General features: G+C 40.3%; 42 protein-coding genes and 1 other RNA gene (1 of these 43 cut by a window edge). 21 read left to right on the top strand and 22 right to left on the bottom strand.

Going from position 1 to position 57,671, the window contains the following annotated elements:
* The 4 genes from LV83_RS14555 to LV83_RS14570 form a co-directional block, all read left to right on the top strand.
* On the top strand, positions 1 to 1,076 hold the 3' portion of the coding sequence (locus tag LV83_RS14555; protein ID WP_111612278.1) for a M16 family metallopeptidase. Its footprint begins 154 nt before the window's first position; the window shows 1,076 of its 1,230 coding nt (coding positions 155–1,230); its start codon lies off the left edge, out of view; the stop codon is at positions 1,074 to 1,076.
* Between the two features lie 2 nt (positions 1,077 to 1,078).
* Complete coding sequence (locus LV83_RS14560; protein WP_111612279.1) at positions 1,079 to 1,723, top strand: O-methyltransferase; 645 nt, start codon at positions 1,079 to 1,081, stop codon at positions 1,721 to 1,723.
* A 66-nt stretch (positions 1,724 to 1,789) separates the two neighbouring features.
* Entirely contained in the window at positions 1,790 to 3,379 is a 1,590-nt protein-coding gene (locus tag LV83_RS14565; protein WP_111612280.1) for a lytic transglycosylase domain-containing protein, read from the top strand.
* 24 nt (positions 3,380 to 3,403) lie between these two features.
* On the top strand, positions 3,404 to 4,396 hold the full coding sequence (locus LV83_RS14570; protein ID WP_111612281.1) for a DUF3078 domain-containing protein: 993 nt from the start codon (positions 3,404 to 3,406) through the stop codon (positions 4,394 to 4,396).
* Here the strand turns inward: LV83_RS14570 and LV83_RS14575 are convergent.
* On the bottom strand, positions 4,393 to 4,893 hold the full coding sequence (locus LV83_RS14575; RefSeq protein ID WP_111612282.1) for a DNA polymerase III subunit gamma/tau: 501 nt from the start codon (positions 4,891 to 4,893) through the stop codon (positions 4,393 to 4,395). The genes LV83_RS14570 and LV83_RS14575 overlap by 4 nt on opposite strands.
* Before the next feature lie 74 nt (positions 4,894 to 4,967).
* Positions 4,968 to 6,113, bottom strand: a complete 1,146-nt coding sequence (locus LV83_RS14580) for a DNA polymerase III subunit gamma/tau (protein WP_111612283.1) — start codon at positions 6,111 to 6,113, stop codon at positions 4,968 to 4,970.
* A 239-nt stretch (positions 6,114 to 6,352) separates the two neighbouring features.
* Here LV83_RS14580 and ssrA point away from each other — a divergent pair.
* The 13 genes from ssrA to LV83_RS14645 all read left to right on the top strand — a co-directional run bounded on the left by ssrA (position 6,353) and on the right by LV83_RS14645 (position 23,976).
* Positions 6,353 to 6,755, top strand: a transfer-messenger RNA (tmRNA) gene (gene ssrA, locus LV83_RS14585).
* A gap of 358 nt (positions 6,756 to 7,113) precedes the next feature.
* Positions 7,114 to 8,328 carry a site-specific integrase gene (locus LV83_RS14590; RefSeq protein ID WP_111612284.1) on the top strand — a complete coding sequence of 405 codons (1,215 nt, stop codon included), beginning with the start codon at positions 7,114 to 7,116 and terminating at the stop codon, positions 8,326 to 8,328.
* 756 nt (positions 8,329 to 9,084) lie between these two features.
* On the top strand, positions 9,085 to 9,498 hold the full coding sequence (locus tag LV83_RS14595; RefSeq protein WP_146613727.1) for an HYC_CC_PP family protein: 414 nt from the start codon (positions 9,085 to 9,087) through the stop codon (positions 9,496 to 9,498).
* A 97-nt stretch (positions 9,499 to 9,595) separates the two neighbouring features.
* Positions 9,596 to 13,414, top strand: a complete 3,819-nt coding sequence (locus tag LV83_RS14600) for an efflux RND transporter permease subunit (protein WP_111612286.1) — start codon at positions 9,596 to 9,598, stop codon at positions 13,412 to 13,414.
* A gap of 2 nt (positions 13,415 to 13,416) precedes the next feature.
* Positions 13,417 to 14,646, top strand: a complete 1,230-nt coding sequence (locus tag LV83_RS14605; protein ID WP_111612287.1) for a TolC family protein — start codon at positions 13,417 to 13,419, stop codon at positions 14,644 to 14,646.
* Between the two features lie 2 nt (positions 14,647 to 14,648).
* Positions 14,649 to 15,107 (top strand): DUF305 domain-containing protein, encoded by a 459-nt coding sequence (locus tag LV83_RS14610; RefSeq protein ID WP_111612288.1) that lies wholly within the window; start codon positions 14,649 to 14,651, stop codon positions 15,105 to 15,107.
* Between the two features lie 3 nt (positions 15,108 to 15,110).
* On the top strand, positions 15,111 to 17,534 hold the full coding sequence (locus LV83_RS14615; protein WP_111612289.1) for a multicopper oxidase domain-containing protein: 2,424 nt from the start codon (positions 15,111 to 15,113) through the stop codon (positions 17,532 to 17,534).
* Between the two features lie 33 nt (positions 17,535 to 17,567).
* Positions 17,568 to 19,598: a copper-translocating P-type ATPase gene (locus LV83_RS14620; RefSeq protein ID WP_111612290.1), complete on the top strand. Its 2,031-nt coding sequence runs from the start codon at positions 17,568 to 17,570 to the stop codon at positions 19,596 to 19,598.
* A 144-nt stretch (positions 19,599 to 19,742) separates the two neighbouring features.
* The gene (locus tag LV83_RS14625; RefSeq protein WP_111612291.1) at positions 19,743 to 20,345 is read left to right on the top strand and encodes a DUF3347 domain-containing protein; all 603 of its coding nucleotides are present in this window, start codon (positions 19,743 to 19,745) and stop codon (positions 20,343 to 20,345) included.
* Positions 20,342 to 20,788, top strand: coding sequence for a heme-binding domain-containing protein (locus tag LV83_RS14630; protein ID WP_111612292.1), 447 nt, complete (start codon positions 20,342 to 20,344; stop codon positions 20,786 to 20,788). The genes LV83_RS14625 and LV83_RS14630 overlap by 4 nt, the downstream gene beginning before the upstream one ends.
* 88 nt (positions 20,789 to 20,876) lie before the next feature.
* Positions 20,877 to 22,664, top strand: coding sequence for an efflux RND transporter periplasmic adaptor subunit (locus LV83_RS14635; RefSeq protein ID WP_111612293.1), 1,788 nt, complete (start codon positions 20,877 to 20,879; stop codon positions 22,662 to 22,664).
* A 17-nt stretch (positions 22,665 to 22,681) separates the two neighbouring features.
* Positions 22,682 to 23,281 (top strand): DUF2911 domain-containing protein, encoded by a 600-nt coding sequence (locus LV83_RS14640; protein ID WP_245947065.1) that lies wholly within the window; start codon positions 22,682 to 22,684, stop codon positions 23,279 to 23,281.
* Positions 23,281 to 23,976: a PepSY domain-containing protein gene (locus LV83_RS14645; RefSeq protein ID WP_035464681.1), complete on the top strand. Its 696-nt coding sequence runs from the start codon at positions 23,281 to 23,283 to the stop codon at positions 23,974 to 23,976. The genes LV83_RS14640 and LV83_RS14645 overlap by 1 nt, the downstream gene beginning before the upstream one ends.
* A 43-nt stretch (positions 23,977 to 24,019) precedes the next feature.
* Here the strand turns inward: LV83_RS14645 and LV83_RS14650 are convergent, their stop codons facing one another.
* The 9 genes from LV83_RS14650 to LV83_RS14690 form a co-directional block, all read right to left on the bottom strand.
* Positions 24,020 to 24,814 carry a cation transporter gene (locus LV83_RS14650; RefSeq protein WP_111612294.1) on the bottom strand — a complete coding sequence of 265 codons (795 nt, stop codon included), beginning with the start codon at positions 24,812 to 24,814 and terminating at the stop codon, positions 24,020 to 24,022.
* A gap of 41 nt (positions 24,815 to 24,855) precedes the next feature.
* Entirely contained in the window at positions 24,856 to 26,820 is a 1,965-nt protein-coding gene (locus LV83_RS14655; protein WP_111612295.1) for a heavy metal translocating P-type ATPase, read from the bottom strand.
* A gap of 47 nt (positions 26,821 to 26,867) precedes the next feature.
* On the bottom strand, positions 26,868 to 28,058 hold the full coding sequence (locus tag LV83_RS14660; RefSeq protein ID WP_111612296.1) for an efflux RND transporter periplasmic adaptor subunit: 1,191 nt from the start codon (positions 28,056 to 28,058) through the stop codon (positions 26,868 to 26,870).
* Positions 28,059 to 28,168: 110 nt separating this feature from the next.
* On the bottom strand, positions 28,169 to 32,539 hold the full coding sequence (locus LV83_RS14665) for a CusA/CzcA family heavy metal efflux RND transporter (RefSeq protein ID WP_111612297.1): 4,371 nt from the start codon (positions 32,537 to 32,539) through the stop codon (positions 28,169 to 28,171).
* Positions 32,540 to 32,671: 132 nt separating this feature from the next.
* A complete protein-coding gene (locus tag LV83_RS14670) occupies positions 32,672 to 33,064 on the bottom strand; it encodes a hypothetical protein (RefSeq protein ID WP_111612298.1) in 393 nt (130 codons plus the stop codon).
* A gap of 229 nt (positions 33,065 to 33,293) precedes the next feature.
* The gene (locus LV83_RS14675) at positions 33,294 to 33,806 is read right to left on the bottom strand and encodes a sigma-70 family RNA polymerase sigma factor (RefSeq protein ID WP_111612299.1); all 513 of its coding nucleotides are present in this window, start codon (positions 33,804 to 33,806) and stop codon (positions 33,294 to 33,296) included.
* Positions 33,807 to 34,381: 575 nt separating this feature from the next.
* Positions 34,382 to 36,373 carry a conjugal transfer protein MobC gene (gene mobC, locus LV83_RS14680; RefSeq protein ID WP_245947066.1) on the bottom strand — a complete coding sequence of 664 codons (1,992 nt, stop codon included), beginning with the start codon at positions 36,371 to 36,373 and terminating at the stop codon, positions 34,382 to 34,384.
* A 20-nt stretch (positions 36,374 to 36,393) separates the two neighbouring features.
* Positions 36,394 to 37,677, bottom strand: coding sequence for a relaxase/mobilization nuclease domain-containing protein (locus LV83_RS14685; protein ID WP_111612300.1), 1,284 nt, complete (start codon positions 37,675 to 37,677; stop codon positions 36,394 to 36,396).
* Positions 37,662 to 38,048 carry a plasmid mobilization protein gene (locus LV83_RS14690; protein WP_111612301.1) on the bottom strand — a complete coding sequence of 129 codons (387 nt, stop codon included), beginning with the start codon at positions 38,046 to 38,048 and terminating at the stop codon, positions 37,662 to 37,664. Before LV83_RS14690 ends, LV83_RS14685 begins: the two co-directional genes overlap by 16 nt.
* Before the next feature lie 318 nt (positions 38,049 to 38,366).
* Between LV83_RS14690 and LV83_RS14695 the strand changes: the two genes are divergently transcribed.
* Positions 38,367 to 38,648 carry a hypothetical protein gene (locus tag LV83_RS14695; RefSeq protein WP_111612302.1) on the top strand — a complete coding sequence of 94 codons (282 nt, stop codon included), beginning with the start codon at positions 38,367 to 38,369 and terminating at the stop codon, positions 38,646 to 38,648.
* A gap of 68 nt (positions 38,649 to 38,716) precedes the next feature.
* On the opposite strand, the gene LV83_RS21530 is transcribed toward LV83_RS14695, so the two are convergent.
* The 4 genes from LV83_RS21530 to LV83_RS14715 all read right to left on the bottom strand — a co-directional run bounded on the left by LV83_RS21530 (position 38,717) and on the right by LV83_RS14715 (position 42,480).
* Positions 38,717 to 38,965 carry a hypothetical protein gene (locus tag LV83_RS21530; RefSeq protein ID WP_211320487.1) on the bottom strand — a complete coding sequence of 83 codons (249 nt, stop codon included), beginning with the start codon at positions 38,963 to 38,965 and terminating at the stop codon, positions 38,717 to 38,719.
* A gap of 164 nt (positions 38,966 to 39,129) precedes the next feature.
* Positions 39,130 to 39,969, bottom strand: coding sequence for an RteC domain-containing protein (locus tag LV83_RS14705; RefSeq protein ID WP_111612304.1), 840 nt, complete (start codon positions 39,967 to 39,969; stop codon positions 39,130 to 39,132).
* Positions 39,970 to 40,054: 85 nt separating this feature from the next.
* Positions 40,055 to 40,903, bottom strand: a complete 849-nt coding sequence (locus LV83_RS14710) for an RteC domain-containing protein (RefSeq protein WP_111612305.1) — start codon at positions 40,901 to 40,903, stop codon at positions 40,055 to 40,057.
* A gap of 23 nt (positions 40,904 to 40,926) precedes the next feature.
* On the bottom strand, positions 40,927 to 42,480 hold the full coding sequence (locus tag LV83_RS14715) for a terpene synthase family protein (protein WP_111612306.1): 1,554 nt from the start codon (positions 42,478 to 42,480) through the stop codon (positions 40,927 to 40,929).
* 293 nt (positions 42,481 to 42,773) lie between these two features.
* Between LV83_RS14715 and LV83_RS14720 the strand changes: the two genes are divergently transcribed.
* Positions 42,774 to 43,202 (top strand): MauE/DoxX family redox-associated membrane protein, encoded by a 429-nt coding sequence (locus tag LV83_RS14720; protein ID WP_111612307.1) that lies wholly within the window; start codon positions 42,774 to 42,776, stop codon positions 43,200 to 43,202.
* 392 nt (positions 43,203 to 43,594) lie between these two features.
* Positions 43,595 to 43,879, top strand: coding sequence for a DUF6520 family protein (locus LV83_RS14725; protein ID WP_111612308.1), 285 nt, complete (start codon positions 43,595 to 43,597; stop codon positions 43,877 to 43,879).
* Positions 43,880 to 43,934: 55 nt separating this feature from the next.
* Here LV83_RS14725 and LV83_RS14730 read toward each other — a convergent pair whose 3' ends face one another.
* The 3 genes from LV83_RS14730 to LV83_RS14740 all read right to left on the bottom strand — a co-directional run bounded on the left by LV83_RS14730 (position 43,935) and on the right by LV83_RS14740 (position 50,060).
* Positions 43,935 to 45,314 carry a RagB/SusD family nutrient uptake outer membrane protein gene (locus LV83_RS14730; protein WP_111612309.1) on the bottom strand — a complete coding sequence of 460 codons (1,380 nt, stop codon included), beginning with the start codon at positions 45,312 to 45,314 and terminating at the stop codon, positions 43,935 to 43,937.
* A gap of 148 nt (positions 45,315 to 45,462) precedes the next feature.
* Complete coding sequence (locus LV83_RS14735) at positions 45,463 to 48,678, bottom strand: SusC/RagA family TonB-linked outer membrane protein (protein WP_111612310.1); 3,216 nt, start codon at positions 48,676 to 48,678, stop codon at positions 45,463 to 45,465.
* Entirely contained in the window at positions 48,675 to 50,060 is a 1,386-nt protein-coding gene (locus LV83_RS14740) for a TlpA family protein disulfide reductase (RefSeq protein WP_111612311.1), read from the bottom strand. The genes LV83_RS14735 and LV83_RS14740 overlap by 4 nt, the downstream gene beginning before the upstream one ends.
* A gap of 1,145 nt (positions 50,061 to 51,205) precedes the next feature.
* Here LV83_RS14740 and LV83_RS14745 point away from each other — a divergent pair.
* Positions 51,206 to 51,562, top strand: a complete 357-nt coding sequence (locus tag LV83_RS14745) for a hypothetical protein (protein ID WP_111612312.1) — start codon at positions 51,206 to 51,208, stop codon at positions 51,560 to 51,562.
* A gap of 308 nt (positions 51,563 to 51,870) precedes the next feature.
* Here the strand turns inward: LV83_RS14745 and LV83_RS14750 are convergent, their stop codons facing one another.
* Genes LV83_RS14750 through LV83_RS14765 form a run of 4 tightly spaced genes read right to left on the bottom strand, consistent with a single transcriptional unit; the run spans position 51,871 to position 57,149 of the window.
* Positions 51,871 to 52,935 (bottom strand): DNA adenine methylase, encoded by a 1,065-nt coding sequence (locus LV83_RS14750; RefSeq protein WP_111612313.1) that lies wholly within the window; start codon positions 52,933 to 52,935, stop codon positions 51,871 to 51,873.
* Entirely contained in the window at positions 52,923 to 54,662 is a 1,740-nt protein-coding gene (locus tag LV83_RS14755; protein ID WP_111612314.1) for a nuclease-related domain-containing protein, read from the bottom strand. Before LV83_RS14755 ends, LV83_RS14750 begins: the two co-directional genes overlap by 13 nt.
* A gap of 2 nt (positions 54,663 to 54,664) precedes the next feature.
* Entirely contained in the window at positions 54,665 to 56,179 is a 1,515-nt protein-coding gene (locus LV83_RS14760; RefSeq protein ID WP_111612315.1) for a hypothetical protein, read from the bottom strand.
* A 1-nt stretch (position 56,180) separates the two neighbouring features.
* Positions 56,181 to 57,149, bottom strand: coding sequence for a hypothetical protein (locus LV83_RS14765; RefSeq protein ID WP_146613728.1), 969 nt, complete (start codon positions 57,147 to 57,149; stop codon positions 56,181 to 56,183).
* Positions 57,150 to 57,671 lie beyond the last annotated feature (522 nt).

Consider the following 57,671-nt stretch of genomic DNA (forward strand, 5'->3'; position numbering starts at 1 on the left):
TGGCTTTTAAAGGCACTCAAAAACGTAAAACCTTCCATATCCTCAACCGTCTGGAGTCACTCGGCGGAGAACTCAACGCCTACACGACCAAAGAAAAAGTATGCTTCTATGCCTCTACTCTGAAGGAGCATTATGGCAAAGCTTCCGAGTTACTTTTTGACATTACCTTCAATAGCACGTTCCCAGAAAAGCAGATCGAAAAGGAGCGGCAAGTTATCCTGGAAGAAATGGCGATGTACCGGGATTCTCCAGACGATGCTATTCAGGATGAGTTAGATGAGTTAGTCTTTGAAAATCATGCCTTGGGAAGAAATATCCTCGGTACAGAGCAAACCGTCGGAAGTTTTACGCAACAGGATTTCTTTGATTTTATTTCCACACGTTTGGACACTTCCAGACTTATCTTTTCAGTGGTTGGGAATATCTCATTTCAGAAAGTTTTGAAAGGAATTGAAAGCCCTTTGTCCCAAATACAAACCAAGAGAAGCCTCTACGTCAGAAATGGATTTAATAACTATTCCCCCAAAATAAAAACGCAAGAACGAGATATCAGCCAATCGCTTTGTGCAATCGGCCGCCCCGCTTTTTCACTTTACGATCCCAATCGATTCAAACTTTACCTGCTCAATAACATCCTGGGGGGACCAAGTATGAATAGCCGATTGAATCTAATGCTCCGCGAAAAACATGGTTATGTCTATAGTATAGAGTCCAGCTATCAGCCGTTTTCGGATATCGGTTTCTTTGGGATTTACTTTGGCACGGAAGGAAAAACGCTGAAAAAAGCACAAGCACTTGTCCTAAAAGAAATGAGCAAATTGACTAACACAAAGCTTGGAACACTCCAACTTCACATGGCGAAGGAGCAGGCAATTGGTCAGATGGCGATGGCAGAGGAAAATTACTCCGCCTTGATGTTGGTTTATGGTAAAAGTCTTCTGGATCATGGAAAAGTGGATCCCCTGGACAAAATATTCGCCCAGATCAAAAATACCACTGCAACAGAACTTCAGGGAATCGCCCAAGACATCTTCAATCCTGAACAGCTTACTTTCCTAACTTATACTCCCCAATAATCATGGAATTTATCGACCCAGCGCTTTTAGCATATTGTGAAGATCATACTTCAACAGAAGACGATTTACTCCTGAAAATCACCCGGGAAACTCAGGCAAAAGTCATGATGCCACGCATGATCTCTGGCCATTTGCAAGGGAAAATGCTCGAGCTTTTCACCAAAATGCAGAATCCAAAAACTATTCTTGAAATTGGTACCTATACTGGCTATTCAGGGCTTTGTCTGGCTAGAGGTTTGAGAAAAGATGGAAAGCTGATTACGCTAGATATTAATGATGAGCTGGAGACGATGGTCAGGGGATTTTTTGAAGAAAGCGGACTCGCAGAGCAAATTGATTATAGACTTGGGAATGCGCTGGAAATCATTCCGACGCTTTCTGGGCCATTCGACATGGTTTTCATCGATGCTGACAAAATCAATTATTCCAATTATTACGACTTGATCATAGAAAAAATGAATGCAGGGGGGATCATCCTTGCAGATAATGTGCTCTGGTCAGGTAAAATCCTAGTCGAGGAAGGGCAAAAAATCGACAAAGACACCCAAGCCTTATTGGACTTCAATACCATGATTCAAAACGACCCTCGCGTCGAAAACGCACTACTTCCAATCCGGGATGGGGTGATGATGGCAAGAAAAATCTAGCTGAAGCGAAAAGGGGAATCATTTTTGCTAAAATGAGGCAGAATCGATGATGAAAGCCTTTTTCGAATGAAAACCTACAGTATTCCCTACCTTCTTTTCATCTTGCTAGTATTTTTTGGCCAAGAGTCCATGGCCCAAATACCGCAAGTCCCTGCTGAGTTGGAATTTGCAGATCTTATCATAAGAATCAACCCCCAGGCTCGCCGTGAAATCCAGCTAGACGTAGATGCACAATACCGAAATCCTGCCTATTTCAAAGTAAAGCAAGATCGAGTCAATCTCTATATGCCGATCATCGAGCGGGAGCTTAGAAATTCAGGTGTGCCCTTAGATTTAAAATACTTGGCAATTCAGGAAAGCGGCCTGATTGGAGACGCAGTTTCCACTTCCAATGCAGTTGGGTTTTGGCAGTTCAAACAGGGTACAGCTGAGGAGGTTTTTCTCAGAGTAGACAATCAGATCGATGATCGGAAAAATATTGTCAATGCAACCAAAGGTGCCGCACTCTATTTACAAAAACATAACAATACGTTCGACAATTGGATGTGTGCTTTGGTGTCCTATCAAATGGGTCTAGGAGGTGCGAAGGCTTACTTTGGCACCCAATACAATGGAAAGCGAATCGTAGATGTTGACAGAAACACACATTGGTATTTCAAAAAATTCTTAGCTCATAAGATCGCATTTGGAAGTCAAAAAACCATGCTCGTTAGCAGTGGACAGTACATGGCAGAAGAGCGGGTACAAGGCCCAACTACCTTGGCCGCTTTAGCTAAAAGGTATGGGGTGACCGAGCAGCATTTAAAAGATTACAATCTCTGGACGAAAAATGGAAAAATCCCTGGAGATAGAGTCTATACGGTGATTTATGTGAAAGACGGTTCGCTACCTACGAAGCCGGCAATTATCACTGAAGCAAAGCCCAGCACTCAAAGTCCTAGCTCGACCACTACTTCTACTTCACCAGCATATAAGCAAGCGAACTCTTACCCGAGAATTTCAGGAAATACGACCAAAGCATCTCAGCCAGATCAGATCACAGTGAACAACCTAGAGGGTGTCCAAGCTGCTCAATCGACCACTCAAAGTACTTTCTCAGACCGAGTGGGTATAAGAGAAAATAAATTCAGGAGACTGAATGATTTGGACAAAGGAGAGCGAATCGAAGCTGGTGAATATTACTATACTGAGAAAAAGAATGCGAGTGCTGAAGTAGCCACACACATCGTACGCTCAGGCGAAACCCTATGGAGCATTTCGCAGAAATATGGCATAAAACTCTCCGCGCTGAAGTCTAAGAACCGAATCAGAAAGGACAGAGACTTGAAAGTTGGAATGGTACTAAACCTTCAAGAACATAGAAAACGTGGAGAGGATATTCCAGTGGTGAAACTCAATAATCCAGCACCAACAAGAGAAGTTGTAGCAGCTAGTACATCAACTCCAGCTACAAATCAACCGGCTGTAAGTAATTCAACTGCGGATACTAGTAATACTTCTAGCTCAAAAATAACACATACCGTTTCCAGTGGAGACACATTATTTGCTATAAGTAAGAAATACGGTGTGACTGTCAACCAGTTGAAAAGTTGGAACAATATTGGGACCCAAAACATCATATCCATAGGGCAGAAATTGGTTATCTTTCGCCCTTAAATTGCAATTTTCCACGCTTTTTAAATGTCAAAATATCTCCTAATTTTTGGATTACTTCTAGTATGCCTCAGCCACACTTTGCAGGCTCAGGACAGGCAATACATACCTGATACTGTCCTCATCAATGGGGACACTTTATTGATGCTTGGAGATTCTCTGTTTGTTGAGGAGCCTGTAAAAGAAATTTTCTGGAAAACGGGGGGCAATTATAACCTAAATATTCAGCAAGTCACTTTATCAAACTGGGCAGCCGGTGGCGCAAGTACTTTTGCAATGAACTCTGGCTTAACGCTTTTCGCCAATTACAAAAAAGATAATAAGGTTTGGGACACTCAGCTCACTGTAAGTCTAGGTTTCAACCGACAGGACGACAGGGATTTTAAAACCAGAAAGACGAATGACAATTTCACTTTTGTCAGTAACTACGGTCGGGAGCTTTCTGAATTTTTCTACTTATCCACTCAATTAGATGCGAGGACGCAGCTGCTTGCTGGTTACAAATTTTCCAGACCAGCGGGAAGTGATGTTGAAATCCGAACAAAAATATCAGACTTACTGTCTCCTGGCTATGTGCAGTCTTCCACGGGTCTTAACTACCGAAAAACGTATAAAGACAAGAGTAAGCTTTCAGTTATACTTTCCCCTTTCACCGGTAGATTTACTATTGTATTGGATGACTCACTCAGTCGAGCAGGTGCATTCGGTGTAGTACCTGGAGAAAATGTTAGAGCTGAGGCCGGGGTGTCAGTTGCTGCCTCAGTGACAGACGTTCAACTGATGAAAAATGTCACCTGGAAATCAGATATCAACCTTTTCTCTAATTATGAGGTGTTTGGAAATATGGTGGTCAATTTTAAATCTGTGATTAGAATGCAGGTGAATAAATTCATTTCTACCCGGATTGAGACGGTGCTTATTTATGATGAGGAAGTGTTTATCAAACAGGATGACGGGACGTCCAGGCAAGCTGTGCAGCTTCAGAACCTCATAAACTTCGGAATTTCGCTGGATTTTTAAAAGTCAGTCTCCAATCCAAACCTACGTTGAAACTCACCCAATGCGGCGTGTTTTTCCTTTAAAAAATTGAATTTGTCGGTACTCGTATAGAGCTTATTTCGCTCAGATTCCAATTCTTCTTTTATCTCAACTTCTACTTTAAAGTGATTGACTTCACCTAACTCCCGGATAATTCGAACTAACTCCGGCTTCATTTTCAGTGCAATCTCTTCTTGCACATGACCCATCACTTCGAGAATAACTGTGTTTGAGTTCATCTTGATGGATTGGCCAAGAATCGCCAATTCCATACTTTTCCCAAGCTTCTGAAAGTGCTCCCTCACCTGTGGGAAGACTTGATCTAATATATCCTGAGTAAGATCTCTTCCTTCAATTTTAACTTCAACTACCTCCTCACTCTCGTTAGATTTAGCCTGTTGTATTTCATTCTTAGCCTTCTGATCAGCTAATTGCTTTGTATGCCCTAGATTTTTTGGGATAGAAATAGTCTTTTGCAAAAGACTAGTCTTCGTTGTACTTGAAGTTGACGGAAAAGGAATTGGTTGCTTTTGAGATTCAGGTTCTGGGGCTGTCAGGCTTTTTTTTTTGCGTCCTCTGCAGCCATCATAGAAAGACGGAAGGCCTGAGGAAGTTTGGCCATTTTCATTAGAGCCAACTCCACATGTAAACGCTGATTCTTTGACGTCTTATAATGGATATCGCATTGATTGGCGATGTTCAATGCAGAAAGTAAAAAGGAAGCAGAAGCCGCTTCTGTCTGCTGCAAATAGCGCTCTTTAGCAGATTCCGATACTTCTATCAACTCAACAGTAGCAGGATCTTTCGCTACTAATAAATCTCTTAAATGTTCGCAAAGGCCAACAATGAAATTATGTCCATCAAAGCCTTTCTTCAGAATCTCGTCGAAAATCAATAAGACTTGAGAAAGATCTTCAGTGACCAAAGCATCCAGCACCTTAAAATAATAATCGTAATCCAGAATATGAAGATTGCCAATAGTCTCATGATAGGTTACCTTCTTCCCCGCGGAATAAGTAACAATCAAGTCAAACATGGAAAGTGCATCCCGAAGTGCTCCATCTGCTTTGGTCGCGATCAATCTAAGCGCTTCTTCCTCATAATCTACTTTCTCTTTCTCTGCAATGTACTGGAGATGACCAGAAATATCTTTTATCTGAATTCGATTGAAATCAAAAATCTGACAGCGGGAAAGTATTGTTGGGATGATTTTATGCTTTTCCGTTGTAGCTAAAATAAAGATGGCATACTTAGGAGGCTCTTCCAAAGTCTTCAAAAAGGCATTGAAGGCTTGATTTGAAAGCATGTGAACCTCATCAATAATATAGACTTTGTACTGTCCCTTTTGCGGAGCATAGCGTACCTGATCGACCAGGTTACGGATATCATCTACGGAGTTGTTAGAAGCAGCATCGAGTTCGTATATATTGAAGGAACTGTTATTTTGGAAGGAAACGCAGGATTCACATTTGCCGCAGGCTTCGAAGTCTGCTTGCAAATCTTCACAGTTGATCGTCTTGGCAAGGATACGGGCACAGGTAGTCTTACCCACTCCACGTGGACCACAAAACAAAAAAGCCTGAGCTAAGTGATTGTTTTTAATAGCATTCTGAAGCGTGGTAGTGATATGCTGCTGCCCTACTACGCTCTTGAAATCTGCCGGTCTGTATTTTCTTGCCGAAACGACGAAATTTTCCATCACCGCAAGATATAAAAAACTCTATACTCAGGAAGCCTGAAATCCAAGCTATTCAAAAGATTTTCCGTAAAGAATTGAGTTTGAAGCCCATCCTTTTGGAGAATTTAAAACAGTATTCAGAGATCAGTGTTCAGTTTTCAGCTTGGCCACTGAACACTGATCTTTGACTTAATCAATTTAATTGCACCAACTTCATGTCGGAACTATTTTTCCATTACTTTTGTCAACCTAATTCAAATGGGGCTGACCGGTTTTGACAGTAAGTGTAAAGATCGGGCTCGCATGCAGGCTGGAGTATGTACGGCCTTGAAAAATTCATACGCACTATAAATGGCGAAGAATCTTACGCTATGGCTGCCTAATCTAACCTTTATAGGATAGATCGCTTGAAGGGTTGAGTTACGAGAGTAATTCCCCGGCCACATCTCACCGCCCGTTGTCTGGTCCGGGTGGATCTGAGGTGTCGACTTGATCAGAATGCTGCTTGTGATGCTATTATGCAGGCTTAAGACCCAGTAGCTAAGTCGAAACTAGGTGTGTTACCCAGCATATTTCGATCGAAAACCCAACAGGTAACTAAGCATGTAGACGGTACGTTGTTTCCTTATCTGGACGCGAGTTCGAATCTCGCCAGCTCCACGGAAAAAGCTAAAAAAAAGTTGAAGAAATTATACAAAATGACTTCAATAAATTGATTAAAAGGAATTAAATAGCTGATTAACAGTCTTTTAATTTTAGATTATCAGATTTTAGCTTTTCAGAATTGTAAAATTAAAGCCTGCAAAAAGACTCTTTGCAGGCTTTTTTTTGTGGCTAAAACCACCAAAATCTTCACAATTACTCAAAATTCAGTTGCGTCATTCGTGTAGTTCGGCTTCTCCCAAAAAAAAGACGCTGGCTGGAAGTCATAGTTAACTGATTATGAACATGTTCATATATTGAGCTTCTTGTTATTTAGAGCCTGATTTTCGAGTTTTATTTAACTTTAAACTAATTTGTCATGTTAGAAAAAAGCTTCGGATTGCACTTCTTCTTGAAACAATCCAAAAAAGAAACCGGATCAGCGAGGTATGTCTACCTCAGGATTACCGTGGATGGTCAATCAAAAGAACTGTCTACCAAAAGATTGTGGGCAGTTTCACGATGGAATACCTCTTTTGGTAGAGCAGAGGGGACAAAAGAAGATGCCAGAGAATTAAATGCCTATTTGGACACCATCCATCACAAAGTACTTCAGGCGAAAAAACAATTACTTGAATCAGACAAGGAAATTTCCGCCGAATCCTTGAAAAATATTATCCTTGGTATTGGAGAAAAAAGAAAAATGATCCTGGAAATCTTCCAAGAACACAATGATAATTTAGAATCATTGGTAGGAAAGGATTTCGCAGAAGGGACCCTGCTACGCTACAAAACCTCGCTGGACCACACCCGCTCATTTATTAACTGGAAGTACAAGAAAAAGGATATGGACATAAAGCAGTTAGATTACGAGTTTATCTCATCCTACGCTTTCTGGCTTAAGAGTATTAGAAATTGCAATCACAATACCACTGTAAAATATCTCAACAACTTTAAAAAAGTAGTTCTAATCTGCATCAATAATGGATGGCTTGACAGAAACCCATTCATCCGTTTCAAGATGGCGACCAAAGTCAACAACAGGGTTTTTCTTACTTGGCATGAAATAGAAAATTTAATAGAGAAAAAATTCTCTATACAACGTCTTAGCCAGGTTAGGGATATTTTCCTGTTTAGCTGCTTTACTGGACTAGCCTATATAGATGTCAAAAATCTAAAAAGGAATCAGATTTCTACGGGAATAGATGGGGAAAAATGGATTTATACCCATCGACAAAAAACAGATTCTCCTACCCGTTTGCCCTTATTACCAAAAGCTTTGGAGCTTATTGAAAAATATAAGAACCATCCTCAATGCCAGGACGGGGCTCATGTCCTACCAGTATTGAGCAACCAAAAGATGAATTCGTATCTTAAGGAAATCGCAGATGTCTGCGAGATCAATAAACCACTCACTTTTCATATAGCAAGGCACACATTTGCGACAACAATCACGCTTGCCAACGGAGTCCCTATCGAAACCGTATCAAAAATGCTCGGACACAAATCCCTTAAGCAGACACAGCACTATGCCAAAATCCTAGATACGAAGATAAGTTTTGACATGAAGGCACTCCGAGATAAGTTAAAATAAATTAAGAATACAGCTTATTTTATGGAGAGTCCAAAACTCAAAAATGAATCTTACATTGAACAAGAACAACGGAAAATCAAAATATGCCAGGGAATTGATGGGGAGGGGGAAACTATAATTGAGGTCAAGTTTAAATAGTAAACTATCTAGTAAACAAACCATATTTTTCAAAATTAATTTACCCAAATATAGAAATGGACCTATTCATTGCCGAAAAATCGGACATTGAAACAACTGAAACCAAAATCAACGGAATGACTTGTGTGAGTTGCTAAGTCCACTTAAGTCACGACTTAAATAAATTCAACGGAATCGTATACTCAAAAACGTCCTTTGAAAATGGAAATGTAATTATTGAATTTGAAAAAACAGAAATCGAGAAAGCAATTAATTCAACAGTCTATAGCGTAACCGACAAAGATGAAAACAAATGGTAGTTCAATTAAAACCAGAAATAAATTGTCCAAACTGCAGACATAAAAAATCAGAGGATCTGCCAAAAAATGCATGGCAGTTTTTCTATATGGAACAGTACCTTGTTCACTAATTCAAGAAAACGAAAGTTGTTGTTAAAAACCATTGCAATAAGCCAAATACACTTCCAATTCTCACATGCTTTCAGATAAGTCAGAAGTTGCAAAAAATATTTCTTTGCAAAGTTTAAAGGAAATCTTAAACCCAATTAAGAAAATTGCGTAGATTAAGATTCAGCTAAATTATTTCAAAGCCTCAGGAATTTATCCTATAATTGTATTAGTGAAAAAATCATTTTCCATAGTTTTAGCATTTTTACTTCTTTTCACAAACATCGGTTTGGCGAAAAGCAGTCATATATGCATGGGATCTGAAATGTTAAATGCAATAGGTCTTTCTGCCAAAAATTTGGATTGTGGTATGAAACACCAAAAGTCTTCTTCTTCTGAAGAAGGGGGCTTAAGTGAAGCAAACCCATGTTGTCAAAATAGTTTTGAACTTGTTCATAACGATGGGGATCAACAATTAAAAGTTCTTCAATTAGATTCAGCCCAACTAATTTTTGTTGCGGCATTTACCCAATCCTTTATCTTTGGCATTGAATTAACAAGTACTAAAGCTTATATAAATCCATTTATTTCCCCCCCTTCGATTGAAAAAAACTACACAGTTCTTTTTCAATCATTCCTGATTTAATACTTCCTGGTAATCGGTCATCCGACCTCTTTTTTCCTAGTAGCTTTCAACTACCTAGCCTCTTTATTCTAGTTTCCCCTTTTACCAGGATTAAATCATGCTTAACTCAATTATCAAGTATTTTCTTGAGAATAAACTCGTTACCGTACTCTTACTGATTGCTCTGATTGCATGGGGCATAGTGACTGCTCCATTTGGTTGGAAAGTAGGTGCTCTACCTTCCGATCCTGTTCCAGTGGATGCCATTCCAGATATTGGCGAAAATCAACAGATCGTATTCACACAATGGCCAGGAAGATCTCCCCAGGATATTGAAGACCAGATTTCCTACCCACTTACGACTTACTTATTAGGAATTCCAGGTGTCAAGTCCATCCGCAGTTCCTCTATTTTTGGCTTTTCAAGCATCTACATCATCTTTGATGAAGACACAGAATTTTATTGGTCAAGATCCAGAATTCTGGAAAAACTCAGTTCATTACCGGCAGGGCTACTTCCAGAAGCTGTTCAACCAGGATTGGGACCCGATGCCACAGCACTGGGGCAAGTATATTGGTACACACTCGAAGGTAGAGATGAACAAGGAAATCCTACTGGGGGCTGGGATCTCCATGAGATCAGAACTGTCCAAGACTTCTTTGTGAAATATGGATTAAATGCAGTCGAAGGCGTTTCTGAAGTAGCTTCTATTGGTGGATTTGTACAGGAATATCAAGTGGATGTTAACCCTGACGCACTTAAAGCCTACAATATTCCCTTAATGAAAGTCATGGAGGCGGTAAAGCAATCCAACCGGGATGTAGGTGCTAAAACTATAGAAATCAATCAAGCAGAGTATTTAGTCCGCGGCTTAGGTTACATCAAAAAGGTAGAAGATCTGGAAGAGGCTGTAGTTGCTGTCGAGCAAAACGTTCCGGTCCGAATAAAGGATATCGGCGTAGTGAGCCTAGGACCTGCAAACAGAAGAGGGCTTCTCGATAAAGATGGGGCTGAAGTAGTAGGCGGAGTTGTAGTCGCTCGATACGGTTCCAACCCCCTTCAGGTCATCAATAACCTCAAAGAGAAAATCAACGAAATAGCTCCGGGTCTTCCCAAAAAGACTTTGGCAGATGGCCGTATAAGTCAGTTGACTATAGTGCCATTTTACGATAGGTCAACCCTGATCCAGGAAACTTTAGGAACGTTGGAAGAGGCTCTTTCGCTAGAGATCCTGATTACTATTTTGGTGGTAATCGTGATGGTTTATAATCTCAGAGCTTCCATCTTGATTTCCAGTTTATTACCGATCGCCATTCTCATGGTTTTTATAGCCATGCGCTACTTCGGAGTAGATGCAAACATCGTAGCTCTTTCAGGTATAGCCATCGCTATCGGAACTATGGTGGATCTTGGAATTATACTTTCTGAAAACATCATCAAACACATTGACGAAGCTCCACCTGAGCAAAAATTAATCACGACCATATACAAGGGATCTTCCGAAGTAGCTACTGCAATTCTAACTGCAGTGTCTACAACTATTGTGAGCTTTATTCCTGTTTTTACCATGGAAGCTGCAGAGGGAAAACTATTTGGTCCTCTAGCCTATACCAAGACTTTTGCTCTTATAGCAGCTTTGATAGTTTCATTATTGATTCTACCTATGTTAGCTCATGTATTTTTTGGTTTCAAAGTCAAAAATCAGCGGTACAAGCTATTAGGTAATGGTTTATTACTTATGCTCGGTATTGGAGCTCTGATTTACGGTTATACTTGGGCAGGGATAATGTTGGTATTCTTTAGCATCATTTCTTTTGCAAAATTCTATGTAGAAAAAGAAGCGAGAACCATCCCAACTCGCATTCTACCTGTATACAATCAACTTGAAATTATTCTGGCAATCGTAGGAGTGGTATGGCTCTTAGCTACTTATTGGCTACCACTAGGAGCTTCTCATTCTATTATTGCCAATGTGCTATTTGTCGCCATTTTGGTTAGCCTGATCTTAGGTGCATTCTCCATATTGGAATACAATTACAAACGTGTATTAACCTGGTGCCTAGACAACAAAACTGCCTTCCTCAGTATTCCTGCAGCCTTAATTTTGTTGGGAGCAACCGTTTGGCTTGGCTTTAATGCCGCCTTTGGACTAATTCCCAAAGCCACCAATCTCATAGGTTGGGATATTCAATCCAGTAAACCATGGTCTAGCTTATCACATACTTTCCCGGGGATGCAAAAGGAATTTATGCCTTCTCTGAATGAAGGAAGCTTCCTACTCATGCCAACTGCGATGCCTCACTCTGGCATTGCTTACAATAGAAAAATTATTGGTCAATTGGATATGCTGTTGACTAACATTCCGGAGGTTGATCTGACAGTTGGGAAATTGGGAAGAGTAGAATCTGCACTCGATCCAGCTCCGATTTCCATGTACGAGAATATCATTAATTACAAGTCAGAATATCTTCTCAACTCCAAAGGGCATAAACAGCGTTTCAAAATTGATAAAGAAGGTAGGTTCATATTTGCCTCTGGTGACACCCTATCGAATCAGGACGCTCTTGCACAAAATAAGTCTACAAAAAATTTGATCCCTGATGAGAATGGGATGTATTACAGAAACTGGCGCGATCATATAGAATCCCCAGATGATATCTGGAATGAAATTATTGCAGTCACAAAAATCCCAGGAATCACATCCGCACCTAAGCTCCAACCCATTGAAACCCGACTGGTTATGCTCCAAACTGGCATGCGGGCACCCATGGGAATCAAAGTCTATGGCCCTGATTTGCAGACCATAGAGAACTTTGGCATTCAACTGGAAACTATATTAAAGCAGGTTCCCTCAGTCAAAGAAGAAGCAGTATTCGCTGATAGAATTGTCGGGAAGCCCTATCTACAGCTCAATATAAACCGAGAGAAAATCGCCCGATTTGGTTTAACAATAGAAAATGTACAGCAAACAATAGAAACGGCTATTGGAGGCATGAATATCACTACCACCGTAGAAGGACGGCAGCGATTCCCTGTCCGTGTTCGCTATCCACGGGAATTACGGGATGATCCTGAGAGCTTGTCCAAAATCTATGTTTCTACCCCTACAGGAGCTCAAATCCCTTTAGGGCAACTTGTTGACTTCGACTATGTCCGGGGACCTCAGGCAATCAAAAGTGAGGAGACTTTTTTGGTGGGTTATGTGCTTTTCGATAAGCGGGATGGGAATTCTGAAGTGACCACAGTCGAGGATGCCAAACGGCTGATCCAAAGCAAAATTGATTCAGGCGAGCTGGAAGTCCCAACTGGAGTGACTTACAAATTCTCCGGTAGCTACGAAAATCAGGTTCGTGCAGAAAAACGCCTGAGCATCATCGTCCCGGCAGTGTTGGTCATTATCTTTTTGATTCTTTATTTCCAGTTCAAATCCGTAAGCACCACTTTCATGGTCTTCACTGGAATTGCTATGGCGTTCTCCGGGGCTTTTATTACGCTATGGTTCTACGGCCAGCCTTGGTTTGCTGATTTTAACCTCTTTGGCACAAATATGCGGGACCTGTTCCAAGTACACCAAATAAATCTGAGCGTAGCGGTTTGGGTTGGGTTCATTGCGCTTTTTGGTATTGCTACCGATGATGGGGTGCTGATGGCTACTTATCTGGACCAGAGTTTTGAACGCAACAAAACTGACAATTTTAAAGGAATACGAAAGGCAATTGTGGAAGCTGGACAGCGTCGAATAAAACCGGCAGTCATGACTTCGGCTACTACCATTATAGCCTTACTTCCGATTTTAACCTCCTCGGGACGAGGGTCAGATATCATGATTCCGATGGCTATTCCGGCTTTTGGAGGAATGATCGTGGCTGCTATCACCTACTTTATTGTACCTGTCTTATACTCCATCCGGGAAGAACGAAAACTTAAAAAAAGCTGAAAATGAAAACTATCACACTTTCCATTCTTTTGCTTCTGGGTATGAGTTTCTCAGCTAGTTCGCAAAGTTTAGAAGACTATTTTCGAATAGGCGCTGAAAACAATCCAGGTCTTCAAGCTAAATACAAAGCATTTGAAGCTGCCATGGAAAAAATCCCGCAGGTAGGATCCTTACAAGATCCAAACCTGTCTTTTGGATATTTCATATCTCCGGTTGAAACCAGAGTTGGTCCTCAGAATGCCCGCTTTTCTTTGACGCAGATGTTCCCTTGGTTCGGTACGCTAAGAGCTCAGAAAGATGTAGCTTCCTTCATGGCTGAAGCAAAATATCAGGAATTTCTGGATGCTAAGAACCAACTATACAGCCAATTGGCCACTGTTTATTATCCTTTGGTAGAAACGCACGAATTGATAAACCTAGAACGGGAGAATCTGAAAATCCTTGAAACTTATTACTCATTAGCTACTTCAAAATTCGAAAACGGCCAAGGTTCTCTTGCAGATGCACTACGAGTAGAAATTATGATTCAGGCAACCAAAACTAACATCGAAGTGCTACAGATGAAAATCAAAGGAAGAAATTCATGGTTCAATTCCCTGCTTTCCAGATCTCATGATTCCCCCGTTGAGATCTCTGAGATGCTCCAAATCACGGATGCTGACCGGCAGATTTCAACTGATTCAATCCAGGCAAACCCCATGTTGGGGAGTATAGATTTGAAAATTCAGGCCAGTGAAGCAAGCGTGCGTGTTGCCCAAAAGCAAGGAATGCCAAAGCTAGGTGCAGGTGTCGATTATGTACTTGTCGGCGAAAGAACAGATATGGACATCCCAGATAACGGGAAAAATGTCTTGATGCCTATGGTCACGATGAGCCTACCGATTTTCAGAGGGAAATATAAGGGTGCACAGAAGGAAGCCAAACTTATGCAGGAATCTTATCAACTGGAGAAGGACGAACTCAACAATAAACTATTTGGCTCCTATTACCGCTTCTCCACCGACATGGAGATTCAGGAGAATCTGATCTCGCTGTATAGCAAACAAGTGCAAACATCCGAGCAAACTCTGGAATTACTTTATTCTGCCTATAGCAATTCAGGAAACGACTTTGAAGAGGTCTTGAGGGTACAGCAACAACTGTTGGAATACCAAAAAATGAAACTCAAAGCCACGGTAGCTTATCAAACTTCCTTGGCTCAAATCAATTATATAACCGCTAAAACCTTCTGATTATGAAAAGTAAGAACTATTTAAAATTCGCAGCAATGATGGCAGTTTCCTTTGTCATTATGTATGGAGTAATGTTTCTAAATGCAGATTTATTCGAGCATGTCATGCTGAGCACTACCAGGACCTATATGACCATCTTGATGGTTGCCCCTATGGCCATTTCCATGCTTCTATTTATGTGGGGAATGTATGAGAATAAAAAGACCAATTACATTATTCTAGCCTCTTCCCTAATCGTTTTCATAAGTACGCTGACTATGTTGAGAAATCAAACCTTAATTGCAGATGTGCAGTGGATGAAAGCCATGATTCCACATCACTCTTCAGCCATCATGGTAAGTCAAAAAGCTCATCTCCAAGATCCAGAAGCACAGAAATTGGCGCAGGATATCATAGAAGCACAGCAGCGGGAGATCGCTCAGATGCAGGCAATGATTGAGCGACTGGAGGCGACTAAATAAGCGATGAGACTTAAGCTAAAATATCTCATTGGTTCCATTCTGTTTCTTCTTTGCATGGGCGAGAACAGCAGTTTGGCAAAAGCAGATCAGACACCAGCTGACACTGCGACTTATACTTTATCTATAAAAAAAGATATGGTAACCAAAGCTGGAAAACCTGTGCCCGCTATGACTGTTAATGGTGGAATTCCAGGCCCTACACTGACTTTTCAGGAAGGTGGATATGCTGTCATCTATGTCAAAAATGAAATGGATGTGGAAACTTCAGTTCATTGGCATGGGATCCTTCTTCCGAATTTCTTTGATGGAGTCCCCTATCTGACCACACCTCCGATACTGCCTGGAGAAACCCAAAAATATGAGTTTCCTCTGAAGCAGGCTGGAACCTATTGGTACCATTCGCATACAATGCTTCAGGAGCAAAGTGGTGTTTACGGCTCTATAGTTATTGAACCGAAGGAGAAAACGCTGGAATACGATACAGATTTGGTCATTCTTCTGTCTGATTGGACCAATCAGAAAGCCATGAATGTAATGCGAAACCTAAAGCGAGGAAATGAATGGTATAACATCAAAAAAGGCACTGCAACCCCTCTAAATCAAGTGATAGCAAGGGGAGGCTTCGGTGCTCAGATGAATTTTTGGAAACAACGAATGGAAGGTGCTGACATTGCAGACATTTACTACAATGCTTTCCTTACAAATGGCCAGTCTATCTCCGAGTACCCCGATTTGAAACCTGGGGAGAAAGTGCGTGTACGGTTTATCAACGGATCTGCATCATCACAGTTTTGGTTGACTTTCGGAGGAGCGGATCCCCTGCTTGTGTCTGCTGACGGTCTGGACGTGGAGCCAGTAGTCCACAATAAGACTTTTATCGCCATCGCCGAGACCTACGACTTCATTGTCACTATTCCAGATTCTGGAAAGATAGAAATCAGAGCAACAGCACAAGACGGCTCCGGACAAACGTCTGCTTTCTTAGGAAATGGAAATATCCTCAGTGCGCCAGATGTCCCCCGTCCAGACAAAATAGGAATGATGATGAAAATGGCAAAGATGGACATGAAAATGGGAGCCCCGGCCATGAAGTTTAAACCTTCCGAAGAGAATCCAATAGAAATGATGGATAAGTGGGGAATGCAAATGGATGATAAGATGAACATGGACGAAATGAATCCTAATGAAATGAATAAGGATCACTCGAAGATGGAGAAGACTGAAATGACAATGGATCATTCCAAGATGAATATGGAAGAGAAAAGCTCAAGTGATTCTTCTAAAAAAGTTACTATGCAAGGTATGGATCATTCCAAAAAGGACCACAATCAACCAATGGCTAAACCTATGGAAACGGATGGTAAAATGGACATGGGTGCGTCTATGGACAAAATGCCTGGTATGGATATGTTCGCCGAATACAATTACGACTACCTAAAATCACCCGAAAAAACCAGCTTCCCAGCCAATGAAGCTGTAAATGAAGTCCTGCTGAATCTTACAGGAAATATGTGGCGCTACATCTGGAGCATGAATGGAGTACCACTAGCTGAAGCTGATAAGATAAAAATCGAAGGCGGAAAAGTGACCCGAATTACCTTGAACAACCTCACGATGATGCATCACCCGATGCACCTTCATGGCCATTTCTTCAGAGTAATCAACGATAAAGGAGAATATTCACCTCTCAAGCATACGGTGAATGTGCCTCCAATGCAAAAGATCACTATTGAATTTGAAGGTACCGAAGAGGGAGATTGGTTTTTCCACTGTCATGTGCTTTATCATATGATGGGTGGAATGGCCAGGATATTCTCTTACGAAACCCCACGAGATCCAAGATTAAAAGGCTTTCCGCTAAAAAAACTTATTAAAGAAAGTGATGAATATTTTAACTGGGGAACTGCGAATGTAGCCTCCCAAATGGTAGGTCTAAACCTAATGTCTTCAAATATTCGCAATCAGTTCAACTTGGATCTGGAATATGGATATAACCAGAATTTTGAAGCAGAGGTAAGCTACGAACGATATCTCTATGATTATTTCAGAGTATTCGCTGGAGTGAACCTGGAAAATGAGGTGGCCGAAAGTCTTGATAAGATCAATGCTACGGCAGTGGTCGGGATTCGATTCCTCACACCTTACTTATTCAATCTCGATGTAAGGCTTGATAGCAAACTCAGACCAGAATTCAGAATCAACAGAGAAATCATGATTTTCCCACGAACTACCATTTTCGCTAATTATGAATATCAAATGGATTTTGGATGGACAAATACCCTTCCCGAATCAGGCGAAAACTCCAACTACAAAGGGGAGACTACCTGGTCAGCGGGTGCTAGTTATATTTTCTCCAGAAACTTCTCTGTCATGGGAAGTTACGACAATCGTTTTGGCGCCGGTGGTGGATTGACAGTTAGATTTTAAAATCTTTTAGACAGCTATTTAAACAAAGATAAAATGGAACATTCAGACCATAAACATAAGGAACATGAATCCCATCAAAAGGGAAAGCATGGAATGAAAGGTCATGACCATAGCATGCATCATATGCATATGATCCAAGATTTCAAAAAGCGATTCTGGATTTCTCTGGTGATCACCTTGCCAATAGTAGTCTTGGCGCCAATGATCCAAGGGCTTTTGAGCTATGAATTCAGATTTGAAGGAGACCGATACTTGCAATTCGCCCTTTCCTCGGTGGTCTTCTTTTATGGAGGCTGGCCATTCTTAAAGGGCATGGTAGAGGAACTGAAAAAGAAAAAACCAGGCATGATGACATTGATTGCACTGGCGATTTCAGTAGCCTATTTCTATAGCTCAGCTGTAGTCTTTGGCCTTTCTGGAAAAATATTCTTTTGGGAATTGGTTAGTTTGATTGATATCATGCTGCTAGGACATTGGATAGAAATGAAATCAGTGATGGGAGCTTCTAATGCTCTTCAGGAACTGGCTAAAATGATGCCTTCAGAAGCTAGGAGAATAAAGGAAAATGGTGAATCCGAAGATGTTCCTATTGCAGAGCTAAAATCTGGAGACACAATTTTAGTGAGACCAGGTGAAAAAATTCCAGCTGATGGTGAAATCCTGGAAGGGAGCAGTCATGTAAATGAATCCATGCTTACAGGTGAGTCCAAACCAGTGGCAAAACAGAAAGACGATGAAGTGATCGGTGGATCAGTGAATGATAATGGTGCCCTAAAAATCAAAGTGAAGCACACTGGAGAAGAGTCGTACTTGTCCAAAGTAATAGGATTAGTTACAGAGGCACAAAAAACGAAGTCCAATACTCAAAATTTGGCTGACAAAGCTGCAGGCTGGTTGTTCTACATCGCTTTGGCAGCAGGAATTATCACCTTGGTAGTATGGCTAAGCCTTGGCAAAGACTTCAATTACGCCCTGGAGAGAATGGTCACGGTCATGATAATATCCTGTCCCCATGCATTAGGTCTGGCGGTGCCATTGGTTGTTGCTATTTCCACTTCCGTTTCTGCTAAGCACGGCTTGTTGATTCGCAACAGGACTGCCTTTGAAAATTCAAGGAACCTGACCACCATCATTTTTGACAAGACAGGAACCTTGACCAAAGGTGAATTCGGAGTGACTAGATTCAAAAGCGTAGCAGAGGGAATGGAAGATAAAGACTTACTCGCCATTGCAGCAGCACTTGAAAATAGTTCTGAACATCCAATCGCAGCTGGAATTGTAAGAAAATCAAAGGAGCTAGAATTAAAACTAGGCAAGCCAGAAAACTTCCAAAACATCACTGGAATGGGCATAAAAGCCAATCTTGACGGGAAAGAGATTAGTATTTTAAGCCCGGGCGGGTTAAAACAAAAAGAAATAGAACAACCTGAAGGTGCTTTCAAAACAGAAGATGAAACAGTAGTCTTTGTACTTTCGGATGAAAAGCTTATTGGTTACATCGCATTAGCGGATGAAATCCGTGATGAGTCTCAAGAAGCTATCAATACACTTAAAAAGCACGGAATTAAGATCTTAATGGCTACCGGCGACAATGAAATAGTTGCCAAAGCAGTAAGTGAGACACTCGGGCTGGACGGCTATTATTCAGAAGTATTGCCGGAAGACAAGCAAAAGATCATCAAAGACCTACAAGCTAAAGGTGAATTCGTGGCTATGACCGGAGATGGTGTCAACGATGCCCCAGCTTTAGCTCAGGCAGATGTAGGAATCGCTGTTGGATCAGGTACTGACGTTGCTGCTGAAACTGCCGATATCATTTTGGTCAATAGCAACCCAATAGACATCGCCAACCTGATCCTATTCGGAACTGCTACTTACAAAAAAATGATGCAGAATATCTGGTGGGCAGCAGGATATAATATCGTAGCCGTTCCCTTGGCTGCAGGAGTATTGGCTGGCGCCGGAATTATTCTAAGCCCAGCAATTGGTGCAGCTCTGATGAGTTTAAGTACAGTCATCGTGGCCTTCAACGCACAATTATTAAAACGGCAGATCAAATCTTAACTGACATTATCTAAAAAAGAAATACATAAACCACCCATTGGCACATAAGATTTCTGGCTGCTAGGCGCTTAGATAAGAAACTTAAAGCATAGGTAAACATCAATAAATAAAACTAAGTATCCGTAAAATTCAAAATGAAGTAAAATGAAAACTCAAAAAACAATTCTATCGCTGGCATTAATTGCTGGACTTTCTTTTTCACTAATTGCATGTGGAGAAAAGAAACAAGAGGATCATACCATGGGATCAGAAGACCATAATGCAATGTCTGAATCTATGGACAACATGGATAAAGGAATGGACATGAGTGGACCGGCCACTAAGACTGATCTAATAGATGAGTACTTGGAAATCAAAACAGCTCTTGGAAACAACAGTAAGGAAGAAGCTGCAAAAGCAGCAACTAAACTGGCTGAGTATGCAAAAACCATTTCATTCGATCAGTTAACCGATGAAAAGAAATCCGAAGTAAGTAGCATATTGGAAGTTATCCAAGAACACAGTGAGCACATCGCCAAAAGTGAAATGGATCATCAGATTGAGCATTTTGAGGCAATGGGAAAAGACTTCACAGATCTATTGGCAATTGTAGGCTCGGATAGAAAGCTATATCAGCAGCAGTGTCCAATGTATAATAAGAATGAAGGTGGCATATGGCTGAGTGATTCAGAAGAAATAAAGAATCCCTTGTTTGCCGGTAAAATGAAAACCTGTGGAGCTGTAAAGCAAGTGATAGAAATCGGATGAAAAAAGTAGTCGGGGTTATTATAACCTTACTCCTTATTGTTTTGGTGGGAATTCAATTCATTCCCACCAATCAAAATCCTTACCTGCCTACAGATTCCAATGATTTCATAATTCTTAATAATCCACCTGTGAAAATTGGAAAGATGCTTAAAACTTCATGCTACAACTGCCATAGTGATCAGATCAACTACCCATGGTATAGCAAACTTCAGCCTGCTGCTTGGTTACTTGAAAAACATATCCGGGAGGGTAAGGAAGAATTAAATCTTTCTCAATATGGATCACTATCCGGGAGAATGGAAAAAATGAAATTAGAGAGTATGATTAAACAAATTGAGCAAAAAAAAATGCCTATTTCCTCATACACTCTCATACATCAGGATGCAATATTATCTGACTCAGACCGAAAGGAACTCGTTGCTTACCTGCAAAACTTACAGTGAATGGAATTTAACAAATTCATGATTTTAGTTTAAAAATTGAATTTGACATAGTAAACATTAGGATTAAAAATTCTAAGTAATACACAAAATGAAAAATATATTCAATAACAAATTTGTCCTGATTGCTGTCACTTTGCTGATCGGACTGACCATAGGTTGGCTACTTAAGCCTGCTCCTTCTCCAAAACTAGAAGCCGATGAACATGAGCATGTCGAGTCGATCGCTGGAATCCCTATTACCTACACTTGCTCCATGCACCCTCAAATCCGACAGAATGAGCCAGGTGATTGTCCAATCTGCGGAATGGACCTAATCCCATTGGAGAATGATAATGCTGATGCTGATCCTATGGCTGTAACCATGTCTCCTACTGCAATGCAACTTGCAGGGGTACAATCAATCCTAGTTGGTAATGCTGATGCTGGAAAGTCAATTCGTCTGAACGGAAAAATTCAAGCTGATGAACGTCAGAATTATACACAATCAGCGCATATACCGGGAAGGATTGAAGAATTGTCTGTAAACTTCACCGGTGAATATGTAAAAAAAGGCCAGGTATTAGGCCAAATTTATTCACCGGAATTGGCTACCGCCCAAGAAGAACTTTTTCAGGCACAGAAGATCAAGGATTCCCAACCTGCGCTTTTCAATGCAGCCAAAGAAAAACTTAAAAATTGGAAACTGACTGATTCCCAGATAGCACAAATTCTTGCTACAGGAAAAGTAACCGAGCAACTACCAATTTTAGCGAATGTATCAGGATATGTCACTGATAAAATGGTGAATCTGGGCGACTATGTGAGCAAAGGGGAACCTATATATCAAATTGCTGATCTCAGCAAAGTCTGGGTATTATTTGACGTCTATGAATCAGAATTGCAATGGGTGAAAAAAGGTGATCAAATCGAATTTACTGTTCAGTCCCTTCCTGGTGAGACTTTCACCGGAAAACTCAGCTACATCGACCCGATGATCAACCCTCAGACAAGAGTAGCAAAAGCAAGGCTGGAAGTGAGTAATTCTAACCTGAAATTCAAGCCTGAAATGTTTGTATCCGGGAAAGTGGAAAGTAACGGTAAGTCTATAGATAACAGCATCATAGTTCCAAAAACGGCTGTGATGTGGACAGGAACGAGATCTGTGGTTTATGTGAAGAATGTTTCAGATCAAGCAGTAAGTTTTAAGCTTCGGGAAGTAACTCTTGGCGCATCTTTGGGCTCAGAATATGTCATTACTTCAGGTTTAGAATCAGGAGAAGAAATCGCAGTAAATGGCACATTCAGCATTGATGCTGCCGCTCAACTTGCGGGGAAACCGAGTATGATGTCTCCTGATGGAGGAGCTGCAATGACTGGACACAATCATGGTGGAATGCCTGGAATGAAAATGGAAACTACTAATCACTCATCGCCAAGTGCGGTAGTGTTAACGCCCCAAGCTAAAGATGAGCTGAAGCTGATTTTTGACAGCTATTTCGAATTAAAAAATGCTTTGACCAAAGATGATCTGTCCATTGCCAAAGCTAGCGCTGCTACAATGCTTGCTTCAGTGGAAAAAGTAAATATGTCCGAGTTCAAAGGAGATGCCCATATGGAATGGATGAATTACGAAAAAAACATTAAAGTCGATTTGGTTAAAATCAAGAGTGCTAAATCACTGGAAGATATCCGAAATTCATTTCTTTCTATCTCAGATGAAATGGTTGGTTTGGCCGAAAATTTCACGCCTTTGGCTTCCAAAATTTATGTGCAGCATTGTCCAATGGCAGATTCCAACAAAGGTGCTGATTGGCTGAGTCTGGAGGAAAAAGTTATGAACCCATACTTTGGAAAAGGTATGCTCTCCTGTGGAGAAGTCACCAAAACAATTCAATAATAAAAACGCCCAACTATATGAAAATCAAACTATTATTACTAGCCTTATTTGCGACTACAGCCTGCAATCCAAAAAATAAAGAAAACCATGAAATGGATCACATGGAACATCAAATGGAATCAGAATCACATGAAATTCATGAGGCGAAGCCCGCGGAAGTACCCAAAAGCCCCCGAACTTCAGCTATGGCCATGACAGGTGGTAATCATATTCATATTGATTACAGTGCCCCAAGTGTAAGAGGGAGACAGATTTTTGGCGGGCTTGTGGCTTATAATGAAGTCTGGGTGACAGGTGCCCACAAAGCTACCAATATCAAATTTGACAAAGATGTGATCATAAACGGCGAAACGATAAAGGCTGGCCAATATGGGCTTTTTACCATCCCAGGAAAAGAGGAATGGACAATAATACTGAATCAGGATTGGGACATGCATTTGGCAGATGACTATAATGCTTCCAATGATCTGATCAGGATCAATGTAAAACCAGAAAAATTAAATGAAACTGTGGAAGCGCTGACTTTCGAAGTCAAAGAAAAAGATGCCAAAACAACTACAGTCGCAATTTCATGGGACAAGACTAAGGTCTCGTTTGAAGCAGTGAACGCTGAATAATGAGAAAAAACAATCAATATTATGCACGGAGAATCCATAGATTTCTAGGTGTATTTATAGGAATCCAATTTATCTTTTGGACTATTTCCGGGCTATACTTCAGTTGGACAGATATCGATGAAATACATGGAGATCATTTTCGTAATGATCATATGATGCATGAAAATGCTAGCGAACTAATCGACATCAATCAGCTCGATTCCACCCTAAAGATCTCAACCCTAGAACTTAGATTTGTAAATCATGAACCCTACTATTGGGTGAATGAAAGCAAGCTATTTGATGCTAAATCAGGAAAGCTTCATTCAGAGATTTCTGAGGCTGAAGCACGAGAAATCGCTCAAATTTATATCAAAGAAAATCTCCAAATCAGGGAAGTTAATTACCTGACTGATGCTGGGGCTCATCACGAATACCGAGGTACATCGCTTCCTGCATGGGCAATACATTTCGATACCTCTGAAAATCTGGTAGCATATGTAGATGCTAAGAGTGGCCAGTTTACCAAAGTCAGGCACCGAGCTTGGCGTTGGTTTGACTTTCTTTGGATGTTCCACACTATGGACTATGCGGGGAGAGACAACTTCAACAACCTCCTCTTAAGGATATTTTCTCTTGCTGGGTTAGCGGCTGTAGGGTCAGGTTTCACTTTATTCATCATGACTCTTAAGAAAAAAAGGCACTCTAAAAAATAGAATTCTCCATGTTGAGTAAAGTTTATTAAAATTATATAACTCCCTATTTGCTCAATTTCAAAATTCTGAATGCACCCTGGACCACCAAAACAAAAACTACTCCTCCAATGATCAAATCTGGAAGACTGGAATTCAACCAGTTGACCAAAAGAGCAGCTACTATAACGCCTAAGTTTATGATTACATCATTGGAGGTGAAAATCATACTTGCCTTCATGTGAGCATCTTCTTTACTTTTTGACCTTTGTAAAAGGTAAAGACAAAGAGCATTAGCGAGTAGTGCAAAAATTGAAACTATAAGCATCGTTGAAAAATTGGGAACTTCTTCCATCCCGAAAAACCTACTTAACACTTCTGAAAAACCTATTAGAGCAAGTACAATTTGAAAATACCCCGCAAGTTTTGAAATTCGTTTTTTCTTCCGAATAGTCCCTCCCACCGCAAATATACTAATGCCATACACTAAGCTATCTGCAAGCATATCTAAACTGTCCGCAACCAACCCCATGGATTTGGAAAATATTCCTGTAGCCATTTCGATAAGAAAAAAAACGAAGTTGATTGCAAGTACATACCAGAGGAGCCTTTTCTGGTTGGAATCCTCAAGGAAATCAGTCTGGTTAGTAAGTTCTGTGGATAGTTTCCTACTTCCCAAATTCAATTCATAAATTGACTTTTCAATCTGTTCTATTTCCCCCATATGAAAGACAATCAATCTTCTGTTGGGTATATCAAACTCCAGGTTTTTAACAGAAGTAATTCCATCCAACTTTATCCGAATCAGATTTTCCTCGGAAGGACAATCCATCTGTTTTATTTCAAATAGTGACTTCTCCATTTAGTAAAATAATTAAACGGCTGCTCATTCATTCAATATTATCAATTCCTTTCGTAGCCAAGCAGTCTCAATGCATTTACTACAACTACAATGGTAGAACCTTCATGAATCAATACAGCAACTCCAATAGATGCGAATCCAAAAATTGTAGCAGGTATTAAAAGTCCCACTACACCTAAACTGATCCACAGATTTTGTTTGATAATCCCTTTAGCCTTTCTACTCAGTCCAATTGCAAAAGGTAATATTTCCAACTTATCAGCCATTAAAGCTATATCGGCAGTCTCCAGAGCTACATCAGACCCTGCTGCCCCCATTGCAATACCAACAGTACTAGCTGCCATAGCCGGAGCATCATTCACCCCATCACCTACCATAGCTATCTTGGATTCTGACTGCTTTAATTGCTTGATAGCCTCAACCTTTTCTTCAGGCAACAGACTTCCTTTTGCCCCCGTCAGTCCAACCTCTTGGGCTATTGCATCTGCTACTTTCTGATTGTCCCCGCTGAGCATAATCATCTTTTTAATCCCAATTTCCTTGAGCGCCGCAAGGGTGGACTTTGCCGCAGCTCTTGGAGTATCCATTAACCCGATGATACCAATATAAGTATCGTTTTTCCTCACCAGTATGGTTGTGTTCCCATTGGATTCCAAAGATTCTATTTTCTCGATAATTTCTTGTGAGGGTTTGTTATCATCCAGCGCTTCGTACAAATCCAGATTGCCAATATAAATTTTATCTGCTCCCACATTTGCCTTTATGCCCTTGCCAAGTACGGCTTCCAATGAATCCGCCTCTGGGATTTCCTTTCCTTCCATCCTTTCTTTACCGTCTCTCACCACGGCTTTGGCCAAGGGGTGATCACTTAGCCCTTCCACCGCAACTGCGGTTCCCAGCAACTCGTCTTCTGAAATACTATTCCATGCGATTACCTCTGTGATTTTTGGTTTTCCCTCTGTCAAAGTTCCCGTTTTATCAAATGCAATTGCGGTTAGAACACCCAAATCTTCCAGTGGTCTTCCTCCCTTAATCAAAACTCCTTTTTTTGCTGCCCGGGCAACGCCACTCAATACCGCACTAGGTGTTGCAATTGCTAGCGCACACGGACTTGCTGCCACCAAAACTGCCATTGCGCGATAAAAACTATCACTAAAAGGCTCATCCAACACCAAAAAGGCAAAGCACAGTAGTACTACCAATACCAGAACCGATGGGACAAAATACTTCTCAAATTTATCGGTCAGCAGCTGAGTGGGTGATTTCTGCGCTTTGGCTTCATTGACTAAGGTAATTAACCTGGCAACAGTAGAGTCTTCTGCAATTTTCAACACCTTAATTTCCAAGGTGCCGTTTCCGTTGATCGTTCCTGAATATGCCCTGTTTTCCTGAGGCACATTATCTAGGGAAATATGCTGTTCATCCTGTTCTTTTATAGCTTCCTTGTCCACAGGTATACTTTCTCCAGTAATAGGAGATTGATCCACAGCACTACTTCCCTTTACAATAACCCCATCTGCCGCAATTCTGGAATTAGGCTTAACAATGATGATATCATCGACCTCCAACTCTTCAATTCCCACTTCCACCGAACTGCCTTCAGTTTTCTTTAAGGCGGTTTTTGGTGCAAGAGTTGCAAGTGATTCAATGGACTTATGCGCTTTTCCCATAGCGTAATGTTCCAATGAATGCCCAAGACTAAATAGAAACAGCAACAATGCACCTTCTGCCCATTCTCCCAGGATCGCAGCACCTATGGCTGCGACCAACATGAGAAAATCAATTTCAAAACCTCCCTTTAATATGGTTTCTATCGCCTCTTTCGCGGTATAGAAGCCCCCAAAAAAATAGGCTCCTATATACATGGCAAGACTTACCCATTGAGGCACATCTTCTAAAAAACTCAGGCCAAACCCAATTCCCAAAAGAGCTCCACAGCAAATGGAGAAAATCAATTCACTATTCTTTCCGAATATCCCAGAGTGTTCCACTTTTTCCTGTTCCATAGGTTTTCTATTTAAGTTTCATGTTAGTAGTGTTTTTCACAAAATGATTAATGGTGTCCGCCTTCTTCTTCACTATTCTTTGCCTTTGAAAGTAAGGTAAATGCTCCCTTTGTCACCAGTTTAATATCCTGATAGACAAGACTGGAATCCAAAAGGGTCACCTGCGTAAATCCGTCCTCCTTATTACCCATTTCTACTTCTATCATTTCATAGTCATATGCGGGCTCTCCATTCTCGTCCCGTTGCCCCAAGTAAGAAAAAATGAAATGCTTCTCCCCAAATCTTACCACCGCATCATCTGGTGCTACCAAGACTTCTTCGCTTGCAGTTTCTATTTTTGCTGTCACATACATCCCTGGGAGCAAATCGGTGTTTTTACTGTCAAAATGCCCATGAACAGTCACCGACCTATCTTTTCGAACTCCCTTACCAACCAAAAACACATGGGCTTCTCTCCATTCATCATTCGTATTGGCGAGATTGAATTTGATGCGCTGATCTTTCTTGATTTTTGGGATGTCATTTTCATAGACAGAAAGCTCCACATGGAGATCATCTGAATTCGTTAAATCCATGATTACATCCTGTGGGTTTACATATTTGCCAATATTGGTATATACATCCAGCACAGCTCCAGCCACAGGAGAGTAAATATTCACGACAGATTTGATTTCCCCGGACTCCACTTTCTCCGGATCAAAGCCAATCATGGTCAACTTGGCTTTGGAGGTTCTGATTCTAGCTTCATTGGCCAGAAAATTACTTTTGGATTCTTCAAATGTCTTTCCGGATGCCACTTGCTCACTGTACAATTTCTCCTGGCGTTCATATTCAGACTTCAGATAAGAACTGTTTGCCAGGCTTTCCAAATAATCCTGTTGAAACTGAATGAATTCAGGATTTTCTATTGTCACGAGTAGTTGGCCTTTTTTCACTTCATCCCCAGGAAGGAGTGTAGTATTCTTCACAAATCCCCCATAAGGCATTGTGATGGAAATATTATTTTGAGGCGGAACGTCTATCACCCCGTTGACCATCAGTTCGCTGCCAATTTCCCTAAATTCCAGCTTGCCTAGCTCAATCCCGGTGACATCAAATTGTGCCTGACTCAGTTCGACCCTAGATTCATTTTCCTCATGATCCCCCTGAATTTCAATGCTGTCAACCTTAGACCCACAGGACGTGGCAATTCCAAGAACAAGTAATGTGAAGAGACTATTTATGATATATTTTTTCATCTGTTTATAGTTTGATTTGCTATGGTTATATGAATCTCGCATTCCTTAATCACCTTAGAATCTGACTTTATATTCATGCTTGATTTCATATTATTTCCGTTTGATCGGTTTTAGTTGATACCCGATAAGAATTCGATTTGAATAAGTGTTTGATTGGATTTGTCCAGTAAATCCAGATAGTTGAAGTACACATTCAAGCTTCTATTGAGTCCTTGTGTGTATTCCACATAGCCAATTTCACCACTTTGGAAACCTCTCTGGGATTGTTTTAGGATAAGCTCTGCTTGAGGAAGAGCACTATCTTCATAAAAATCCAAACTGGTCTGGAATTTTTGGTACTCGAGAAGTAAAGAGGTGAATCGGTTTTCGAGCTCATTGGTGAATGCTGTTTCTTGTTCCTCTGCTTCAGCAATCCGAATTGATTTTGATTTAATAATCGCTGATTGTGACTTCAAACTGAAAATAGGAATGGCTAAACCCACCTGAAATCCATCAAAGCGGTCTTTTGAGCTGTAAACTACAGGGTCTCCAGACATGGTTTGACCTGGCCCATTGAAGGACTGATTAAAATACCCTAGTTTGATGTCTGGCATCAACCGAGATTTTTCGACTGACTTTTCCTTTTCTGCAATGGCAATTTGCTGCTGAACCCAGGCTAATGTAGGGTTGTCGGCGATACTATTCTGGTCCAGAGAAAGCTGAGGTGAATTTTCCTTCAATTCTCCCATTTCAGGCTCAATCGTAACTTCAGCATTGATAAGCATCCTCAACCGTTTGGTATTGATCTCCACATCGGCATTGTTCTGAGCTATCATAGCCTGGATCTCAGCCACCTGGGTCTCTGCGGTTGCCTTTTCCAAAAGATTGGTTTCACCAGACTCAAACCTCAAGGAAGCTGCAGATGCAAACCGGTCATAAATACTGTCTTGCCTGGCAAGTAATTTCCCTTTTTCCCTTGCAGTCCACAACGCATACCAAGTGGATTTCACGGATCTGATCAATTCATTTTTACTCATCTCCACTGCCAACTCACCAGAAACTATTTTAGATTCAGCCAATCCATTTTGTCGGCTATAGGTGGTCGGAAACTCAAAAGTCTGGGAAACCGAAAACCGGCTGTCGTTGGTGAAGGCACTGTTTGTCTGGCCATATTCCATGTCCACAGCTGTTTTCCCAATATTCCAGCTTGCCCCTTTTAATGCCCGCTGTTGTTCCAATCTAAGTCCTTCAGCTTTGACACTTGGATTGTTTTCCAAAGCCAGTTCTATTGCCTGATCCAGGGAAGTAACATGCATTGGAGTTTGTGCATAGGAAGATAAATTTCCTAAGGCCAAGAATCCAATCACCAATAACCCTACAGTGCCTTTGGGTCTTCTCAAACCTCTTTCGAAATAATAGTATAATATAGGTAAGACAACCAAAGTCAGGATGGTGGCCGTGATCAGTCCACCGATCACTACGGTAGCCAGTGGTTTTTGAACTTCCGCTCCACTTGAAGATGAAAGTGCCATTGGCAAAAAGCCCAAAGATGCCACGGAAGCAGTCATAATTACGGGTCTTAACCGGGTTCTAGTTCCCGAATAGATCCTTTCAAATATGTCGGTGCCCCCTTCCTTTTTCAGGTGGTTAAATTCAGCAATCAGAACTATACCATTAAGTACAGCTACGCCAAACAGTGCAATAAACCCAATTCCTGCAGATATACTAAAAGGCATTCCCCGTAAGGTCAAAGCGAAAATCCCTCCGATGGCGGAAAGAGGGATAGCCGTAAAGATCAAAATACTCTGTTTGATAGAACCGAATGTGAAGAACAGCAAGACAAAAATCAATAACAAGGCCAGCGGAACTGCAATCCCCAGTCTGGCTTTAGCTTCAACCAAATTTTCGAATTGGCCTCCGAATGTCACAAAATAACCCGTTTCAAATGTTACAGCATTTTCAATTTTGGACTCTATTTCATTAACTATGCTTTCTACATCCCGATTTCTCACATTGAATGCGACTACAATTCTCCGCTGGGTATCATCCCGCTGGATTTGATAGGGGCCTTCTTTTACTGAAACTTCAGCTACTTGGTATAGCGGGATCTGCTCTCCGTTAGCCCGGGCGATAAAAAGATTCTGAACATCCTCAATATCATTTCTTTTTGTCTGGTCGAGTCTTATTATCAGATCAAACCGTTTTTCCCCCTCATAAACCTTCCCGGCTGAAGCACCTGCAAATGCTGCCTGTATAGACTGATTCACTTCTTTTATACTTAGTCCATATTTAGCCAGTTGAGCCCTTTTGTAATCAATGACTATCTGTGGCACTCCCGTCACTTCCTCTATATAAATATCTTCCGCTCCTTCTACACCTCGTGCTATCTGTCCTATCTGGTTGGCGTATTCAGATAGTTTTTCAAGGTCTTCTCCATAAATTTTGACAGCCACATCCTGACGCACCCCAGACATTAATTCATTGAAGCGCATTTGTATGGGTTGTTGAAATCCAAAGTTGACCCCTGGCAAAACTTCCAAAGCTTCAGACATCTTATTTGCCAAATCTTCCCTGTTGGTAGCTGAAGTCCACTCACTTTTATCCTTTAAGACAATCATCATATCCGCAGCTTCAACTGGCATGGGATCCGTTGGAATTTCACCTGCCCCGATTTTAGATACAACTTCCACTACCTCTGGAAATTGGTCCAAAAGAATCTTCTCTGCCTGGGTTGTAGCCTTCATGGTATTCTGAAGGGAAGAACCAGTGACCACCCGCGTTTCCACAGCAAAATCCCCCTCTTCCAGAGTAGGTATAAATTCTCCACCCATACGGGAAAAAACCCAACCTGAAACAATCAATAAAACCAAGGCTACACTAATGACTATTCCCCTATGATGCATAGCCCATCGAATGGAAGGGTCGTAGAAGCGATGGAAAAACCCCATGATTTTATCAGAAATATTAGGCTTGTCACTGATCTTCTTGCTTAGAAAAAGTGCAGAGATCATGGGCACGTAAGTAAGCGAGAGTATAAATGCACCAAGAATAGCAAAAGCCACTGTTTGCGCCATTGGTCTGAACATCTTACCCTCAGTTCCAACCAATGCTAAAATTGGTAGATATACGATAAGAATTATAATCTCCCCAAACGCAGCTGAATTTCGGATTTTACTTGCAGAAAGAAACACCTCTTCGTCCATCTCCAGCTGTGTCAGCTTTGTTTTCCTTTTCACCAAACCTAAATGATGCATGGTTGCCTCAACTATAATGACGGCTCCATCTACAATCAATCCAAAATCAATTGCCCCTAAACTCATCAGGTTACCAGACACCCCGAATAGATTCATGAGTGAGAAAGCAAAAAGCAGGGCAAGTGGAATTACCGAAGCCACTATCAGCCCTGCTCTCAAATTGCCAAGCAAAAGCAGCAAAACAAAAATGACAATCAAGGCGCCCTCAATCAGATTTTTACTAACTGTGCCAATGGCATTGTCCACAAGTTTGGATCGATCCAAAAAAGGCTCTAAAGTCACCCCTTCGGGCAATGTTTCTTTAATTTCTTCGATTTTTGATTTGACGTTATCAATAACCTCTGCCGAATTTTCACCTTTCAGCATCATTACAATCGCACTGACTACTTCACCTTCACCATTCCTGGTGGTAGACCCATAGCGCACAGCATTACCAAGCTGTACTTTTGCGACATCTTTAATGAGAACTGGAATCCCATTTTCATTTACCCGTACGGGGATATTATTGATATCCTCAAAAGAACCTACCAAGCCTTCACTTCGAATAAATAAAGCAGTTAGATCCTTCTCAATATAGGCTCCACCGGTATTTTCATTATTATCTTCAAGCGCCTGGAAAATATCAGCAATTGATACATTCAAAGATTTGAGCCGATCAGGCTCTATGGCGATTTCATATTGTTTGAGATACCCTCCAAAGCTGCTCACATCAGCTACCCCTGGCGTACCCAGTAGCTGCCTTCTGACTATCCAATCCTGAATAGTTCTAAGTTCACGTGCATCATATTTGTCTTCATAGCCAGGTTCTACACCAACTACATATTGGTAAATTTCCCCTAACCCTGTGGTAATCGGAGCCATCCCCGGAGCTCCTATCCCCGGAGGTATTTGTTCTTTGACTTCGGACATGCGTTCATTTACCTGTTGTCTGGCCCAATAGACATCCACATTCTCCTTAAACACAATGGTAACAACTGACAACCCGAAACGCGAAAAGCTTCTGATTTCTTCAATGTCAGGAATAGTGGCCATCGTGATTTCGATGGGAAATGTGATTAAACGCTCTACTTCTTCAGCCGCCAATGACGGGGAAGTAGTGATTACTTGTACTTGATTATTGGTAATATCAGGAACTGCATCAATGGGAAGTTGGGTAAGTGAATACCCGCCCACAATGACTAATCCTATGGTAAGTAGCCCGATTATCAGTTTATTTTTAACTGAGAACCGGATTATATTATCCAGCATAAGGAATTAAGTTTTATGAATTAAAATGGAAGTGGGCAGATTTGCCCAAAGAAAAAAGCACTCACAGCAATCCTAAACAGGAATATCAAGTATTCTGATCAGGATAAATTGCTACGAAATGAAATGAGGGAATTAGCCCCGAGGAGGCTGAAAAAGTTCACCTAAAACCGGTGAGGTAAAAAGGAAATTATAATAGCTTTCTGCTTGTACCTTCTCAGTAAAAGACTGAGGTACTACAAATTCAGCAATGGAGGAGAAATAGATTGAAGGGTGGGAACAGGTATGATTTCCGTGAAATGGTAAATTCTCATGATTTTCTTCGTCATGACCTGTATTATCATTCCCGTGATCTATGTAATCTTCAACGACGAAGTCTAATACTGAATCACCATGCTCCTTCTGATGCTCTCCAAAATGTGAAAACAAGAAGGGAAGCTTTTGTATCTGACAGCATAAATCCAAATTCATCGACAACATCCCCAAAAGGAGTAGCGCAATAAATGATTTATTTCCAAGCCGTTTCATATTTGCAAAGCTACAAAATAAAGTAGTGCAAGGCTATTGCAGAAAATTCTATAGTAAAATCCAAGTATCCTTTTGGGATGTTTTAATAAGCAGATGAGCATGAATTTCTGATTTGTTGTAAACTGGCTCCAATAGTTAGAAAAAGGGTGTTTCTGCATTAAATCAACTGTCTATCTTTAGAGTTTTACTCCCACTTCTTCGAGGTAAAAAAAGCATAAGAATAGCCTATTCAGTTATCACATACTTCACAGTCAGATTTTCCGACAAGCTGATTTTTTTCATTGACCTGATATTTACAACAGATCCTGAATCTTTCCTTTAATATCTCCTTTGCCCTCCTAATCCTACCTTTGGTGGATGCCAAACTGATCCCTAGAAGATTTGCAGTTTCCTGTTGGGACTTTCCTTCCAAATAGACCAGCTGGACAGGAGTTTGGTAAAGTTTAGGGAGCTCATCAATAAACCGGTCCAGACAACAGGGAGTTTCCACATTAGTCTCGGAAATTGGTTCCTCTACAGGCTGGGAATCACGTGAATTGAAATAGTTGGCTATTTCATTTCTGGTAATCTGGAATAGCCAGCCCTTGAGTTTACTCCTGTCCTTTAGCTGATACTTTTTTTCATGGATTTTCAGGAAAGTAGTCTGTAGAATATCCTTTGTTGCCACCTCATCTTTCACCCTTTTTAGGATAAAGAAGAATAGGGTTGAATAATATTTCTGATAAATTTCTTCGGAATCCATAGATAGTAAATTAGAAATTAATCCTGAGATTGTTCCTTTTAATTACAGCAGGAGCAGGTTTCACAATTACATTTTTCACAGGGACAATTGCTCTTTGAGCAATCCACACAATTGCATTGATCACAGGAACAGGATGTACAGGTACAAGAATTCATATTTTAATTGTTTTGGTTCACTTAGTAGACCAGAAAGTGGGGAAAAGGATACATTTTTTATAAATAATTTTTGGAAACCTTTTTCTCTCAAGGGTTGCGTCCTTCAAATTCAGTGACGCATACATCATTCAGGCATGTGTTCGAATGAAGACTGCCAAAAAATGATATTTCAGAATTCGTATGGTTCGTACAGTCCGTACCCCTGGAAATGTACGAGAAATACGAGGCAGAAATTCGAATCAATTCCAATGTATTTAATGAGGTTAAATATCACTCGAATTAAAAAGCGAAGACCGACATAATGGAAATAATAATATGATTCCATTTACGCTCAAAAAATTCTTTACTTTAGTCTATTAAGCCATTGAATGTAAACATTACTATTGCCCTATTCCCACATCGAATAATTAAGAGTGATTTTTAATTACCCTTCCTAATCACCAAATGCTTCTTCCCTGGATCATTCAATAACTTTCCCATTTCAGCCTGAATAATATCCTGCACATCCTGCTTGATCTGCAAATAATTTCGCTGCACGATAGCATTGTCCCGCTTTCGGATTTCAGGAATGGGCTGGTAGTTATCCTGCTCCTTTTTCAGGGCATTATGATCGTTGATAATTTCCGAATGAAATGCTTTTAGGCTCAGTTTGCAATCTGGATTATCTGCTACCATCCCTACAAATTCACCCGATGAAAGAGAGGATATGGTAGAAGGTGGAACAGCAGACTCCAATTGTTTTGATCGACTGACAGAAGTATCTGCACTATTAATGGAAAGGCTCTGCCTGTCCTGCATGATCTTCCCTATCCTATCCGATAATTGTTTGGCAGAATCCCCATTCACCTGTCCTGAAATGATATTTCCTACTATGCCCATAATCACATCAGCAAGCTCTCGTCCATAGTCTTTTCTAAGCTGACTAAGATCCTGAACACCCAAAGTAGTAGCAACTTTATTACTCCTTGCCGTAGCAATCAGACTGTCCATGCCGTTCAAATAGATCGTCGGAAATTCATCAAAAATCAGACTGCTTTTTAGCTTTCCCTTTTGGTTTACCAGCTTCACCAGACGGTTTACATAAAGTGAAAGTACGGCTCCATAAATCTGGATTTTCTGGGGATTGTTTCCCATGCAAACCAACTTTGGCTCCTCCGGATTATTGATATTCAGCGTAAAATCATTACCAGAAAGCACATAATACAGCTGGGAGGAAGACAACCTGGCCATAGATATTTTGGCTGAAGCGATTTGTCCCTCCAACTGCTCCATCACATCGTTCAGGTAGGCATTTACAAAAGGATTGATGAGCACATCAATGTCCTTTTCGGTTCGCAATACTGTGAACAACTCATCGTAATCAGCCTGCATCAACTCGATGACATGCGGCAGCGTGCAGAATTCTCCACCGTTGTATTTTCTCAAAAACCAGATGATAGCAGTCAGGAAATTGATCGGTGATTCCACAAAAAAGTCTCCTTGCTTTTTGATCCATTCCCTGTTCAAACCCATCAATATCGTCCGGGCTGATTCTGCTGCATCAGTAATATCCAACATGGTCTCCGGTGCCAATGGGTTGCAGCGATGGCTCCGTGTAAGATCATCAAAATTGATAACATAGAATGCTGGAACTACATTATAACTAGCCTTATTTTTAAGCCAGGTATTGTAAACAATGGATGACAGATCATCGAATTTGAAGTCATACACAAACATGGAAAAGCCTTTTTTGATGTGCTGAGTAATCACATGACGAATCACAAAATAGCTCTTTCCTGATCCTGGGGTTCCCAACACCATCAGGCCACGAAATGGATTAATGACATTGATCCAGCTGTCTCTAACCTTTCCTTTCAGGCTATATTTTGCAGGTAGATTGACTGAGAATTCATTTTCCAAGAGCCGTTCCTCCTGAGGAAAGGTTTCATTTTTTGAATTGAAAACATCAGTACTGAGTTTGTCATGAATAATTCTCGAGAGCTTTGTTCCAGCCGAAAGTATAAGCAAAAAACCTAGGGAGGTAACTATCATATAGGCAATTGAAATCAATTCAATTGGAGCTTTCCAGTGCATTACCATGTAACTCCCGAAGTAAAATCCCATACCCAGAAAGCCATAAACGAAAGCTGTCTTTGCGTTCATCTTTTCATTCTTCCTACCCTTGATTCCCAAAAGAGAGATAGCAAGCAAGGCAATCGCAATAAGCTTGGAGGCGTAAAAATTCTCAAAGAGACCAGTACTAATTACGTTATCTAAAACGCCATCAGTCAGATCTGAAACCAGTTCCCAATCCCTGAAAGTAGCATAGCAGTAGTAATAAAAATGCAGTCCCAAAACCCCAACCCCCATTACCCTGGTCATATCCAGAATCTTGCGTAATCCCTGTTCATTCTCTCCGGTTTGCATCCCCATACCCTCTTAGTTTATCCCTCTTATTTTACTTGCTTTCTCTTTTTCCGTTTCTTCTTCCTCCATTCAAATGGCAAATAACTATACGTCTCCTCTGGAGCTATTACTGTGTCCAACATACCTCTTGAAGAGCTATTGGAAATTCTGGTTTCCTTATCAGGAACAGGTAGAATTAGTCGCTGATCTCTTGGGTTTTCCTGCGATTGACTTGTTGATTTGACGTATGATTTGGGAGCGACCGTGTCATTTTTCTGATTATTTCCTATTCGATCCAACAGTCCATTCGCACTGTATTTCTTACCTAATGCACTTCCATTAAACACACATTTGGTTCGATGGTCCACAAAAGTGACCCCATACAATCGAGCTTCTTGATTCTCCCGTTTGACCGTGACAATGCCCTGCTTCTCCAGGCATTTTATTACCTCATCCAAACTGCTTTTATGCATCTTCAATACAGTCAGATCAATTGCTGAGCGAATGGAATTGATATATTTCTTACGTTCTGTTTTATTGAATTCAAACTTTGATTCTATGGCATTAAGTGTAGCAGGAAAATGAAAACTGCTTGCCTTTACAGGTACCCCAACTTTATTTCCTTGACCATCCAACACCCGGTAAACCAGTCCTCTATTTTTGAAAATTCGTGATTCTTCAGTCCCACGGTCAGCCAAAATCCGATAGCCTTTCAATAACGCATTTAGTTCAGGCAAGGAAGTGTAGCTGTAGTTTCTTAACACATGTTGCAATACATTTCCAATAGCTCTCTTAGTCTCAGATTTACCATAGTCCAGTTTGGAAATCGACACAGGCTTTGCTATAAAAAGGCCCTGTTTCTGAGACTCGGCTGGCACCAAACCAAACTGTTTTTCGATGGCTTTTCGGGTCGGTTCAGACTTGAGTTTTCCGATATTATGGAGAGCAATCCGCTTACCATCCAAGCCAATATTCGTAGTGACTATATGCAGATGTGGGTGACCTGCATCGGTATGTTTATACACCAGATAAGGTTGGTTTTCAAACCCAATCCCATGCATGTATTCCTTGGCAATCTTTTGTGATTTTTCTTTTTCAAAATCCTCTCCAGGAGCAAAATTGAGAGAAATATGCACTGAATTCACTGAAGTTTTGGAGTTCAATTCAGTCAGTTTAAGCATGTATTTCAAACGAATATCTGCTGACTTGACCGCTTCCTCAACCGGATAGTTCTGGATCAAAAGCAATTCAGCCACTCCTTGTTCTACCTTATTTTCATTGTAGTGGAATGGTCGTCTTAAAGAAGCGCTGGTCTTTATGATTGCAACCATTTCGCTGCTGATTGATTGATAAAAAGGGTAACCGATTTCAGTGAATCTTCAATCACCCGCTGTAATATCTTTCCCTCAGAAAGGTGAATTTTTAGTTCATTTCCAGCAGTTGAATTTATCTTTTTCACCAACTGATTATAGTTGGTAGCAATACCATGCAAGTCTCTCCTCAGCGATGTTAACTCGGCCAAAAGTTCCTGCATTCCGGTATCCTTATACCTCCCGATAACAAGCTTTTTCAAAAGCAATTTTCTGGTATAATCACTTAGGCTTTCATGGACTGTCTGCCCAAATGCAGTTTGGATTTTCTCATATTCTTGGAGTGTCAGTCTAACATGCAGCCATTTGTTTCTCTTGTTTTCTTCCTTCATCACGATCTTTTTTCACTGTTCTACATCTTTACAAATTCCAACCCCACGACTTCGGAGTTAGGGGTTTCAAGATCCGGTTGTGATACAACCGTACATCTTGCCGATTTCGGAGGACACAGGAAATCCCGTTAGCTTTTTAAGGTTTTTGAAGCTTTGGAAAAATCTCTGGTCCATTTCAAAATCCCAGTCAGTAGGTGATACAAGTATAAAAAGTGCTTGGATCATTTACCTATCCTGATCAATTTCTAAATAGGCTCATTTCATTGATAGACAGTAGTTTTAGGAAAACATTATTTCCAACTCAAAACCAAAGAAGCCATGGCTATCTCATCTCTTGAAACAATTTACGATACCCTACTTGCCGTTCCAGGCATGAATGACACAGTAAAAATCGATCTGAAAATTCCCCGCAAAACCGTGTTATTACTAAGTGAAGTAATCACACGTGGAATGGAACAAAAATCTGAACCCGGTAAAAACCCTATTCGTATTTCAAAAGAATCAGAAGAAGAGCTGAATGCTATTATCTCCGATAGCTTGGAGAAAGCGGGACTAACTACCCTAAGTTCCAAACTTAAAAGGCTGACAAGTCAAGGCTAGGAGAAACAGGCTACTTATTGCTAAAAAATACAGAAAGCTTAGGTATCATTACAATGATCAAACCTACCTTATACAAATCGATTCATTGACGGAGGGAATGAATCGGTTTGTAAAGGGTAGATCAATCTTTTGCCAAAGCCCTGTTCCGCCGGAACAAGGAAGTGGGCTGTGGGATCTTCTTGACTTTTTTCTGTTTTATCAGAGTCTTGAATTTTATACTTACCTCTGTCAATCAGATAAATGCTCCATAAAAATATAATCAGCATTCCCAAGATCATCATTGGAATACTCACAAACATCATAAAACCTTCAACCATAGAACTTAAAACTGCTTTGCTATATCTGGAATAATATTGCAAGCCTCCAGGTCCTCGCCGGTAAAACCTCCTACGATTCACCCATACCCTCAACGCAAAGCCTCCTCCCAAAAGACAAATTCCTACCGATACAATAAATAAATTTTCCCAAAACATAATTTGTCCTATTGATATCCCATATCCGTATCATCCATCCGCTTCACCAAGCTTTCCTTCAGACCATCCAAAAAGATTGTTCTCCCTTTTTTTCTGCCCCTCATGCTCTGGAATGTGCGGTAGAAATTCCCAACTTTCACATGAAAGATTTTCTCCAGAATCGATATGATCATCTTCACATCACTCTTTCCGTGATTTACAGAGCCTCTTGAATGCAGCGCATAAGCCAATTCAATCAATGCAGACTTTGAGTCCGTCCATTCATGGTTTGAATTTTTGTCCCCACTTTTACCTAGCCCCAATTCTAATTTTATTAACTGTTCTTGCATATATTCAATCAGACTTTCATAAGCCATTATTTTGGCCAACTTACTGCTGTTCACTGTAGAAAACTCCGGGTCAAAATCAAAGGAATAATCTGGGATAAATGAAACAGGGAGAGAATTTCTTAAAAACAGCTGTTCGTCCTGGTCACTCCTATCCAACTGATGGTAGATATAGAGCTGATGGTTTCTAGCAAAAAAATCCTGAATCTGATCCATTACATGATGATAATACGACTTGATAAGCTCTTTCTTTCCTATAGGTCTTCTTGATTCAATGTAGGTAAGCTCAGAATAAAATATTAGTTCTTTATAAAATAGAGGTTTGTACTCCTTAAAGAACTTTATCTCCTCGGTACTATCAGCAAATTGATATCCCCCCATAAACAATTTAAGTTTGAGTAAAATAGCATGGACAGCTCTTCCACTTTTCTCAGCTTTTTGTATTTCGCTTGAAGTTTCTTTCGCCACCTCTTTCAGTGACAACTCCATCTCCTCAAAAAGCTTTTCTACAAATGCTTTCATATCCTCCTTATTTATTTCCAGAACTCTGATTGCCTCTCAACTCATTCAGTGCCTTTTTTTAATCCTAATACGTAGGGAATGATTACTACTTCGCAGCTTCAAAACTACTCATATAAGCCTCCAGACTTTCTTTGCACTTGTCGAGAAATACAGTCCTATTTTTCTTACGCGTCTTAATTTCCAGGAAGGTTCTATAATACCCTTGCAGTTCCCTACCGAATACTTCTGCAAGAATGGTTGCCAATTCCGTAACACTGGCATTTCCGTAATTTATTGCATTTGAAGTTTTCAGGGCATATACCAATTCCACCAAGTCCGCCTTTTTCCCAGTCCAAAGCAATTGGGGATTTTTACCTTCATTAACTGGGCTCTTGGCGTCATGTAAGAACAATAGTTGATCATGGATATAGCCTGCCAATGAAAGAGTGCCCATGATCCTGGCACAATACAAAGTATAGACAGTACAATATCTGGTATCCAGGGTATGCCAGAATAAATTCGGCTTATATACTGGCGCCTGAGCACTTCTTAAGAAAAAAACCTTGTCCTGGTTCTCTTTTCTCATTAGGAGATAATTGTAAAGGTTCTGGTTGCTTTGTAAGAACTCCTGTACACTCAGCAATTCCTTTTCGTAGAATTTTCTGATTTCATGTTCCGACCCAGCCGGTTTGACAGACTCCATATTGAAAAGCTCGGAGAAATAGACAGACTCCCTTAGGAGGTAGGTCATATGGTGTTTGAAGAATTCTATCTCCTCCGTATCAGACGCAAATTCGTATTTATCCATGAACAGTTTGATCTTATCCAAAGCCCTATCCACTAGGTGAAAGGCAGATTCAAATTGGATGAGCTTGTTTTCTCCATCCATTTTCAAAACCTCCAGATCATTTTTCAGTCTGGAGATTATCTGGTCCGAAAACGCGAGAATGCTCATAAATTAGAATTTTAAGTGAAGAATCAACTCTTCCTGTAGCGTGGAGAAATCGAAAGTGACCAATGCACTGAACCTGCAATCTTGTATTTGATCTGCTTGAGGTATTTCAGTATACCACTGTTTTCAGGCTTGTATTCCTCTCTCCATCTTCTTTCCAGCACCATAAATTCCTCCAGTGTTTCCGCATGCAGGTTCAAAATTTCCTGCTGGGCCTCTTTGAAACTCATTCCTTTATGTTGCATCAATAACGCCACGGCATTCATAAAATCACCTCTATCAGTTTCTTTTTGGTAAGATATCAAGTCGTTGGATAAGTAGATCAGCTTGGCAGCCTGTACACGGAGATCGGATGTTTCTTTCCAATCAAAAGAATCACTTGAAAAATTCTCACTTGATTCAAAGGCACAAAGGGCCAAGGCTAGATTTCCTCCTGAAAAAGCTGGCCTGATAACCTGGTATTCTTCCCAACTAGGCAGAGTCTTTTTGTCCTTAAATTCCGCTTCAATTTTATTCTTTTGCATATAATTCAGAACCTCGGAAAATATCAGTCCCTTCAGTTCCTTATGGCCAGAAACCAGCGCATCGAATTCTGTAGCCAGATCACTAAAAGCATTTAGGAAAACTGTTATACGATCAGGATTAAATCCCAATGGCTTACCCCCCATGATGTTATCAACCCCAGTCAGTAGATAATCCCAAAAACCTGCTTTCTGCCCGACATGCAAATCATCTGTCAAATCATCCAGATAAAACAGCCAGAGGTAGAGCTTGGAAATCCAAACCCCTTTTTCAATATCAATTTCCGGATACAGGCAGGAGGACAGGTAACTGAATTTTTGTTCTTTGTAATAGGCGATCTCAACGTTGTTCCTAAGGATTGAATGGAAGTGAAAAGCCCAGGAGACAGTTTGTTCCTCGATTTCAGCTGCATCAGTGTGGACATAGGCAGGAAATGGATAGTGTAGCAATTTTCCAAGTTTTCCACTTTTATCAGCAGGTTTTTTACCAGTGGACTCTTTCTTAATACGTGCTGCTGTAGCGTAGCTTACCCCCAGAAGGCTCGCCTTTTCATTATTGGTCAGATCATAGGTGAACTTGGGGAACTTCTCTTCAATCACCTTGAGTTTGTCCCGGTAGTTCATCTGGGTAAATGCATGCCATTCCACATCAGAATGTCGGACTTTTGCAATCTGGGATTTTGAAAAGTCTGTGAACTCAGGTATTTCCTTCAGCAATAGCGTTTCATTTAGGTAGGAAAGGCTTATATAAAAAGATTCTCCCAAAGACCTAAAGCGATATTTACTGGGCATCTGTGTTTGATAGGATTCAAAATCCATAAAGACATCACCCGGAAAGTAGAGTCTGGACAACTTACCCATATAGTACATCCCGATCATTCCTTCCACCAGAAACCTGGATTCGGTTTCCACAGTACCGGCATGACGGATGGTAGCTTTTCGTTTAGCAATCCTTATTTCCAGAAATTCACCTACTTTTTCAAAAGCATTATCACTCACTTTACCTTCCAGTCCGAAAAGTTTCTTTAAAAACGTTGGATCCAAATCATACCCATTCATGATGATGACTGTTTAGATTACACAGTACTTCCGATAACAAAACTCCTTGCCAGAGCTTACATTTAAATTGCCTTTACAGTTGGAGATCCAACTGCCGAACTTGCTTAGTTCTATTATTCACTAAAAAAACAGTAGTCCAGTTTAAAATTCCGACATCTAAAAACCAACTAATCAATCACTTATTTTTCAAAACCATCTAAAATTGTATAATTGATACACTTTTTAAGTTTATCACCCACCTTGTGAATTCTGGATTTTTATAATACCCAACTTTCCATCGAACATTAAAATGAATGGAAAACACAGAAAAATCAGCTATCCCAAGCATCCTGCTGATCCTCTTATGGACCTATACTGGAATTGACAAAATCCTACACTGGCAGGACAGCAGAAAAGCATTCCATAACCAGACCTTTCCTGCAGAGCTGGCAGAAGTACTGGCCTATGCAGTACCGACTATTGAGTTGCTGATTGCCTTACTCCTACTCTTTTCAGTCAGTAGATGGTGGGGATACCTCTCAAGTATCCTCCTCCTCACCGTCTTCACCACCTATGTGGGATTGATCTGGGTAGGAGCTTTTCCCAGAGTTCCCTGCAACTGTGCGGGAGTTTTAGAAAGCTTAAGTTGGAAAGCACATTTCTGGCTTAACAGTGGAATGATTGGAATAAGTATCATCGGACTATACTTCACAAAAAAGCGGAATCCTCAGATCCCGCCTTGAGGCGTTAAGTTTTTAGTAGGTGATAGCAACTATTTCCTTAAACAATATAAACTAAATATTAATTACACCACCATCTAAAGAGTAAATAATTAAACACTATCGCTCTGAAGAATAAAGACTTGTCACTAGGAATTTGAAAAAACGGGGCAGGAAAAGGCATTATCCCACCCCAAAAAATAGCTTAATGAAAATCAACTCAATTTACCGCATTACCTGTCTCCGAATCTGGAAGTGGAGACTCCAGACTATACTGGGTAGTGCAAGAGGGAGATGCCGAAAACCCTTTAAACAGAGTAGGTATTTTAACCACTTCCGGTAAACAGCATGTAGCTCAATCCGGGAATCCTAAACGTTTTCCCTGTTTTTGATTTGTTAAAAAACAGGACACAACGATGAATACTTTAATTAAAAGATTACCTGCTTTTGCATTTGTAATAGCAGCCTTTGCTGCATTTGCATTCAATGCTCCTGTCATAGGCAGCGAACCTACGGCAACTAAAATCTGGACCCCAGACACTTCCCAACCTAATGGCTACCGGGATGTCACTATTCAGGTTCAATCCGAAGACTATGAGTGTAATGCCAGTGAAATGGATTGTTTGGTAGAATTCTCCAACGATAACCCTGCGACTGGTATCCCTAACGTCCTGAGCGAAGGAGAATTCGTAGAATTATAATTTAAAACTTATAGGCACTAACCCAAGGCTCTGCTGAGCCTTGGGTTTTTATGGATCAAGGATTCTGGATTATTCCACTTCTGCTGATTTCATCCAATGGAATAGGAAATGCATATCTAGGAGAATTAGGAGCCAATTCATATCGAATCCCATTCACTTCTCTCACCAAAGTTTCTGTTTCACCTTCCTGATTCAATCTCCTCAAATCCATCCAGCGCAACCCTCTCCCTATCAACTCTTTTCTCCGCTCTTGCAGAATTCTTTCCAATACCTCTTCTAAGTTCAATTCGGCTAATGGCACCCAAGAATCTAATTGATACCTTAAGGAAAGCAAGTCATTGAGCATACTTAATGCCTGGTCATGCTCGCCTGTTCTGACCAATGCTTCCGCAGCATTCAGGTACAGTTCCCCTACACTGATCCCACCAAAATTCTGTGTAGCCCCAGAAAGCTTTCCTGTATAATTAAAATTTCCAGAGGATGTCTCATCAAAAAAAGCAGGTTTTCTTAAATCATTTTCCTCAAAAAGATCTATCAAGGCTGAATCCACAAATACCTGAGTAGATCTCAAATAGGAATAACTAAATAAGGTGGAGTAAAATATAGTCTCCTCATCAAAGCGTGTAAAAGGTCTTCTAGCTTCTACATCTATATTATTAAAATCCAGACGATCAGTATAAATCCCCAAAGCTTCTATAGAGGATTTGGCTGCCAATTCATATTGGAAGGTATTTAGATATACTCTGGAGAGCACTCCTAAAGCTATTGCTTTGGTTGGTCTGGTTTTGGGTGCATTGGTAGAAGGCAGCAGCTCTACCGCTCTATTCAGATCTGAATAAATCTGATCATAGCTTTCCTGTAGATTAGCTCGCTCCAGGTTCTCATTTACATCTGCTGTGGATTTCAGGACGATACCCAAAAGGGACTCATTTCCTCCTACTTTCTGGTAGGGCATCGCAAATTCAGAAACCAATTGCAGGTAAGCATAGCCACGGTAGAAATAAGCCGAACCCAACAAGACATTGTACAATTCAGTCTTCTCCCCTTCGAAATCTTCCAAAACTTCCAATGCGACATTGGCATAAAAAACCTGTTCGTATAACCCGTTCCAGTCTCCACTGAACCCGGAGGGATAGGGATCATCAGACCAGATATATACCGCTTGCTCAATAGGATTACTTAAGGATGCATAGCCTGCATCGGAAATCCAGACTTCTTCGGATGCAATACTAGGTAAAGTTGCCTGCCCATTGAATACATTCGTATTATCCAGCAGGCTCTGCACATCTGCCAAAGTTTTGGGAACAACCAGGCTTTGATCCGGTTTGGCATCCAAAAACTCCTCACAGGACATCAGCCCTATGAGGGAAAAACAAAACAGCAGGATTGTCAATCTTCCTTTCTTTCGTTTCATCTGTTCTAGTATATTTTTCATTTGATTGATTGTTTATAAGATAAATAGGGCCATGAATTTCTCCCCTCACAGATCTAAAAGAGGAACCTCCCTCACTTCCCGGTTGCCATTGAGGATTAAGAAAATGTATGACCAGTCCCCTTTTAATTCTTGATGATCTTTTCGCTGTTTAGAAATCCAGCTGAACTCCCACCGCTATGCTTTTCCTGGGTTTAAACGTTCCAAAATCAGGATCCCAGTCTGTATCCGTAGCTTTCCAGATCATGCCTAGATTATTCGCATATAAATAGAATTCAGCATTGTTGAACATCCCAGCCTTATTTGATGAGGAAGGGATTTTATAGCCGAGCCGTATATCCTGTAACCGGATATGATCCCCCTTTTCCACCAAGACCGAACTGCTTCTATAAAACTGATCTCGAAATGCATCCCTTTCCTCTGGCATGGAAGGCACCTGTGTAATCAACTCATCCCCTGCTTCCTGCCAGCGAAGACTATAATCAGAATGACCGCCCCGACCCTGCAAAATAGATTCATATTGCACCGAAGATCTGCGGAAGAAATACCCGAAACGATAGGATATATTGGCTGAAAGAGTGAAACCCTGAAAGCTGAGGGTATTTCTGAAAGAGCCAAACACAGTAGGACGTGCAGGACCGTGATAAACCAGCGATTCCAGGGTAGCTTCATTAATAATCTCCCGGTATTCTTCACTCGCCTCTCCATCCAGCAAGCCTACAGGATCTCCTGTTTCAGGATTCAAACCTTCCCAAGGCAAGGAATAAACCCCAAAAAGCGGTCTTCCTTCGATTGGAAAATAGGCTCCTCCCAACCCGTTTATACCATAGTTCAGGAGGTTACTCACATTGATCTCATCTTCGTAGGAAGTGACTTTTTCCTTAATTCCACTAAGTAATAGTACCGAAGACCAGGTAAATTTCCCTTTCAGATTGACCGTTTCCAGTGAGAGGTCAAAACCTTGGGTTTGCGTAGCGGCGTTATTCCCTGAAAAAGCCGTAATTCCCGTGGACGGAGCATAAGGAACTGTTCCAATTAGATCCAATCCTTCTTTTTTATAGACTTCAAAAGTGCCCATAATCCTGCCTGATCTGTTTTCCCAGTCCAGACCCAGATTCAGGATCTTGATGCGTTCCCATCGTAGGTTTTCATTGGGTGGATTTACGATGATGGAATACGGGATTTGTGTAATAGGATTAAATGTAGTGGAACGCGCTGTGGTAAAGGCGGTCAGGCTGCGGTCCACATTTCCATTGTATCCATAGGATGCCCGAAGCTTCATAAACGGCATCCAATTCCAGTGATAAAAGCCTTCCTCGCTCAACGTCCACCCCAAACCAGCAGACCAGAGCGGAACAGCTTTTTGATTGGCAGCAACGCCAAAGAGATTGGAAGCATCTTTTCTGGCGCTTAGAGTGAGCAGGTATCGTTCTTGATACATTAGCGAAGCATTGGCAAAACCTGAATAGAATCGATCACGCATTAAGCTGATTCCATCTGTATTGGGAATACGTGCAGTAGCAAAAGAATTGGTAGACAAGGGGAACAAACTCACATAATCCACAACCTGTGTGGTAGCCAATTCAGGATTATACCCATAATATCTCCCTGAAAAGGCGTTGGACTCCAAGGCTTTTACTTCCGCTCCTGCCAGTACATTTAATTTCCACCCCTGTTCCCAATCTTTAGCATAATTGGCTTGCAGCCTACCTGAATGGGAATTAGCTCTCGAATTCGAGTAGTTATAAATACCTCCGTATGGTATTGCATAGGACAAAGCTCCCTCTTCTGCCATTTGTGTAAATTGATTAATCAGGTTTCGGGCATCATAGCTATTGTCCTGATACTGACGTTCTGTAAGACCAGTATTTTGCCAATATTGATACAATGCCTGAACTGATAAACCTGGAAGCACTTCATAAGTCAATCCCAAATTTACCCGCCAATCATCCCGAACTGAATTTGAATTTGATCTTCCTCTTTCTTCCAAGGGAACAAAAGACCAGTCCAAAAAGCCCAAAGTCTCCATTTCCTCCTTAAAACTATTGCGATAATCCCGATTTAGTGGCAATGGAGTTCCTGAATCATCTGCCAGTCTAGCGTAGGGATAGGTTCCTGCATAACTGCTGAAAGTAATGTCATCTGCTGCCATATGGGCATCCGTAGACTTGCTTTTCACCCCATAAAAAGCTGTCTGTACCTTCAACTTATCCGAAAGAAATGAAAAATCATTTTTGAGGGAAAGGGTAATCCGATTGGAAGCATCCCCACTGATTTCCGGTCGTATATCGTCGAAACCTAAAGAAATCCGGTAGGTATGGTAATTTCCTCCCCCAGCTATTCCCAGATTGTATTGCTGATTAAGTTGGGGACGATAAATATATTGTTTCAGCTCATTTCTGAGGTCATAACTTCGAAATGCTGCTATCCTAGCATCCGCTTCCGATGCTGAGATCAAGCCATCCCTTTTTTCGATGAGTGTTTCCACCACCGGACTCAATACCTCATTTCCAAAATCTGATTCCAAGGCAGTATAAAAGCCCTGACCGAAGAGCATTTCTTCCACATCGATGTAATCATCAACTCCTAGATTTGGAGCAAGAAAAGGATCAGTTGGTTGTATCCAATTGACATTACCTGTAAAACTGACACGGGTTGCTTGGTTGTTCTTTCCTGATTTGGTGGTAATGACGATCACCCCGTTTCCTGCACGAGCCCCCCAGATAGAGGCTGCAGCGGCATCCCGCAATACGGTAATACTGGATACGTCATTGGGATTGATATCCTCCAGATTCCCATCATATGGAAAATTATCTATAACAATCAAGGGCTGGGAAAACCTTCCCAAGGTACTTCTGCCTCGGATGGAAATGGGATCTCTCCCCACGTCACCTGTACGGTTTAGGATCAGACCAGAAGTAACATCTTCCATTCGGTCAATCAAGTTTGTACTTACCCTACGATCCACCAACTCTTCATTCAGGGAAACAAATGAACCTGAAGCCCTGCTTTTAGGAATCTCCTGATAGCCAGTAGCCAATACTTCCACCCCTCCCAACTCAAAGTCCTCAGGCATCAGTAGGATAGTCAACTCTTCCGAAAGAGGAACTTCCACTTCGATTTCCCTGGCAGTATAACCCAGGTAACTGATCTGAAGCGTATAGGTTCCTGGGTCCAACTGAAAACGGAATACACCTTCCTCATTGGTAATTTTCCCAGTACCGCTTTCCATAACACGCACCGAAGCTCCTATCAACGCTTCCCTGCTAGTCTGATCCTGCACCCTTCCGACAACTTGCAGGTTCTGTCCACATAGTTCCAGTGAGGAACAGGCTAGAACAAAAATTAAAACAAGTAGATTTTTCATAAGGCTAGTAGTTTAGCTTCCCCTATTTTTTCCAAAACCAATACGTTGATCTCCACTTCCTTTTCCACCAGATCCAAACCCACCTGACGAAGCGCCTGCTTCAGGCTGGAAATACTGGATAGCTGTGCTTCCAGTTCCAGATCAATTGGGTAATCTATCCCGGTCAGATTGACGATAGGGAATTCTGAGCGTTGGTAGAAGTAAACATTCAGGTGATAGACAAAGCCCTGCAAAGGATAATTTTGCATACTAAGCCCAAAGGCTCCGGCTTGATAGCTGCTTTCTACTTCCTGTGCTTTGGGGTAGCTAGCCCCTTCCTGCTGAATTATCGCGTACACCTTCCGTAGCTCCTTTTTGACTGTAGCGTTGATATGTGGGAAGTACCTGCTTAGATCTTCCCGCATCAGCGCATAGGGATTCTGAGAAGGAGGAGCGATCAACTCATAGCCAAAGACATGATTGCCCTGTTCTTTCCAGTCCAGGTAATCCATTCCAGTCTTTTTGGTAAAGATTTCTTCGGCTTCAAATCCATTGGTCTGAATACGGTTTCTCCCATAATAATCCACCAGATCCTTTTCCGAAAATGCCAACTGGTAATGCCTAATCAAGGGCATATTGACGATGCGGATATGGGAAAGGTCCTCGTATGCCTGAATGATAGAACCCGATACATCGGGGATATATCCTGTCAGCGCAGACTGAAACCAGATGTTTTTAGAAGGTACCTGGGGGCTTTCAGAAATCAGTTTGTCATACCTTCCCAGTAGTATTTTACGGTCCTCTTTGTAGCGGAAAACCGAAGCATCCCCTGTGAGCATTTTTTCCAGATTGGAACTAGTCAGATCCTCCAAACCTGTAATTGCAATCACCCTCCCTTCTGGATCCACGATAACAAAATGAGGAATCGTGGAATGCGGAAACAGCTCTCGCATCTTACCTGCATGTAGCACTAGGGGTAAATCAACCCCGACAAGAGATTCGTAACCGGCAAAAACCTCGGAAACCCGCTCTTCTTCAAAGATGGTCATAGGAATAATTGCAATCTGATCCCTAAACTCCTGACTCAGATTTGCCATCCTTGGCAATGAAGCAATACTTGCTGTGCAGGTAGGCGCCCAAAACTCCAGGATGAGGTATTTGCCGCGGTAATCGTCCAATCGGAGCTTATCCGAGTCAAACTTCAAGACCTCGGAGAATTCGATGCCCTTAGGAATCTGGTCTCCTATACTCAAGGTATCGGAGCGGGTCTCCCCGCCCCGATGGACTCCGGCATAATAAACCAAATCCTGCCCTGGAGTAGGTGAATCAGCAACCTGTGCTGTGGTGGTGCTTATGGGTAGACATAGCAGTCCCATTAAGCATATGAGTATGTGTTTTTTCATGCTTTTACGATTTTAAGCTGGAAGACGGAAGACCGAAGATGGAAGAAAGGTGTCCGGTGTCGGATGCCCGATGTCCGGCGTTGGAAGCAGGAAGTCGCAGTGAGCAGAAGTCAGAAAGCTAAAAGCTTAAGTAAGAAATCTAAAATCCTTACAACCGACCTTCAGGTCATTTCGAAGGAGTTCCAAATGAGAAATCTCTCAACTCTAACTTCTTGATTCTTGGCTCTTTGTACTTGGTACTCGGTACATTTTTCAAGACATACCTCTTCCATCCTGCCTTTCTCAGGCAACCAGCATTAATGAATAAGAAATAAACAGAAGTAATGGAGCTATTGACCTGCTGCAGCAGATGATCTCCATTTTGTCGTCACTGCGAGGAGGAACGACGAAGCAGTCTCAAAGTGTGAAGTACAAACCTTCATAAGATTGCTTCGGCAACCCCTCTCTTTTCATCTAGGGGCTTTTCTCGCAATGACGAAATAATCGTCACTCTCTGATCTGTAAGGATCGTTCCGCCAAACATACAAAGCCCAATCGGAAGCAATCAGAGAGAAAAAGTGCCCTGATCCTCAAATAGGATTCTTGGGCTTCAAAGGATACAGGCGATCTACCGCGGTGATGCCGAGTTCCTCTGGTAATAGATAATGTGTAATAGGTAGAGAACAAGATGACCCGCTTACCAGCAGTGCATGCCCTTCCAGCCTCTGGATCCTACAGGCTACTGTCTGCAACAGAAAAGGAAGTAAATCAATCATGCTCGTTTCATTAGTAATGAAAAATGGTAAAACGAGTCTTTTAGAAATGGACATCAAACACTTACAAAAAAGTAAGGGCAAGCAAAACTCCAAACTCTATTGCCACATGGCTCTGACAAGCCACCCCTGCTTTCGCAAAGGTCCGAACAATATAAATAAGGAGAGAGCCCGCCCTATGCACAAATATAAGGCTAAGGCCCGTCTCACTTACCCTCGTTCGGAAAATTGTCAGATTTTGTGACGAGGCTCGTAAAACAGTACCGTTAAATACTATAGTTAATAAAAGGTTACTCCTTAATAATCAGATTTTAACATAATGCTAATCTAATAAATTAATTCTTTTTACGCTACAGCGTAAAAGAAAAAATTTAAGATTTTTTTGATTGTGCTATGGGAAAGGTCAATAAGCAGATTGTAAAAGGCAAAATTTCAATTATATTCTTGTCTAGAATTGCTGATTTGAACGATAGGAAAAAGGAGCTTCAGGAAGCAGGTGACCCCAAACCTATTGGTCTCATCTATAACTTCTCAGAACTGGCTCTTGGAATAGAAATGAGAAATGCAACGATCACGGCAATAATGAGGTGTCAATCTCTTCCTCTTTTTACAACTATTCTAAAATGCCTTGACACTTTTGATATAGACTTAAAAACTTTTGGTAAGCTTTACCTAGAAATTCCTGATAATAAAGCTTTAGCCCATTGTCAAAAAATGGAAAAATTATATCCAGGCAAAAAGACAAAATAACTTTTTACTATTTTGTGTAAAACCCATTCTGCCATCAATAGGTAAACGATAGTGGTTCTGAATAATGGCTTGTGATTACTGAGGAGAGAAAGAGGTGGTTTAACTAAACTTCCCTTCATGCTTAATTCTCAAAAAATTTGATTTTCTAAATACAAGAACTCGGAACTTTAACTCAAAGACGATATCCAGGATCCATCAGATGGTTTCCATTTTTTAATTTAAACAAATTGAACATCTATTTATAAAAAGAATATGAAATATAATTTTGATTTTCCACCAAGGCCATAAGTATTCAAAAATTAGTTAATTTAAATAATATTATTTGTACCTATGATCAAAAATTCACTATTAAATTGATTGCCCTTGTTTAAGGCATAGCCATAGAGCCCCAAGTCTAAGGTATGCACCCTCCTGTCAGGCCTGCATAGCACCAAAAGATCATTAATGGATTGTACACTTGGAATGCCATTATTCCGGTAGGATATCACTATAATTGAGTCATTGTAGCGCCGTACAATTCTTTCAAGGTCGGCTAGAAATGTTGCTGATTTTTCAAAGTGATCGCTTTTATTAATTGTGATTTCTTTGTTATTCTTTGCGTGATTGATGTGATCAATTATTTTGTCATAATTTGCCAGGCCCTCCAAGAAATGATATTTAGCATGGTAGGTGGTATGGTTGCGGCTTGAGCTGAAATATGGAGGATCGATATAAATCAAATCCGCAGTCTCCTGGCAATCTAAAGCATTGAAGTTAACCGCTAAGTTATCACGACCATTGTCAAAAGTGAATTCATCCAATTCTTTAAGAAAGCGTTCAAATAGTTCCTCAAAAGATCGTTCCCAAGTTTTTTTATTTCCAAAGTTACCCCCATTATAGTTTAGGCGCATGTTTAGGTTATTTCTATGGAAAAGATTATATGGCCTTTTTATAATACACGACTGAAATAAAATATAATAGGCACTTAACCTTTTATTTTCATCCTTCAGCTCGTTGGCATTTTGAATAAAAATATCGATCTGTTCGTTTTCAGCATCCGTAAAGTAAATATTCCGGAAATTTTCCTGTATGATTTTTTTATATAAATAGTCGGGATTAGGCTGTAATAGCGCTAGAGCTTCTTCATAACTTAAATCGTTCGAGGTCTGTTGAATTAATTTTCTACCTATAGCAGTATTGAAGCTAAAAATATCATTATAAATCACTTTCTTACCCATAACCTTCGCATAGTAAGAGAAGATGGCCGTGCCACCAAATAGATCTAAAACTGAATCAAAAGCAAGATCCAGATTTTCGATCTCACTCCAAATCCTTCCTACTAGTTTGCGCTTTGAACCATAATATCTAGTAACTGGTAGGTTTATTTCACGCATAAGGAAAGAAAAAGATTTTGAAGATTGTTATATTCAGGTTCTGCAATACACGTAATTTGTTTGCCTTCTTGATCAGGAACCGGAACAGTAAAAAAGTATGGCTTTGTATTTAAATTAGGCCGCGGAACATTATAGATCTCATCGGTATTTTTTCCATTATTTGTAATAAAATACTGGTATTCATCTACATTATTATCACTATAACCGCCAATTAAGAAATATTCAATTTCGATGCTGTTATCGGTCATCGGTCGAAATTTTTTAATCATTTTGGATGTCTTTTTAAGAAAATCATCTATATAAAATTTAGATAGCTTCGTTTTCGTTTCGATATAATAAAACTTCTTTTCAGTTCGTACTAGAAAATCTATTTCACAGAACTGCTGTCCTTTTTCATACAACTTTTGATTGGCCAAAAAAGTATAATTGTTATTTTCCAACAATTTTTGAAACAGATCTTCAAAATATTTTTCTAAGAAGTAATAACAAATAGCTGGTTTTAATGTATGAATAATTGTCTTCTTTATTTCATTCGGCGCATGACTGCGAAAGTGGTTAATTTTAGTTTCCCCATTATGGTTGAGCCAATGTAATAAATTATAGCTCTTTTCAGGTCTTTCATTGCTATAAACCCCCAGAGCCGTCTCATCTTGATAATTGGAAGACATCAAAAATGAATAATTAGTTAGAAAATCAAGCTTTTCAAGAATGACGACGTCATTAAAGAACTTGACAAACTTTTTATTAATCTTCTCTTTATCCTTTATATAAAAATTATTTTTTAAGTGAGAAAGGAGTTGATTCAACTCGGCATCTGTGGTCAATGCTTTGAATTCTTCCAACATTTGATCAGTTGCCGTTTTTAATGTGGTCGATTTTGTACAATAGCTATATTCGAATAAAGTCCAATAATAATTGTATAACTGTTCTGTTTTGATGTATTTGACCAAATCGACATTTGCGTAAGGTATTAAGATGCCTTTAATTACTAAGCCTATTATCCTGTCATTTTCAATGTCGGTCAAAACCGAATATTCAACATCCCCAGTCAAATCAACACCAAGAGTCAAATAGGCTGTATCGTTGATCCAGTAATTACCTCTGTCAACTATGTTATGATGAACTGAAGTCTCATTTATGATGGAAAGCTTAAGATAAGGCAGCAATGGTTGGCCTTCGAGCTTGGAAGCTTTAATAGTGTTCTTATAAAAAATATCATTTTCAAAAGTGTCAATCTTTTGCAGACTACGCTGGATTTTATCACTTTTAAGATTAGATATAAGCTTTTTAAGGATCTTAGCGCTTTTTAAGGCTGGAATAAGTCGATCTTTCGCTTTCTCGCCGATTCCCAGGAATGTGGTTGCTTCCTTGTCGACGAGTAATATGTCTGAGCCTTTAAGAGCTTTTAAAAACTCATTATCATAAAAAAGTGCTTTATTAAAATGATCAGCTATAATAGAAAAGAATTCCTGAATAGTGTAGCCTGTGGTTGTAACATCCTCTGTAGTTTGACCGGTTAAAGATTCTAATCTGATATTTGATATTTCCTTTATAAAACTCTCTGTAAAAAGATCAATGATGGTAAATCCTTTTTCTTTACTATGAATCTCGATAATCTCTTCCAGTTGTTTTCCTATATCGTAGGAAATATCGCATATAGCCCCCACGATGTTATCAAGCTGAACCTCATAATTAGAAAGAAAAATATTGCTCGTATTATCAAACATGATCAGAGTTTATTTCTGGTATACTTTGTTATGATATCACTTAAAGAAAGTTGATAGTCATAGTTTTCCTTGTACATAACAAATAAAATAAACAAGATCCGAGGGTCAAAATCCACAATTTCAAGTTTATCATAGGAGTTCAGGTTTAATCTACTATGCGTCAATTCAAGCTTAACTGGAGCGTACACTACAATGTCGAAGTCGGGATTTTCAGTTATTAAGTTAGATACCCTTATACGCTCATTATCAAAATCTTCCAAATAGGTATTAAAAATAAAATAATGTACTTTTTCTGACCTAACGTCAACAAAAGTCCTTTCCTGTTTATTAAGAGCTCCGGAATCTAAAGCTAGAGAATCAATATAGTATTCAAAAGGATCAAAAAACTTTCGGTGCAAATTTTTGAAGGCCTCATCATTTTCCAGTTTGGCTTTTGTTTGTTCGAACAGCGAAGTCAGTTTGGCTTTTTCCAATTGTGTTTCAAAGGACTCATAAAGTTCTTGTTCGTAGAGCAATTTGGAAATTTCTTGGATGGCTACCCGATTATTGGTAGCACCTTTTTTGATAAAACTACTGTAGATGTCACTGACCACTTTTTTTGTTTCAAATAACTCGTTCAGGTATTCAATCAGTTCAATAATATCATCCTTAGCTTTTAAAGCTTCAATATTTACTATGTCATTCTTTATCCGGGTATAAAGTGCATCATTGGCTTTACTTATCTCGGAAGAACCGACGCTATCTGTAAAGCTTACTAACAAATAATGCCCTTTTATCTGGTTAAACAGATCAACCAACTCACGATAAGATGTAAGGAAGTGGTTAAATCTTATTTTTGATTTTTCCCTGATTTTCTCAATCTCATCAATTGCAAAAATTATATACTTTGAGTGATTCGATAACAAATTCAAGAACAAGACCAATATTTCCCTGCGATTAAAATCTTTTAATTGTTCCAAGTTAAACTTATCAAAATATCTTTTATTATATAGTCGACCAGTACCTAGATAGAGTAGTTCCGTGATCACTTCATCACTGTGCTCCTGCTTAAATAATTCTTGAGTATAATCCTTTATTTCGCGAAAGTTGCTTTCATAATTGTTAACCATTCCTGGAATTGCATCAGTAGTTTGACGAAGTAACTTAACAATGTTGATTAAATCTGGCAGATATTTGTCCTGGACAATCTTTAGTAGGAATAACACCAAGTCAGTTCGTTCCACGTCAGCTCTTGAGTACTGAACCGAGACACCTAGCTCAGGATACGTTTTATAAAAGAGCTCTAAGTATTTAAGCAGATTGGTTTTTCCATTACCATATTCAGCGATGATTAGATTAGTGATCATCCTAGCAGAATCGATTTGCTCAATACGTTCTTTTACCGTTTTCTTTAAATCCAACTGACCAATAATGTAGAAGGGTAATTCAGGGACTTTTCCTTCTGAAATATCCTTTTTGAATGTAGCGAGTCTATTGTCTGGTAGCGGCAGTTTTTCCCATAAATGGTTTGTATCCATATTATTTGATTTTAATTTTTATAACAGGTCGGTTGCGGATAAAAAATCGTTCTCGTCTGTCTATTGAATTTACAGTATTGCCAAAAAATATATTTAAGTTGTTCTTTTCCAATTCATAAAAGTCATTTAGGAACAATTGAAAGTTTGTCGCGGATATGTGCATAGTTCCCTTGATGTCATATAAATTGATAAAGCCAAGGTCACTGATACTTGTTTTAAGGCAAGCTTTATAGCCCTTCAAAAATTTATCCTTATTCTCCAGATACTTTTTTTTAATCTTGAAATTGTCCTTTTCAAATCTTGAAAATAAAACCAATAGCTCTGCAAATAATTTACTATACTCTTCGTTTTCGAAGATGATATTCAAATATTTTTTTTTAATGTTACGCGCCGAATCTAATACGCCTAGCGTGTCCATCCAGTAAGTGCGGACAATGTTGTAATTTTCGAGACTGGCAGAAGTAAAGTTAAAATGACGGATAAACAAAAACTCATCAATAAATTCCTTCTGATCTTCAATAGTGCGTTTCAAATTATACCGCCTCTCCAGTTTTGCGAACAAGCAATGCGTGATGAATAAGTGAAAATCTGCTTGAAGAATCTTTTTGAAAAAAAACACTTTTTCCAATGTCGATAGGCGAAAAAAATTTGAGCGAAGTTCTATCAGATAGCCTCCATCTTCCGTGAGTCTATTCTTGTCATCAATTAAACCGAATTTATCTTTAGCAAGATTTACGTAATAGGATGCCGCCTTATAGGTAGAATATATCTGCTTCTCTAGAGGGGTAGTTCTCGATTTAATGATATTCGGGATTTCCTCAATAAACTCTTTTTTACTTTTTGACTTAAGGTATTGATAGATATTTAAAATAGCAGCATCACTAGGCAACCCATTAAATTCTTCTGGAATAGCCTTTTGATATTCTTTATGAAGAAGATTGATCAAATAGTAATAGAAACCCAGATTCAAAAAAGAACTGGTTATCTTGTTTTTGTTTGACGAGACATAATTGCAAACCCACTTGGACGTCTTAAGCTGTTGACTGAAAGGCCTGTGTAAACTTGCAATGTAGATAACCTTGTCCATAGAAAAGTGACAAAACCATAGCTTAAATGAATTTTTAAGCAAAAACCTTTAGTGATATCGACCACAAGATATGGTGTTTCTTGGATATTTCCAGCCTTTCTTTCAAACCTCATAGCTTTTAGGATTATAAATATCTTGATATCAGCTTATTGCTTTTACCCCAATGGTCATGAATCTGACTGCTTGCAGGAAACTGGACCAATAAGACCAGCCCGTCAGAATGTATAACAGTGATCAGCACCAAATACAACGGTGGGTTAATACAATCTCTTAAATTGGTTGCCGTTATAAGGTCTTTATTTTAGGCTCAGCATTCCACGTCTAGGTGTGGTTTAATCGTAATCGCACTGGGTGGGATTTGTAATTCCACCCAGCTATCCGAATCAATTTGTAATTGGCTTGATG

The sequence above is a fragment of the Algoriphagus yeomjeoni genome (assembly GCF_003259505.1).
Lineage (GTDB): Bacteria > Bacteroidota > Bacteroidia > Cytophagales > Cyclobacteriaceae > Algoriphagus > Algoriphagus yeomjeoni.

Coding starts and splice junctions, on each gene's coding strand:
- mobC (WP_245947066.1), bottom strand. CDS start 36,373: ATGGGGATGCAAACCGGAGAGAATGAACAGGGATTACGCAAGATTCTG.
- LV83_RS14650 (WP_111612294.1), bottom strand. CDS start 24,814: ATGGAGAAGTCACTATTTGAAATAAAACAGATGGATTGTCCTTCCGAG.
- LV83_RS14745 (WP_111612312.1), top strand. CDS start 51,206: ATGGGAAAGGTCAATAAGCAGATTGTAAAAGGCAAAATTTCAATTATA.
- LV83_RS14685 (WP_111612300.1), bottom strand. CDS start 37,677: ATGGTTGCAATCATAAAGACCAGCGCTTCTTTAAGACGACCATTCCAC.
- LV83_RS14600 (WP_111612286.1), top strand. CDS start 9,596: ATGCTTAACTCAATTATCAAGTATTTTCTTGAGAATAAACTCGTTACC.
- LV83_RS14570 (WP_111612281.1), top strand. CDS start 3,404: ATGTCAAAATATCTCCTAATTTTTGGATTACTTCTAGTATGCCTCAGC.
- LV83_RS14635 (WP_111612293.1), top strand. CDS start 20,877: ATGAAAAATATATTCAATAACAAATTTGTCCTGATTGCTGTCACTTTG.
- LV83_RS14625 (WP_111612291.1), top strand. CDS start 19,743: ATGAAAACTCAAAAAACAATTCTATCGCTGGCATTAATTGCTGGACTT.
- LV83_RS14675 (WP_111612299.1), bottom strand. CDS start 33,806: ATGGATTCCGAAGAAATTTATCAGAAATATTATTCAACCCTATTCTTC.
- LV83_RS14655 (WP_111612295.1), bottom strand. CDS start 26,820: ATGGAACAGGAAAAAGTGGAACACTCTGGGATATTCGGAAAGAATAGT.
- LV83_RS14620 (WP_111612290.1), top strand. CDS start 17,568: ATGGAACATTCAGACCATAAACATAAGGAACATGAATCCCATCAAAAG.
- LV83_RS14715 (WP_111612306.1), bottom strand. CDS start 42,480: ATGAATGGGTATGATTTGGATCCAACGTTTTTAAAGAAACTTTTCGGA.
- LV83_RS14740 (WP_111612311.1), bottom strand. CDS start 50,060: ATGAAAAAACACATACTCATATGCTTAATGGGACTGCTATGTCTACCC.
- LV83_RS14725 (WP_111612308.1), top strand. CDS start 43,595: ATGAATACTTTAATTAAAAGATTACCTGCTTTTGCATTTGTAATAGCA.
- LV83_RS14670 (WP_111612298.1), bottom strand. CDS start 33,064: ATGAAACGGCTTGGAAATAAATCATTTATTGCGCTACTCCTTTTGGGG.
- LV83_RS14565 (WP_111612280.1), top strand. CDS start 1,790: ATGAAAACCTACAGTATTCCCTACCTTCTTTTCATCTTGCTAGTATTT.
- LV83_RS14645 (WP_035464681.1), top strand. CDS start 23,281: ATGAGAAAAAACAATCAATATTATGCACGGAGAATCCATAGATTTCTA.
- LV83_RS14730 (WP_111612309.1), bottom strand. CDS start 45,314: ATGAAAAATATACTAGAACAGATGAAACGAAAGAAAGGAAGATTGACA.
- LV83_RS14690 (WP_111612301.1), bottom strand. CDS start 38,048: ATGAAGGAAGAAAACAAGAGAAACAAATGGCTGCATGTTAGACTGACA.
- LV83_RS14615 (WP_111612289.1), top strand. CDS start 15,111: ATGAGACTTAAGCTAAAATATCTCATTGGTTCCATTCTGTTTCTTCTT.
- LV83_RS14630 (WP_111612292.1), top strand. CDS start 20,342: ATGAAAAAAGTAGTCGGGGTTATTATAACCTTACTCCTTATTGTTTTG.
- LV83_RS14705 (WP_111612304.1), bottom strand. CDS start 39,969: ATGAAAGCATTTGTAGAAAAGCTTTTTGAGGAGATGGAGTTGTCACTG.
- LV83_RS14660 (WP_111612296.1), bottom strand. CDS start 28,058: ATGAAAAAATATATCATAAATAGTCTCTTCACATTACTTGTTCTTGGA.
- LV83_RS14665 (WP_111612297.1), bottom strand. CDS start 32,539: ATGCTGGATAATATAATCCGGTTCTCAGTTAAAAATAAACTGATAATC.
- LV83_RS14560 (WP_111612279.1), top strand. CDS start 1,079: ATGGAATTTATCGACCCAGCGCTTTTAGCATATTGTGAAGATCATACT.
- LV83_RS14735 (WP_111612310.1), bottom strand. CDS start 48,678: ATGAAAAATCTACTTGTTTTAATTTTTGTTCTAGCCTGTTCCTCACTG.
- LV83_RS14640 (WP_245947065.1), top strand. CDS start 22,682: ATGAAAATCAAACTATTATTACTAGCCTTATTTGCGACTACAGCCTGC.
- LV83_RS14580 (WP_111612283.1), bottom strand. CDS start 6,113: ATGGAAAATTTCGTCGTTTCGGCAAGAAAATACAGACCGGCAGATTTC.
- LV83_RS14610 (WP_111612288.1), top strand. CDS start 14,649: ATGAAAAGTAAGAACTATTTAAAATTCGCAGCAATGATGGCAGTTTCC.
- LV83_RS14760 (WP_111612315.1), bottom strand. CDS start 56,179: ATGGATACAAACCATTTATGGGAAAAACTGCCGCTACCAGACAATAGA.
- LV83_RS14750 (WP_111612313.1), bottom strand. CDS start 52,935: ATGCGTGAAATAAACCTACCAGTTACTAGATATTATGGTTCAAAGCGC.
- LV83_RS14710 (WP_111612305.1), bottom strand. CDS start 40,903: ATGAGCATTCTCGCGTTTTCGGACCAGATAATCTCCAGACTGAAAAAT.
- LV83_RS14590 (WP_111612284.1), top strand. CDS start 7,114: ATGTTAGAAAAAAGCTTCGGATTGCACTTCTTCTTGAAACAATCCAAA.
- LV83_RS14695 (WP_111612302.1), top strand. CDS start 38,367: ATGGCTATCTCATCTCTTGAAACAATTTACGATACCCTACTTGCCGTT.
- LV83_RS14755 (WP_111612314.1), bottom strand. CDS start 54,662: ATGTTTGATAATACGAGCAATATTTTTCTTTCTAATTATGAGGTTCAG.
- LV83_RS14605 (WP_111612287.1), top strand. CDS start 13,417: ATGAAAACTATCACACTTTCCATTCTTTTGCTTCTGGGTATGAGTTTC.
- LV83_RS14720 (WP_111612307.1), top strand. CDS start 42,774: ATGGAAAACACAGAAAAATCAGCTATCCCAAGCATCCTGCTGATCCTC.
- LV83_RS21530 (WP_211320487.1), bottom strand. CDS start 38,965: ATGGTTGAAGGTTTTATGATGTTTGTGAGTATTCCAATGATGATCTTG.